Raw genomic sequence first — 55,661 nt, 5'->3', positions numbered from 1 at the left:
TGTACCGCTACTTCCCCGGCGGCAAGCAGCAGTTGTACGAGGCCGCGCTGCGCTCCGCCGCGGACGAGCTGGAACAGTGCTTCGCCGAACCGGCGCAGGGACCGCCGACGCTGCGCCTGGGCCGGGTCCTCGACCGCTACCTCGCCTTCGTCGACTCGCACGACGCCGGGTTCAGCGCACTGCTGCGGGGCGGCAGCGTCGCGGAGACCTCCCGCACCACCGCGATCGTGGACGGGGTGCGGCGCGCCGCGGCCGAGCAGATCCTCTTCCACCTGGGGGCGGTGCGGCCGGGACCGCGGCTGCGGATGATGGTGCGCACCTGGATCGCGGCCGTGGAGGCCGCGTCGCTGATCTGGCTGGACGAGGAGAAGCAGCCGTGCGTCGGGGAGTTGCGGGACTGGCTCGTCGACCATCTGATCGCGCTGCTGGCGGCGACCGCGGCGACGGACGCGGAGACCGCGGACGCGGTCGGGGCGATGATGACACTGGAGTCACCCACCGGACCCGCCGCCGAACTGGCCCGCCGCGTGGGGCTTGTGACGGCCAGCGCGGCGCAACCGGGCTGAGGAGTCGGGCGCGTTCAGTCGACGCCCCGTCACGAAGGCCGGGAGGAGGCGTCGGGCGTCAGGAAGGGGCCGACCCAGAACCGTCTGTGGCCGCGCCCGGGGCGCGGCCGGGAGAACGGGCGAGCAACCGGTCGATCGTGCCGTGCAGCACCCAGCGGCGCTGCTCGTCCGTCAACTCCGCGAGCAGCACACGCCCGAGCCCGACCCTCAGGTCCAGGAAGACCGCGTCGGAGCCGAACACCATCCGTTCCGCGCCCACTTCGGCGACCAGCCGCACCAGGTGGCGCGCCGTCATCCGGGAGCCGCAGGTCTCCAGCACGATGTCGGCGCACTTGGCCGCCGCCCTCACCGCCGCGGCGTGGCCGGCGCCGGGCCACAGCCCGGCGTGGCCCATCAGCAGCGGGAGCCCGGGCCAGCGGGGGGCGACGAGGCCGAAGCGGGACGGGTCGGAGAAGGCGGAGCCGTACTCGCTGTGGGCGAGGACGATCCGCCGGGCCTCCGCGGCGATCTCGAACGCGGGGGCGTACCCGGGGTCGTCGAGCGGGAGCCGGTGCACCTCGGGGTGGAGCTTGACGCCGATGACGCCGGGGACCTGGAGCAGGTCCCGCACCCGGGCGGGCGCTTCGGGGTCGTGCGGGTGGTAGACGGCGTAGCCGAGGAGGCGGCCGGGGTGGGCGGCGAGGGCTTCGAGGAGCGCCGCGTTCCCGGCGCGGGCGTCGGGTCCGACGCCGAGCAGGTGCGACACGCAGGAGACGGCGACCCCGCACCGGTCCATGACGCGGACGAGCGAGGCGGCGGACCCGTCGACAATGGCGAAGGCCGACCAGCGGCCGAGGTGCCCGTGGGCGTCGACGATCCTCATCCGGTGCCCTCCAGCAGCCGTAGCGCGTTGCCGCCGGCGATCAGCGCCCGGTCGGGCTCCGGCAGCTCCAGGGTGTCGAGTTGGTGGCGGGGCCCGGCGTCGTCGGTGACGGGGGCGCCGGTGCCGAAGAGGACCCGGTGCGCCCCGAAGCGTTCGGCGAACCACTCGACCTGGAGGTGTCCGAGCAGGGTGGAGGTGTCCACGTACACCTCGTCCTGGACGTCCATCAGATCGGCGAGGGCCCGGCCGCTGCGGTAGCCGGTGCCTGTGAGGACGAGGCGCAGCGCGGGCTCGGCCGCGGCCAGTCTGCGCACGTCGTCCCCGACGACGCCTTCCCAGCCGAGCAGGGTCACGGTGCCGGCGGCGGCCAGGTCGGCGGCGAGGTCCAGGGAGTGCCGGCCGGCCAGCGGCCAGCCGTGTTCGGCGGGGCACAGCCGTACGACGGCACCGGTGCCGAGGGGGCCCGTGCCGAGGGGGCCGGGGACGAGGACGGGCACCGGTCGCAGCCGGCGCTCCGGCGGCGGCAGCGCGGCGTTGCCGTCGCGCGGGTCCCCGTAGACCGCGTGGGCGTGCACGGCGTACGCGGTGTCGATGCGCAGCCGGTCGAGTTCGCGCAGCAGACCGGGCGGGTCGGCGCTGGGGACGGTGTCGAAGGGCAGGGGTCCGAGCATGCGGTTGACGTCGACGACGGGCGCGGTGGCAGCGGTGTCAGCAGTGGCGGTCATGACTTCGGTCCGGTGGCGGCGGTGGAGTCGGTCAGATGGCGCTGGAGCGGTCCGAAGACCAGCAGACAGGGGACGACGACGCGGGTGGCACCGGCCATGACCCGGTCACGGGGACGTCCTCGGCCTCCAGGGCGGCGAGGGAGTGTCTTCAAAGGAGCGTCGTCCGCCCTTTGGGCGGGCCTGTCGGGGGCTGGTGCGTGCAATGGCCAGGCGGCGGATGGGAGTACCACCCGGGCCGCCAGGCCCAGAGGGAGAGCCAGTGCGGAGTACTGGCGTGCGACGACAACGCAGCCAGGGTGCGTGCCAGGGCACGGCAGGCAGACGGGACTTTGAAGACACGACCTGGGCCGACGGTGCGGGACCGCCCGGGAGGTCGCCGACGTGGGCACGATCATCCCCAGTAGGTGTCCACCCCGCCCCGGTCCGAAACCAGGAGGGGTGCAGCCGGTGCACGGGCCCGCCGGAGGTCATCGCGGATGGGCCAGACTGGAGGGGTGAGAAGCGAGCGAACCCTCTTCGTCGACGGCCCCCTGGACGGGCAGGTGCTGTCGGTGTTGGTCGGCCCGACCGGACACCCGCCGAAGTGGTACGAGGTCCCGGTGCCGAACGACGACGGCACCCCGCCCACCGTGCACGCCTACCGCCGCGAGCCCGCGGGCCACACCAAGCGGCTCGGCCTCCAGCGGGGCTGGAAGTACGTGTACGCGCCCGAGGGCCGGGAGCGGCGCGAGCTGAAGTGGCCCTGGTCGAAACCGCAGCCGCGGCCGGGATCCCGGTCGCAGCCCGGTTCGGACGCGCCGGGGCAAGCCGACACCCCGTAGCCGACGCGGACGCCCCCGCAAGGAGTGAAGCCGTACCGCCGTTGCGGCCACCCGGGATGCGGACCGGCGGGGGCGCACCCACCATCCGGGCAGTGGGCGGAGCGCACCGCCCCCGACCGGAGGTGATGACGTGTCAGGAAAGGTGCTCCGCGCGGTGTGCACGGCCGCGCTCGCCGCGACGACGACGCTGGCCGCCGTCCCCACGGCGCCACCCGCGGCGGCCGGGGCGCTGTCCGCCGCCCGACCGGCCGCCCCCCTGGACCCGCCCGAGGACCCCGCGGACGCCACCGCCGAGTCCTCGGCCGTCGGCACCCCGGCGTCCGTCCCCGATCTGCTCGCCCGGCTCCAGGTCCTCTACCGGGACTCCGAGACCGCCGCCCGCGCCCACGCCGAAGCCGAGGCCCAGCTCACCACCCAGCGGGCCGAGACCGCCCGGCTCGGCCGCGAGCTGACCGCCGCCCGGGCCGCCCTCGCCGCCGGCGTCGGCGACGCCGGCCGACTGGCCCGCGAGCAGTACCAGGGCCACTCCGAACTCTCGGCGTACGTACGGCTGCTGCTCGCCCCGAATCCGCAGACCGCCCTGGACGAGGGGCACCTGATGCGACGGGCCGCGGCGAACCGCCGGGCCACCGTCGACCAGCTCACGGCCCGTACGCAGCACGCCGAAGAGCTGGCCGCCGCCTCCCGCAAGGCGCTCGACCGGGAACGGGCCCTCGTGGCGCGCCAGAAGCAGGCCCGGGACGCGGCCGACCAGCGCCTGACCGCCATCGAGCGCACGCTGGCCGCGCTCACCCCCGAGCAGATCGCCGGCATCACCTCGCCCGAGGCGCAGAGCAGCCTGGGCGCGTCGGGCGCCCTCGGCGAACCCGCCGCCCCCGCCGCGTCCGCAACCGACGGCGGTGACGTCGGCGAGGCCGCGGACACGCGGCACAACCCCACCGCCGCGGGCGAACGCGCCGTGCGCTTCGCGGTGGAGCAGATCGGCAAGCCGTACGTCTGGGGCGCCGAGGGCCCGTCCTCGTACGACTGCTCCGGACTGACCTCCCAGGCGTGGGCCGCGGCCGGGCAGCCGATCCCCCGCACCAGTCAGGACCAGTGGAGCACCCTGGCGAGGATCCCCGTCGGGGAGCTGCGCCCGGGCGACCTGGTGTTGTACTTCGCGGACGCCACGCACGTCGGCGTGTATCTCGGCGACGGCCGCGTGGTGCACGCGCCGCGCCCCGGAGCCACCGTCAAGGTGTCCCCGCTGACGGCCAATCCGCTGTTGGGCGCGGTGCGGCCGGACCCGGAGGGCCGGCCGCTGGCCGCCTACGACCCGCCGCGGCTGCCCGATGCGGCCACTGCGGGGTCCGACGCCGGTTACGACGGCGACGGCGGCGCCGGTTAACCGGCGGGCGAAAGCGACGCCAGGTAGGCCCCGGCCTTGTCCGGCTCGAAGAAGAAGTTCTCGAAGTCGGCGGGGTCGTTGAAGCCGTTGGCGATCCGGTCGGCGACCGGCTGGAGCTGTCCGGCGGCGCCGATCAGGTTCAGCACGTGCTCCGGCGGCGGTGCGAGCATCGCGTTCGTCCACTTGGTGACGTGCTGCGCGGTGTTCCAGTACCGCTCGAAGGTGCCCCGCATCCACGCCTCGTCGAACGGCCGGTCGCCGTGCTCGACGATCGAGGCGAGATAGCTGGCGGCGCACTTGGACGCCGAGTTGGAGCCCTGGCCGGTGATGGGGTCGTTGGCCACCACGACGTCCGCGACGCCGAGGACCAGTCCGCCGCCGGGCAGCCGGCCCACCGGGTTCCGCACGGTGGGGGCGTAACGGCCGGCGAGGGTGCCGCCGCCGTCGGTCAGCTCCACCTTGGTGGCGCGGGCGTACTCCCACGGGGTGAACCGTTCCATCAGCTCCAGCGTGAGCGACAGGTGCTCCGAGGGGTCCTTGACGCCCTGGAAGACGTCGAGCGGCCCGCCGGGGACGCCCTCCCAGAAGAGGATGTCGGCGCGGCCGGTGAGGGTGAGCGTCGGCATCACGAACAGCTCGCCGACCCCGGGCACCAGGTTGCAGCGCACCGCGTCGTAGTCCGGATGCTCGGGCCGTACGCCCAGACCGTGGACGTAGGCGACGGCCAGGGCGCGCTGCGGGGAGTCGTACGGCGAGCGGGAGGCGTCCCGGCCGAACATCGACACCAGTTCGCCCTTGCCCGCGGACACCATCACCAGGTCGTACGTCCGGGCGAAGAAGTCGAGGTCGGAGACGGCGGCGCCGTGGATGACGAGCTGTCCGCCGCGCTGCGCGAAGGTCTCCATCCAGCCGGCCATCTTCACCCGCTGGTCGACGGACTGGGCGAAGCCGTCCAGCTTGCCGACCCAGTCGATCAGCCGGCCGCGCGGGCCGCCGGGTTCGTCCTCCGGCTCCGGACCCGCGACGGAGACGCCGAGCCCCTGGATCCTGGGCGCCTGCGACTCCCAGAAGTTGACGTCCAGGTCGCGCTCGTGCTGGAGCGCGGTGTGGAACATGCACTGGGTGGACATGACCCGGCCGGACCGGATCTCGTCCGCCGTGCGGTTGGACATCAGGGTGACCTCGTAGCCCTGCGACTGGAGGCCGAGGGCGAGCTGGAGGCCGGACTGACCTGCTCCGACTATGAGTATCTTCCGCATCCGGAAAGTCTCTTCTCTGCGTTCATTCGGGAGTTTCTTCGAGTGCGTGCGCAACCAGGGACAACAGTGACTCGATCACCGTGAACCGCTTGCGCGCATCCATGATCACAATCGGTACGTGCGGCGGTATGGTCAAGGCTTCCCGCACGTCCTCGATCTCGAAGAGCTCCGATCCCTCGAAGTGGTTGACGGACACGATGTAGGGCAGCCCGCTGCTCTCGAAGTAGTCGAGCGCCGGGAAGCAGTCCGAGAGCCGTCGGGTGTCGGCGAGCACTATGGCGCCCACCGCGCCGCGCACCAGGTCGTCCCACATGAACCAGAACCGCTGCTGGCCGGGCGTGCCGAAGACGTACATCACCAGGTCGGCGTCGAGCGTGATCCGGCCGAAGTCCATGGCGACGGTGGTCGTCAGCTTCTCGGGCGTCGCGGAGAGGTCATCGGTCTCCTCGCTGGCCTCGGTCATCATCGCTTCGGTCTGGAGCGGGGTGATCTCGGAGACGGAGCGGACGAAGGTGGTCTTGCCCACGCCGAAGCCGCCCGCGACGACGACCTTGGCGACCGTGGGGGCCCGGCTGTGGTCCGTCTGCCAGGACTGGTAGCCCTCCTCGGCCGCCGCGACGGGGTCGAAGGGGGTGCCGGGCTCGGGCACGAGGATGCGTCCGTGCTGGTGGTCCGCGTCCGCGTGGCGGGGGTCGAACAGCGTGTCAGAGGCGGCGGAGTCCACTCAGCACCCTTTCGAGCAGTGCGCGTTCCGGGCGTCCCGGGCCGTGCCCGGTGCCGTATACACGGATCTTTCCCTGGTCGGCCAGGTCGCTGAGCAGCACCCTGACGACGCCCAGCGGCATCTTGAGGATCGCCGAGATCTCGGCGACCGTGCGCATGCGTCGGCACAGCTCGACGATGGCCTGGAGCTCGGGCATCACCTTGGACGACAGGTCTCCCTGCGGGAGTTGTCTGCGGTCGGCGGGCGGTTCGAGCGCGGCGACGAACGTCTCGACGAGCAGGACGTGGCCGAAGCGGGTGCGTCCGCCGGTGAGGGAGTACGGGCGCACCCGGGCGGGGCGCCGGTTCTCGCCGCGCACCGGGAGCCCCGTGGGCGTCGCCCCCGAAGGGCCGGCGGAGGAGGCCGCGGCGGTCATCGGCCGACCTCCAGGGACTGCCGCAGCTCGCTGCGGAGTTCGGGGGTGAGCACGTGCCCGGCCCGGCCCACGAACAGGCCCATGTGGTACGCGACCACGGACATGTCGCAGTCGGCCTCGGCGTGCACCCCGAGGAGCGAGCCGTCGCTGATCGCCATGACGAACACGCAGGCGCCCTCCATCGCCACCATCGTCTGCTTGACCCCGCCGCCGTCCATCAGCTTGGCGGCGCCGACGGTGAGGCTGCCGATGCCGGACACGATGGTGGCGAGGTCGGCGCTGGATCCGCGCGGGCCCTCTCCGTGGAGCGGGTTACCAGGTGCGGCGTTCTGCGCGGGGTCGGAGGAGAGCAGCAGCAGTCCGTCGGACGAGACGACGGCGACGGAGCGCAGTCCGGGCACCTCCTCCACCAGATTGCTCAGCAGCCAGTGCAGATTGCGGGCCTCGCTGCTCAGGCCGAACGTCCCGGTCGCAGTCAACTGCGTGCCTCCTCGACTGTGTCCCCCGCCTCTTCTGGTGCCGTTGTACGGGCGATCTCGGCCTGCGCCTCGCGTCGGCCGTCCTCGGCGGCCCTTTGGAAGCCCCCGAGTTTACGGCGCAGGGCGTCGGCGTCCAGGCCGCCGCCCTTGCGCCCCGCGGCAGGCTCCGCGGGCTTGACGACCCGGGGCGTGCGCTTGGGCAGGCCCTTGTCGGTGACGCGGTCCCATGCGGGTGCGCCGGATCGGGTCGAACCGGTCGGGGCGTCCTGGCCGGCTGCGGCCAGGGGCTCCGTCGGCCGTGCGGTGTCCCCACTCCGCACGGTCCCGGTCGCGTCGATCGCCGTGAACTCCTCGTTGCGTACGTGCTGGTCGTGCTGTACGTGCTGGTGGTGCTCCCGCTCGGGGTGCACCGAATCCCGGTGGTCGTCGGACGCGGCTGCGGGCAGGCTCGGGAGCCGCATCTCGAAGGTGGGCTCGTCGATGCCGTCGATGCCGTGGGTCTGCGGGTCGCCGTCGGCGACCCGGCCGTGCACCTCCGGCTCGGCCGCGCGGACGGCGGCTTCGGCGGCCTCCACCAGCGGGTCGGCACCGGGCTGTGACGGGGCGGGCGGCACGGCCGCGCGCGCGGTGGTCGGCAGCGCGTTGGAGTTGGCTTCGGCGACCGAGCCGGGCAGTTGGACGGCGGGCATGGTGCCCGAGTCGGTGAGCGCGTTGCGGCCCTCGGCCGGCGGCTCCTTGGGCAGCAGCGGCTGCGGCAGGACGACCACCGCGGTGAGCCCGCCGTGCTTGCCGTCGCGCAGTTGGACCCGTACGCCGTGGCGGGCGGCGAGCAGTGCGGTGACGCGCAGTCCGAGGCCCTCGGCGTCGGTGGACGCCTTGCCCGAGCGCGTGCGCGCGGACTGGCCCGAGCCGGCCTTCCCCTGCTGCGGGCCCCGGCCCTTGGCCTTGCCCTTCCCCTTGCCGCGTCCCTTGTGCCAGGTCTCGAAGCCGGCCGGGTCCTCCAACTTGCCGTTGAGGTCGAGGAGTCGGGCGGCGGACATGCCGATGCCGCTGTCCTGGACGGAGAGCATGACCTCGCCGTTCTCCAGGAGCCAGCCGGAGAGTTCGACCTGGGCGTCCGGCGGGGAGAACGAGGTGGCGTTCTCCAGCAGTTCGGCGATGAGGTGGCTGAGGTCGTCCGCGGCGAAGCCGGCGACCTGCGCGTGCGGCGGCAGGGACTGGATGACGACCCGTTCGTACCGCTCGATCTCGCTGACGGCGGCGCGCAGCACGTCGACGAGCGGCACCGCGCCGGGGTGGCCATGGCTGTGCTCGGCGCCGGCGAGCACCAGCAGGTTCTCGCTGTGCCGGCGCATCACGGTGGCCATGTGGTCGAGCTTGAAGAGGGTGGCCAGCCGCTCCGTGTCCTGCTCGCGCTCCTCCAGCTTCTCGATCACGGAGAGCTGGCGCTCGACGAGTCCGAGGGTGCGCAGGGAGAGGTTGACGAAGGTGTGGTCGACGCTGTGGCGCAGCCGCTCGACCTCGTTGGTCAGCTCGTCGACCGTGCGGGCGGACGCGGCGCGCTCGGCGGCGAGTTCCGCGGCGAGACGGGCGGCGTCGGCCGCCGCCTTGGAGTCGTTGCCGCGGCCCGTGCCCGGGTCGGTGGCGCGGTCCGCGGCGGGGGTGCGGCGGGTGGCGTCCAGCCCCTCGGCCCGGGCGGCGAGCTCCCGCACCTTGCCGTGCAGGGTGTTGAGGGACCGTACGACCTGGGCGAACTCGTCGTTGCGGCCGGTGAAGGCGACGGGCTCCGCCAGCTCCGGGGAGCCGGCGACGCGGGCCGCGCCGAGCCGCAGCACGGCCAGCGGGCGGGTGATCGTGCGCAGCAGGGCGGCGAGCACGCCGATCGAGAGCAGCAGCAGGGCGCCGAGGATCGCGACCCGTATCTCCAACGCGGTGACATCGTCGTCACGGAGCTGTTCGAGGCTGGTGATGCGCTCGGTGGCGAGGGCGGACTCCACACCGCGCATCTGCTCGATGCGGGCGGTGAGCGCGGCGGCGAGCTTGACGTGGTCCGTCTCCAGCTCGCTCTCGGACAGCTCGGGCCGGTCGGTGAGAAGGGCCAGGAACTCCTCGGCCGCCTTGACCTCGGCGCCGGTGACGGTGGCGGCGAGGGAGTCCCGGGCGGCCTTGTTCGCGGCCTGGTCGAAGTCGGCGAGGGCGGCCTCCTCGCGCACCTGCGCCTGCTGGGCGGCGGCGCTGAGGGAGTCCCGGGCGCCGGCGGCGGCCTTCTGGGCGTCGCTCTCCCGCTTCACGGTGCGGCCCGTGGTGTAGTCGTACTCCTCTTCGGGCTTCCCGCCGGGCACGGCGAGGGCGGCGAGCAGCAGACCGCGGGTGGCGGACGCCTGCTCGACGGCCTGGCCGAGGGCGGCGGGGGCGCGGGTGCCGTGGGCGGCGCGCGGCGGGGTCTTCTCGGCAAGTTCGTCGGCGAGGGAGTTCAGGCTGCCGATGATGTCGGTGTACGCCTGGTGGGCCTCGATCGCGGAGCCCTTGCCGGTGAGCGCGGTGCGGCGCAGGGACGGCACGGTCGACAGCTCGCGGCGCAGCGCGGCCCGCTCGGCGGGGATGGAGCCGCGGATCTCCTCTATCTGCCGGTCGACGCGGGCGCTGCGGGTGGCGGTGACCTTGCGGTGGTCGGCCTCGTCGCCCCGCTGGTCGTCGCGGCCCGCGGAGACGTACGCGGTGATCTCGTCGCGCTCGTCGGCGAGCGAGTGGGCGAGGGTGACGGCCTGTCGGTTGAGTTCGGCGAGCGTTACCAGGCGCTGGGACTCGTGGAGGTCGGCGGAGCCGTCGAGGATGCCGGGGGCGCCCGCGCCGCCGACGATCAGGGCGACGACGCCGACGCCGATGACCAGCCTGCTGCGGAGCCGCTTGGCACGGCCACGTCCGACGGGTACCGGAGGGTGGTGAACGGGGAACGTCTCAGGGGCCGGTGGGGCGGCCGTAGGGGCCCCTGAAGGCCGCTTCTTCTGCACCGGTGCTCGCAATCCTGCTTGACTCGTCCAGCCGTGAACCATGAAGCAGAGATGACGGCCGGTCACACGCGGGACCCCACCCCTGGCACGCCTTCAGACGATTCCAGTGCTTTTGGGTAGGAGGCGCGCATCGGCCGCTCCGCCACCTGAACGAGTGAACATCACCGGGGAGTTGGCAAACAACTTCACTGCGTTGCCGGAATGAACGGTTCCGCGAGGCTGACTGGATCTTCCGGCCCGGCTTTGGCAGGATGCGCGCCCGCATATGCCAACAGGGGTGCCATCGCCCCGACGGACCCGCGCTGACCTGGCCGTACGGAGGATTCCGCCGGGTGTGGGGGTTGCGTGAACGTGTCATGCAGACTGTGCGTCATGCGCATTGAACTCGCCACGTCGCCCGGATCCGCCGAACGGCCCAACGAAGACTGGGTGTCAGCGGCCCTGCCCGCTGCGGGCCAGGGCGGATCCCTCGTGGCGCTCGACGGGGTGACCCCTCCGACCGGCGATGACGGCTGCATGCACGGGGTCCCGTGGTTCACCGCGCACCTCGGCGGTGCGCTGCTGGAACTCTCCACGACGCGGCGTGACCTGTCCCTGACCGAAATCCTCTCCACGGCAATCCGCCGCACCGCGGATTCCCACCGGCAAACCTGTGACCTTTCTCACGTTCGCACGCCCCAGGCGACGGTGGTCCTCGCGCGCTGGGGCGGACCGCTGGAGGACGTCGAGCATCTGGTGCTCTCGGACTCCGCCCTCCTCGTGGAGACGCCCTCCGGTGAGGTGCGGGCGATCTTGGACGACCGGCTCGACCGGCTGCCCCGGGAGGCGCTGCGCACCCATGCGTCGGCGGACGCGCTGCGCAACGCCGAGGGCGGCTTCTTCACCGCGGCGGCGGATCCGTCCGTGGCCGGGCGCGCGGTGACCGGCCGCACCCCGCGCACCGAGGTCCGCTCGCTCACGGCGCTCACGGACGGGGCCTCGCGCTGGGTCGACATGTTCGAGGAGGGCGACTGGGCGCAGTGCGTCGCCGTGGTGCGCCGGGAGGGGCCGCAGGGGCTGATCGACCGGGTGCGCGCCGTCGAGACGGCGGCGAAGGAGCGCACCGCGGTGATCCGCTGGAAGCTGCACGACGACGCGGCGGTGGTCTTCGCCGAGCTGTGAGCCGTGCCTCAGCCGCGCCGCGGCCGGGCCGTGACCGTCGTGGCCGCGGTCGTACCGGGCCGGGCCCGGGTCGCGCCGGACCGCCCCGGCGCCGCCGGCCCGTCAGCGGCGCCCGGTCGCGGGCGGCGGCGTCAGTCCTCCGCCCGGTCGTTGAGCTGACGCAGCAGCCGCGCCAGTTCCGCGATCTCACCGCGGTCCCAGCTCGCGAGCTTGCGGACGTACCGTTCGCGGCGCGCGTCCCTCACCCGGCGGAACCGCTCCAGACCTTCTTCGGTGAGCCGGACGAGTGACGCCCGCCCGTCCGCCGGATCTGGCTCGCGGACGACCACGCCGACGTCCTCCAGCGCCCGCAGTTGGCGGCTCATTGTCGCCTTGCCGACACCGAAGTACGCCGCGAGGTCGGTGGCCCGCTGGGCTCCCGCGTCCTCCAGTCGCACGAGCAACCCGTAGGCGGACGACTCCAGTCCGGGGTGGACCTCGCGCGCCATCTCCCCCGACTGCGACCGTGCACGGCGTAGGAATACGGCCAACTCCCGCTCCAGGCCCAGGAACACCTGGTCCACACCACTCACACCGTTGGGGTTGGCTTCACTCCCCGTACCGCTTTCGTGCACGTCAGAACCCCTCATAGGCTTTCCGGTTCCTGAAAGTTTTCGTCAATGACCACCGTCTTTGCAGTTCGGTCAGTATTTCGCAGGCGTAGACCAACGGCACCATCCTCGGCCCCTTCCGGACACCCTTCTACGTGCGTAGCGTCAGATATGGCATGTCCACACCATGTTGGTCCATCGCGGTCATGCCGACGCTCCGTCCGATCCCCCCACCGAGCGCCGTCGGAGGCACGCTTATGTCCGTGCAGAGATCCGGAACGACCGTCCCCCACCACGCGTCGATGAGACCCCGCCGCACGCTCGCGACCGCGGTCGGCACCCTCCTCGCCGTCCTGTCCCCCCTCGCCGCCGCGACCGCCGCACCGGCCCCCCAGGACGGGGACCGCCCACCGCGCGGCTCCGCCCACATGGGCATGGGCGTCGTCGAACACGACGGCCAGGGCGGGCTGCCCGTCCCGACCCGCGCCGTCCAGACCGAAGGCGTCGACGTCTCCAGCCACCAGGGCAACGTCAACTGGTCCGGCCTGTGGACCAGCGGCGTGAAGTGGGCCTTCGTGAAGGCCACCGAGGGCACGTACTACAAGAACCCGTACTTCGCCCAGCAGTACAACGGCTCGTACGACATCGGAATGGTCCGGGGCGCGTACCACTTCGCCACCCCGGACACCGCGTCGGGCGCCGCGCAGGCGGACTACTTCGTCAACAACGGCGGAGGCTGGTCGCGCGACGGCAAGACGCTGCCGGGCGCACTCGACATCGAGTGGAACCCCTACGGCGCGGCCTGCTACGGCAAGACGCAGACCCAGATGGTGACCTGGATCCGGGACTTCCTGAACCGGTACCGGGCCCGCACCGGGCGGGACGCGGTGATCTACACCGCGACGAGCTGGTGGACCCAGTGCACCGGCAACTACAGCGGCTTCGGCGCGAGCAACCCGCTGTGGATCGCCCGGTACAACACCACGCCCGGCACCCTGCCGGCGGGCTGGGGCTTCTACACGATGTGGCAGTACACCTCGTCCGGGCCGATCGTCGGCGACCACAACAAGTTCAACGGCGCCTACGACCGGGTCGTGGCGCTCGCCAACGGCTGAGCGGGCCGGGCCGCGGCCGGGCTCTGCTGCCGGACCGGCCGTGTCACTGCGTCACGACCAGTGCGTCGGTCGGTCCAGGGCGGCGGGCAGTCCGGTCGCGGCGTCGCCCCTGGCCGCGTTCACCTGCATCTGGGTGAGGAAGAGGCTGCCGCGCAGATCGGCGCCGGTGAGATCGGCGTCGCGCAGATCGGCGCCGATCAGATCGCACTGGCGCAGGTCCGCGCCGGCGAGGTCGGCGCCGATCAGGTACGCCCCGCGCAGGCTCACGCCGCGCAGATCGGCGCCGCGCAGGCGGGCGCCCATCAGATCGGCGCCCCTGCGGTCCTTCTTGCGCCCGCGCACCGGGGCCCGCACCAGCTCGCTGACCCGCACCAGCAGCGCGTTCACCTTCTGCCGCTGCGCGTCCACGTCCACCGCGAGCAGCGCACCCGGCTCACGCCGCGCCAGCTCGTCCGTCTCCGCGTACAGCTCCCGCAGCCGGCTGCGGAGGGGGCGGGCGGCGTGGTGGGTGAGCGCGTCGGCCAGGTACCAGAGCAGCTCGTGCAGATTCCGTGCGACGGGGAACGCCTCGACGACGGCGACGCCGGTGTGCTGCGACACGCGCTGCCCGGCGCCGAAGCAGTCGTACGTGGTGCAGCCCCGGTAGCCGCTGGTGCGCAGCCGGGCGTGTATCGAACAGCGGAAGTCCGCGGTGAGGTTGTGGCAGGGGGTGCCGGCGGACTTGTCGACGGCGAAGTCGGCGGAGGCGCGGAAGGGGAGCGCGGTGCAGCACAGCCCGAGGCACGCGGCGCAGTCGCCGCGCAAGGCGGTGTCTTGATCCATCCCCCCATTCTCCCGCGCCCCCGCGGGCGGCCCGACCGCGCGTTTTCCCCGCGGGAGCGGTGCCCCGTGCGACCTGGTTGCCCGCGCCCCTGGACGATCCCGCCGTAGCCCCGCGGGCGGTTTTGTCTCCGCGCCCCGTGGATGGCTTGTCGCGCAGTTCCCCGCGCCCCTGGGTTGCCCCAGGCGTCGGCTTGCAAGGATTGGTCAGCGCGACAACCCGCAGGCAGGGGACGGGGGCAGCCAAACAGGGGCGCGGGGAACTGCGCGAGAACCACCCACCGTCCGCACACGCCAACCCGCCCGTGGGGAAACGGTCTAGGTGTATTGCCCCGGGAGGTTGTGGACGGGTGACGCAGGTCTCGGCCGAGGTGTCTTGAACGGGTGAGGGCCTTCCGGGTTCGGTGTGGATTGCGACGTCTACACCAACCAGCAGAAGGCCCTCATGCCCCACCGTAATGCACCCCTGACCGAGACCGGACGGCTTCGTCTGGCCCGCTGCGTGGTCGAGGACGGTTGGCCCCTGCGCCGGGCCGCCGAACGCTTCCAGGTCTCGCCCACCACGGCACAGCGGTGGGCGAGCCGCTACCGCTCTCTGGGCGAGGCGGGCATGAGTGACCACTCGTCTCGTCCGCATCGCAGTCCCCGCCGGACGCCGACCCGGACCGAGCGCCGGATCATCAAGGTCAGGGTCCTGCGCCGGTGGGGCCCGGCCCGCATCGCCCACCTCCTCGGCCTCGTCCCCTCCACCGTCCACCGCGTCCTGGCCCGCTACCGTCTGGCCCGCCTCACCCACCTCGACCGCGCGACAGGCCGGGCCATACGCCGCTACGAACGCGAGATGCCCGGCGAACTCGTCCACGTCGACATCAAGAAACTCGGCAACATCCCCGACGGCGGCGGCCACAAAGCCCTCGGCCGCCAAGCAGGCCGCAAGAACCGCGAGAACGCCGGCTACGGCTACATCCACACCGCCGTCGACGACCACTCCCGCCTCGCCTACAGCGAAATCCACGCCGACGAGAAGAAGGACACCGCCACCGGCTTCTGGACCAGGGCCCACGCCTACTTCACCGCCTGCGGGATCACCGTCGAACGCGTCCTGACCGACAACGGCGCCTGCTACAAGTCCCACGCCTGGCGCGACGCGATGGCGGCGGCCGGGATCACCCACAAGCGAACCCGGCCCTACCGGCCCCAGACCAACGGCAAGGTCGAACGCCTCAACCGCACCCTGCTCGACGAATGGGCCTACGCCCGCCCCTACCGCTCCGAACAGGAACGCCGCGAAGCGTTCCCGCAATGGCTCCACACCTACAATCACCACCGCGGACACACCGCACTCGCGGGCAAACCACCCGCCAGCCGCGTCCCCAACCTCACAGGGCAATACATCGGGCGTGTCGGGCGGAACTGCGCGAGCAAGCCCCACCGGGCCGTACCGGCCAACGCGCCCGCAGGGCAACGGCGCTCGCGTCCGGGCGCACCGGGGGCCCGGGCCCCGGGAAGAGGCTCGGGCGCCCCGGGGGTCACGCCGCCGCGGGGACGCGCAGCTCCGCGGGGGTGAGGGCGATGTCCAGCACCTCGCGGACGTCCGTCACCGCATGGACCTCCAGGCTCGCCAAGATCTCCGCGGGGACGTCGTCCAGGTCCGGCTCGTTCCGCTTGGGGATCACCACCGTGGTGATCCCGGCCCGATGCGCCGCCAACAGCTTCTGCTTCACGCCGCCGATCGGCAGCACCCGACCCGTCAGCGACACCTCACCCGTCATCGCCACGTCCGTGCGGACCGGCCGCCCGGACAGCAGCGACGCGAGCGCCGTCGTCATCGTGATGCCCGCGCTCGGACCGTCCTTCGGGACCGCGCCCGCCGGGAAGTGGATGTGCACCCCGCGGTCCTTGAGGTCCGCCACCGGCAGCTCCGCCTCCGCGCCGCGCGACCGCAGGAAGGAGAGCGCGATCTGCGCGGACTCCTTCATCACGTCACCGAGCTGCCCGGTCAGCGTCAGCCCGGACGCGCCCGTCTCCGGGTCGGCCAGGGACGCCTCGACGTACAGCACGTCCCCGCCCGCGCCGGTGACGGCGAGGCCGGTGGCGACGCCGGGCACCGCGGTCCGGCGCTCGGCCGGGTCCTGCGCGGACTCGGGCACGTGGTGCGGCCGTCCGATCAGCCCGCGCAACTGCTCCGCGCCGATGGTGAACGGCAGCTCCCGGTCGCCCAGCTCGTGCTCCGCGGCCACCTTCCGCAGCAGCCGGGCGACGGACCGCTCCAGGTTCCGCACGCCGGCCTCGCGGGTGTACTCGCCGGCGAGCCTGCGCAGCGCGGACTCGTCGATGACGACCTCGTCCGCCGCGAGGCCCGCCCGCTCCAGCTGGCGCGGCAGCAGGTGGTCCCGGGCGATGACGACCTTCTCGTCCTCGGTGTAGCCGTCCAGCCGGACGAGCTCCATCCGGTCGAGCAGCGCCTCCGGGATGGCCTCCAGCACGTTCGCGGTGGCCAGGAAGACGACGTCGCTCAGGTCGAGTTCGACCTCCAGGTAGTGATCGCGGAAGGTGTGGTTCTGCGCCGGGTCGAGGACTTCGAGCAGCGCCGCGGCGGGGTCGCCGCGGAAGTCGGAGCCGACCTTGTCGATCTCGTCGAGCAGGACGACCGGATTCATCGAACCGGCTTCCTTGATCGCCCGGACGATGCGGCCGGGGAGCGCGCCGACGTACGTGCGCCGGTGGCCCCGGATCTCCGCCTCGTCCCGTACGCCGCCGAGGGCGACGCGGACGAACGTGCGGCCCATGGCGTGGGCGACGGACTCCGCGATCGACGTCTTGCCGACGCCGGGCGGGCCGACGAGCGCCAGCACCGCGCCGCCGCGCCGTCCGCCGACGACGCCGAGGCCGCGGTCGGAGCGCCGCTTGCGCACGGCCAGGTACTCGGTGATCCGCTCCTTCACGTCCTTCAGGCCCGCGTGCTCGGCGTCGAGGACGGTCTTGGCGCCCTGGATGTCGTACGCGTCCTCGGTGCGCTCGTTCCACGGCAGTTCGAGGACGGTGTCGAGCCACGTGCGGATCCAGGAGCCCTCGGGGCTCTGGTCGCTGGCCCGCTCCAGCTTGTCGACCTCCTTGAGGGCCGCCTCGCGGACCTTCTCGGGCAGGTCGGCGGCTTCGACGCGGGAACGGTAGTCGTCGGACTCCTCGCCCTCGGCGTCGCCGTTCAGCTCGCGCAGTTCCTTGCGGACCGCGTCGAGCTGGCGGCGCAGCAGGAACTCGCGCTGCTGCTTGTCGACGCCCTCCTGGACGTCCTTGGCGATGGACTCGGCGACGTCCTGCTCCGCGAGGTGCTCGCGGAGCTGGTCGGTGGCGAGCCGCAGCCGGGCCACCGGGTCGACGGTGTCGAGCAGTTCGATCTTCTGGGCGGTGGTGAGGAAGGGCGAGTACCCGGCGTTGTCGGCGAGCTGGGAGACGCCGTCGATCTGCTGGATGCGGTCGACGACCTGCCAGGCACCGCGCTTCTTCAGCCAGTCGGTGGCGAGGGCCTTGTACTCCTTGACCAGCTCCAGGACCTGGCCGGGCAGCGGGTCGGGCAGGATCTCGTCGACCGCGGTGCCCTCGACCCAGAGCGCGGCGCCCGGGCCGGTCGTCCCGGCGCCGATCTGCACCCGGGAACGGCCCCGGATCAGCGCGCCGGGGTCGCCGTCGGAGAGCCGGCCGACCTGCTCGACGGTCCCGAGCACACCGGTCGCGGCGTACGTGCCGTCGACGCGGGGAACAAGCAGCACCCGTGGCTTGCTGGCACCGGACGAGCGCGCGGCGGCCTGCGCGGCCTCGACCGCGGCACGCACCTCCGCGTCGGTCAGGTCAAGCGGCACCACCATGCCTGGCAGGACGACCTCGTCGTCCAGCGGCAGCACGGGCAGGGTGAGCGGTGTGAAGGCGTCGGACTCAGCAGCCATGATCTCCCCTTTGGCAGTGAACTTGAGCTGTACCGACTCAATGCGCGGTGCCCCCCAGATGTTCCCCACCCCCTGTTCGCTCTGAGCGATCACGTCGCTGAAGTGCGGGATATCGCGACCAAGCCGCACTTTGGCCTTATCCGTTCGCACACCGCCGGCGACCCGGCCACGATGGCCCCACCGCGCCGCCCGCACTGCACCGGAGGTCCCGTGCCCCAGCCCGTCACCCTCGACCGCCGAGACGGCCCGTACGGCGAGATCGTCCTGCGCCGCCGGGGCGATCACCACGAGATCATCGCCAACGGGTGCTTCCTGATGGACACCGCGGACGGCCGCTCCGAGCGGCGGCTCGTGGACGCCGCGTTCGAAACCCTCACCGCCGCCGAAGACCCCGCCGCCGCGAAGTCGGCCGAAAAGCGACCTGAGCTGCTCATCGGCGGACTGGGCGTCGGCTTCTCCCTGGCGCACGCCGCGGGGAACCCGCGTTGGGGTCGCATCGCCGTGGTCGAACGCGAGGAGGCGATCGTCGAGTGGCACCGTTCGGGCCCGCTCGCGGCGGTCTCGGGACCGGCGCTCGCGGACCCCCGGAGCGTGATCCTCCGCACGGACCTGCTGACCCATCTCCGCGATGCGGACGACCTTTACGACGCGCTATGTCTGGATATCGACAACGGCCCCGACTGGACCGTGACCGAGGACAACGACGCGTTGTACGCACCGGCCGGACTCGCCCTGTGTCACGGTCGGTTGCGACCGGGAGGCGTCCTCGCCGTCTGGTCCGCACAGCCCTCCGCACCCTTTGAACGCGCCCTGCGGAATGCCGGATTCAACGGGGTAAGAACCGAAGAGATCCAGGTTGCCCGAGGCGTACCGGACGTGGTCCACCTCGGCGTTCGGCCTGCGTAGCAGGCTGGTGCGCAGTGCGCTTAGTCTGCTGAACTACACACCGGATCTACAACGAGCGTGAATCTCCCGAGAGCGCTTACAGGGGCGGGCGATGGAACAGACACAGACCACCACCCAGACGAGCGTGGCGGCCACGCCCGGCGCGCAGCGACGGGTGCTGGTCGTCGAGGACGACTCGACGATCGTGGACGCCATCGCCGCACGTCTGAGGGCCGAGGGCTTCTTGGTGCAGACCGCGGCGGACGGCCCGGCCGCGGTCGACGCGGCCGACGCCTGGCAGCCCGACCTGATGGTGCTGGACGTGATGCTGCCCGGCTTCGACGGCCTGGAGGTCTGCCGCCGGGTGCAGGCGCAGCGCCCGGTTCCGGTGCTGATGCTGACCGCCCGGGACGACGAGACCGACATGCTGGTGGGCCTCGGCGTCGGGGCCGACGACTACATGACGAAGCCCTTCTCGATGCGGGAGCTGGCGGCGCGGGTCCACGTGCTGCTGCGCCGGGTGGAGCGCGCCGCGCTCGCCGCGGTCACTCCGCGTAGCGGGATCCTGCGGCTGGGCGAGCTGGAGATCGACCACGCCCAGCGACGGGTGCGGGTGCGCGGTGACGACGTGCACCTCACCCCGACCGAGTTCGACCTGTTGGTCTGTCTCGCCAACACGCCCCGCGCGGTGCTCTCCCGGGAGCAGTTGCTCGCGGAGGTCTGGGACTGGGCGGACGCCTCGGGCACCCGGACGGTCGACAGCCACATCAAGGCGCTGCGCCGGAAGATCGGCGCGGAGCGGATCCGTACGGTCCACGGCGTCGGGTACGCACTGGAGACGCCAGCGCCATGAGACGGCGCACCCGGGCCGCCCCGGCGCCTTCGGCGCCGCCCGCCTACGCGGAGTCGCCCGCCCGGGAGGGCCGGCCGCGGCGCGCCCCGCGCACGCCCCCCGCGGGCGGCCGGGGCGAGCGCGCGGGGCCGGCCCGCCGCGGCGCCCGGGCGGAGCCGTGCGAGGGCCGCCGGCGGGGCGCCGTCCCGATCACGATCAAGACCAAGCTCGGCACGCTCGTGGTGGTCTCCGTCTTCATCACCACGGGACTGCTGCTGGTCGCCCTGCGCACCTCCACCGAGCTGCGCTTCATCACGGTCTTCTCGGTGATCGCCACCCTGTTGATCACCCAGTTCTTCGCGCACGGCCTGACCGCGCCGCTGGACGAGATGAACACGGTCGCCAAGGGCATCTCGCACGGTGACTACACCCAGCGGGTGCGCGGCGCGGACCGCCGGGACGAGCTCGGCGACCTGGCCTCGACGATCAACCGCATGGCGGACGACCTGGAGGCCGTGGCCCTGCACCGCAAGGAGCTGGTGGCCAACGTCTCGCACGAGCTGCGCACCCCGATCGCCGCACTGCGCGCCGTCCTGGAGAACGTGGTGGACGGCGTCTCGGCGGCCGACCCGGAGACCATGCGCACGGCGCTCACCCAGACCGAGCGCCTGGGCCGGCTGGTGGAGACCCTGCTGGACCTCTCGCGCCTCGACAACGGTGTCGTACCGCTGCGGGCGCGCCGCTTCGAGGTGTGGCCGTACCTGTCGGGGGTGCTCAAGGAGGCGAACCTGGCGGGGGCGCAGCGCCGGCTCGCGTCCGGCTCCGGCCACCACACCCGTACCGACGTCCATCTGCACCTGGACGTGTCGCCGCCGGAGCTGACCGCGCACGCGGACCCCGAACGGCTGCACCAGGTCGTGGCCAACCTGATCGACAACGCGGTGAAGCACTCGCCGCCGCACGGCCGGGTCACGGTGCGGGCGCGGCGCGGGCGGCAGCCGGAGTCGCTGGACCTGGAGGTCGTGGACGAGGGGCCGGGCATTCCGGAGCAGGAGCGCCACCGGGTCTTCGAACGGTTCAACCGGGGCTCGGTCGTCTCCCCGCACGGCAAGGGCAGCGACGGCGGCACGGGCCTGGGGCTCGCCATCGCGCGCTGGGCCGTGGACCTGCACGGCGGGCGCATAGGCGTGGCCGAATCGGCACGGGGCTGCCGCATCCTCGTCACTCTTCCGGGAATCCCCGCGCAGCGAAGTTGACGTAGGGTTCGAACGACCGCCGGTCAGGCTGTGTGTACCCGCCATGGGTAGGGCCACTGACCGCGGCGGACCAGTGGGTTCACCAGTGTTCTTCCTGGTCAGTGGTGCGAACCGGTACGGTCCGCCACATCCTCGGCATGGGCGAACCGTGGTTGTTTCCCGCCATTCCTCACCATGAAACCCGCGTTTCGGTGTGACATACGCGACGATGGCCCGCCCGGCCTGCATCTACCGGCCCCGGGGGCGTAGCCTTTATTTCCGCTGTCCACCACCTTGTGAAGCGGAAGAGGGCGGTTGCCGCCGTGTCGTCTCAGGTCCCCAGTAACGCCAGCTCCCCCAGCCTCCGGCCGGGAGGTGCCCCCACGGTTGACCAAGGCACGCAGGGCCAGGGCCCTGCAGCCGCCTTCGGCGCCAATGAGTGGCTCGTCGACGAGATCTACCAGCAGTACCTCCAGGATCGCGATTCCGTAGACCGCGCCTGGTGGGACTTCTTCGCCGACTACAAGCCGGGCGGCAAGAACGCCGCCGAGGCGCCCGCCGAGGGCGCGCCCGCCGCCGCGCCGCCGGCGCAGGTCACCACCCCGGCCGCGCCGCAGCAGCCCGCCCAGGCGGCTCCCGCTGCGCCCGCGGCTCCGGCCGCCCCGGCACCGGCCGCCCCGGCACCGGCTGCCGCACCGGCTGCTCCCGCCGCTGCCGCCCCAGCTGCGAAGCCGGCGCCGGCCGCCAAGCCGGCCGCGGCCCCCAAGGCCGCCGCTCCGGCTGCCGGCGGCCCGGAGCTGGTCACCCTGCGCGGCCCCTCCGCCGCCGTCGTGAAGAACATGAACGCCTCGCTGGAGGTGCCCACGGCCACGTCCGTGCGCGCCGTCCCGGTGAAGCTGCTCTTCGACAACCGCATCGTCATCAACAACCACCTCAAGCGCGCCCGGGGCGGGAAGGTCTCCTTCACCCACCTCATCGGCTTCGCGATGGTGCAGGCCCTCAAGGCCATGCCGTCGATGAACTGGTCGTACGCGGAGAAGGACGGCAAGCCGACCCTCGTCAAGCCGGAGCACGTCAACTTCGGCCTCGCGATCGACCTGGTGAAGCCGAACGGCGACCGCCAGCTCGTCGTCGCGGCCATCAAGAAGGCCGAGACGCTCAACTTCTTCGAGTTCTGGCAGGCGTACGAGGACATCGTCCGCCGCGCCCGCAGCAACAAGCTGACGATGGACGACTTCACCGGCGTCACCGTCTCGCTGACCAACCCCGGCGGCCTCGGCACGGTCCACTCCGTGCCCCGTCTGATGCCCAACCAGTCGGTCATCATGGGCGTCGGCTCCATGGACTACCCCGCCGAGTTCCAGGGCACCTCCCAGGACACCCTGAACAAGCTGGGCATCTCCAAGGTCATGACGCTGACCTCGACCTACGACCACCGGGTGATCCAGGGCGCCGCCTCCGGCGAGTTCCTGCGCATCGTGGCCAACCTGCTGCTGGGCGAGGACGGCTTCTACGACCAGATCTTCGAGGCGCTGCGCATCCCGTACGAGCCGGTCCGCTGGCTCAAGGACATCGACGCCTCGCACGACGACGACGTCACCAAGGCGGCGCGCGTCTTCGAGCTGATCCACTCCTACCGGGTCCGCGGCCACGTCATGGCCGACACCGACCCGCTGGAGTACCGCCAGCGCAAGCACCCCGACCTGGACATCACCGAGCACGGGCTCACCCTCTGGGACCTGGAGCGCGAGTTCGCGGTCGGCGGCTTCGCCGGCAAGACGCTGATGAAGCTGCGGGACGTCCTCGGCGTGCTGCGCGACTCGTACTGCCGCACCACCGGCATCGAGTTCATGCACATCCAGGACCCCAAGCAGCGCAAGTGGATCCAGGACCGCGTGGAGCGCCCGCACGCCAAGCCGGAGCGCGAGGAGCAGCTGCGGATCCTGCGCCGGCTGAACGCCGCCGAGGCGTTCGAGACGTTCCTGCAGACGAAGTACGTCGGCCAGAAGCGGTTCTCCCTGGAGGGCGGCGAGTCCGTCATCCCGCTGCTGGACGCGGTCATCGACTCCGCCGCCGAGGCGCGGCTGGACGAGGTCGTCATCGGCATGGCCCACCGCGGCCGGCTGAACGTGCTGGCGAACATCGTCGGCAAGTCGTACGCGCAGATCTTCCGCGAGTTCGAGGGCAACCTCGACCCGAAGTCGATGCACGGCTCCGGCGACGTGAAGTACCACCTGGGCGCCGAGGGCACCTTCACCGGTCTCGACGGCGAGCAGATCAAGGTCTCCCTGGTCGCCAACCCCTCCCACCTGGAGGCGGTCGACCCGGTCGTGGAGGGCGTCGCCCGCGCCAAGCAGGACGTGATCAACAAGGGCGGCACGGACTTCACCGTCCTGCCGGTCGCCCTCCACGGCGACGCGGCCTTCGCCGGCCAGGGCGTCGTCGCGGAGACCCTGAACATGTCGCAGCTGCGCGGCTACCGCACCGGCGGCACCGTCCACGTGGTGATCAACAACCAGGTCGGCTTCACCGCCGCCCCGGAGTCCTCGCGCTCCTCGATGTACGCCACCGACGTGGCCCGCATGATCGAGGCGCCGATCTTCCACGTGAACGGCGACGACCCGGAGGCGTGCGTGCGCGTCGCCCGGCTCGCCTTCGAGTTCCGCCAGACGTTCAACAAGGACGTCGTGATCGACCTCATCTGCTACCGCCGCCGCGGTCACAACGAGGGCGACAACCCGCAGTTCACCAACCCGCAGATGGTCGCGCTGATCGACAAGAAGCGCTCGGTGCGCAAGCTGTACACCGAGTCCCTGATCGGCCGCGGCGACATCACGCTGGAAGAGGCGGAGCAGGCGCTCCAGGACTTCCAGGGCCAGCTGGAGAAGGTCTTCGCGGAGGTCCGCGAGGCCACCAGCCACCCGGCGCCGACGCACGTGCCCGACCCGCAGGCGGAGTTCCCGGTGGCCGTGACCACCGCGATCTCCCAGGAGGTCGTCAAGCGGATCGCCGAGTCCCAGGTCAACATCCCGGACCACATCACGGTCCACCCGCGGCTGCTGCCGCAGCTCCAGCGGCGCGCGTCCTCGGTCGAGGACGGCACCATCGACTGGGGCATGGGCGAGACCCTGGCCATCGGCTCGCTGCTGATGGAGGGCACCCCGGTGCGGCTGTCCGGCCAGGACACCCGCCGCGGCACCTTCGGCCAGCGCCACGCGGTCCTGGTCGACCAGCAGACCAACCAGGACTACACCCCGCTGCTGTACCTGACCGACGAGCAGGCCCGCTACAACGTCTACGACTCGCTGCTCAGCGAGTACGCGGCGATGGGCTTCGAGTACGGCTACTCGCTGGCGCGGCCCGAGTCGCTGGTGATGTGGGAGGCCCAGTTCGGCGACTTCGTCAACGGCGCGCAGACCGTCGTGGACGAGTTCATCTCCTCCGCCGAGCAGAAGTGGGGCCAGACCTCCGGCGTCACGCTGCTGCTGCCGCACGGCTACGAGGGCCAGGGCCCGGACCACAGCTCCGCCCGCCCCGAGCGCTTCCTCCAGATGTGCGCGCAGAACAACATGACGGTCGCCATGCCGACGCTGCCGTCGAACTACTTCCACCTGCTGCGGTGGCAGGTGCACAACCCGCACCACAAGCCGCTGATCGTCTTCACCCCGAAGCTGCTGCTGCGGCTGAAGGCGGCGCAGTCGACGACGGAGGAGTTCCTGACCGGCGGCTTCCGCCCGGTCATCGGGGACGAGTCGGTCGACCCGACGGCGGTGCGCAAGGTCGTCTTCACCTCCGGCAAGGTCTACTACGACCTCGACGCGGAGCGGAAGAAGCGCGGCGTGACGGACACGGCGATCATCCGACTGGAGCGGCTGTACCCGCTGCCGGGTGCGGAACTCCAGGCGGAGATCGCGAAGTTCCCGAACGCGGAGAAGTACCTGTGGGCCCAGGAGGAGCCCGCGAACCAGGGTGCCTGGCCGTTCATCGCGCTGAACCTGATCGACCACCTCGACCTGGCGGTCGGCGCGGACGTGCCGCACGGCGAGCGGCTGCGGCGGATCTCGCGTCCGCACAGCTCGTCGCCGGCGGTGGGTTCGGCGAAGCGGCACCAGGCGGAGCAGGCGCAGCTGGTCGCCGAGGTCTTCGACGCGTAGCCCTTGCGCGCAACCTAGCGCTATGAGGCCCGGCCCCTTCCTGGGGGCCGGGCCTCCCCCGTTTCCCGGGCGATCTCGCCATCGCCGTACGGCAGCGTTGGCCTCTGCGGCCGAGTGGTGGGCGGTTCGCGCAGTTCCCCGCGCCCCTAACCCCTCCGCCTGCACCCGCAGATGAGTGGCGGGGGCAGCGGAACAGGGGCGCTGGGGGTCCCCCTCGCCCTCTGGGCGTAGGTGGGGGTCCCCCCGTGCCCGCAGGGCACAGGGGGCGGAACTGCGCGAGCAACCCACCACCGGCCGCGGAGACCAAACCGTCCGCAGGGAAGCGGCGAGGTCGTCCAGGGGGCGTCTCTACAGGAGGTTGGACTCCGTCAGGAGCGTGGTGACGGTCTCTTGTTCCTCCAGGGCGCGCTCCGGGCCCGCCGAGCGGGCCAGGCGGGAGGCGCGGGCGTGGTGCGCCGCGAGGAGCGCGTCCAGGAGCTCGCGGGGGCCGGACGCCGCCGCGCGGCAGTGCGCGGCGGCGTCGAGGAGGCGCTCACGCGACGCCGTGCGGCGAGCGAGCAGCGCTGTCGCGAGCGCGCGGTGCCAGCGCGCGGTGACCGCGAGCGCCGGGTCCGTCGTGGTGCGCGCCGCCTCCCCCAGCGTCCAGTCCGCCTCGTGGAGGTCCGCGAGTGCCTCGTCCGCGCGGAAGCGTTCGAGGTGGGCGTGGCCGAGGAGCGCCCTGCGCTCCGGGAGCGCCGGGTCGCCGGCCGCGGTCTGGTCGACCGCGCTGCGCAGGTGCCGTACGGCGGTGTGGACGTCGCCCGGCGCGTCCTTGTCGACGCCGCGTTCGATCAGCCGGCGCCCCAGGGAGGTGAGGACGCCGGCCCGTCCGGGGTCGTGCCACGGCAGCAGCGGCAGGGCCTCCGTCCACGCGGCTATGACGGAGTCGCGGTGGGACCAGCTCCCGCTCTCGGCGTGCCGCTGCTCCAGGTGGCGGGCCATCCGCAGCAGGATGCCCGCCTCCGCGGCCTCGTCGCGCTCCACGTGGCGGCGGGCCTGGTCGAGGGCCTGGAGGATGCGCAGCCTGGCGTCGTCGTCGGGGTGCTCGTACGCGAACTCGATGGCGTCCGCGTACTCCAGCCAGGCGCGCAGCAGTTCCGCGGAGGCGCCGGGCGCGCCCGCCCCGGGGTCGATGCCGTCGATCCCGGCGAGCAGGTCGTCGCCGGCGCGCTCCGCGTAGCCGCGGGAGGCGGCGGGGTCGACGGCGTCCGCGGCCACGGGGCCCTCGCCGCGGTGGTGGCGGGCGAGGTCGAGGAGGAGGCCGCCGCGCAGCAGCAGCGCGGTCTCGTGGTGCTCGACGCGGTCGGGGTCCGGGTAGGGCCCGGGAAGGCTCTCGTCGATGAGCGCCTGGACGACGTCGACGGCGGTGCCGAGGGTCGTGGTGGCCCACTGGCCGGGGGTGGCGGGGCCGCGCAGCGCGTACGGCGCGCCGGTGACCGCGAGCCGCCGCAGCACCCGCACCCGCAGCGGCGTCGCGGCCTCCCGCAGCGCGGTGTCCCAGCGTCCGGGCCCTTCGGTGAGTTCGGCGAGGCTCCCGTCGGCCGCGGCCAGCAGGACCGCGGCGATCGGGGCGGGGTCGGCGCCGTCCGTGCCGGCGCGCACGGCCACCCAGTCGGGCAGGAGCTTGGTGCTCAGGCGGCCGGCGGCGACCTCCTCCGCCATGATCTCCAGCAGCCGGCCCAGGGTGAGGTGTGCCTCGGACGCGCCGGCGATCGCGTTCTGCGCGGCGTCGAGCGCTTCGGGCAGGTCCTCGGGGACGGGCCGCAGGAACCACCGCCGCAGCAGCGCGTCGGCCAGCTCCCCGTAGAGCGCGGCGCGCGCGGCGGCGCGGCGCTCGGCGCGGGTGGCGGAGCCGAGCAGGCGGATCGCGGTGTCCAGGTCGCGCACGGTGCCGTGTTCGCCGAAGTGGTCGAGGCAGGTCCGGGCTTGGGCGGCGAGGCCGGCCGGCCCGTCTTCGGGGGTGCCGAGCGGGGTGGCGGTCGGCGAGGGGCCGCCGAGGCGGCGCAGCACCTGGGTGGAGACCTGCGCGAAGGCCCACAGGCGGCGGGAGTGCGGCCCGGGGTCGGCGACGGCCGGCTCGGCGAAGCGGTCGGCGGGGCTGACGGAGCCGTCGAGGAAGGCCGCGGCCAGGGCGGGGAAGTTGCGCACGGTGCGCCCGTAGCGGGACTCGACGTACTCGGAGCACTGCTTGAGCACCAGGGAGGCGCTGCTCGCGCCGAGTTGCCCGAGGAGTTCCTCGCGTACGCCGTCGAGGAAGGCGTACGCGGGGCCGTCCTCGTCCCGTTCCGCCGCGGCGTCTTCGGGGGTGCGGCGGTCGTCGCGCCGCAGCAGCCCGCTGAGCAGCACTTCGGCGAGGACGTCGGGTCCGCTGCGCCCCAGCATGGCGCGCTGGACGAGTTGCATCACGGGCAGCAGCAGCGGCACGGCGGACAGATAGACGGCGAGTTGCGCGGCGGCCGGTGATGCGGTGCGGCGGAAGGCGCGGACGCGTTCGGCGGGGTCGATGCGGCGTTCGGTGCGGGCGCGGGCGGCGGCGGGTCGGTGCCGGGCCTTCACGACGGCCGCGGCGGCGTACAGGGACCGTCCGGTGGCGCCGGCGACGAGCCGGGTCCACGCCTCGAAGGAGGACCGCCGCAGCGCGAGCACGGGCACGGGCAGTCCGTCGTCGACGGGGGCGCCGGTGCGCGGCACGAACTCCAGCCGTCCGGCGGGCCCTTCGCGGCGGCGCAGCAGCCCGGGCCGCGCGGGCAGGTGGGTCCGTCCCCACATGCGCTGCGGGAGGGGTTGGACGACGGAGACGGGCGCGGTGGCCGCCCAGGAGTGCAGCAGGCGCTGCATCAGTCCGCTGCGCCACAGCGGGCCGGCGCAGTCGCTGAGGACGACGGTGAGCTGCCGGCCCGTGGGGTCGCCGAGGTCGGTGGGCGGGGCGTCGTCCTCGGCGATGCGGTGGACGGCGACCTCGCGGAAGGCGCCGGCGCGTTCGCAGATCTGGCGCAGCTCGTCCAGGGCGCGGGACCAGACCACGTTGGAGCTGGACTCGTCCATGACGAGCGCGAGCCGGGCTTCCCTGCGGCGTACGACGGACAGCACGGGGACGACGATGCCGGTGTCGGCGGCGCGGTCGGCGGTCGCGACCTCGTCCAGCTCGCGGCGGACGTGTCGGCGCGGCGGCCGGTAGCGCTGGAGGAGGCGCAGGGACCGCTCCAGCGCGAGCGCGTCGGGCAGGGCGGCGGGCGCGGGTACGGGGATGCGGCGCATGCTGCCGTCGACGAGGGCGCCGTACGTCGCTTCCGCCTGGGCCGGTCCGTACAGTCCCACCAGGCTCGACGGCTCTTGTGGCTGTGGGAGCGGCGGCTGCGGTGCGGCCGGCGGGGCGGGGTCGGCGGGGTGTCGTACGGGCGTCCCGTCCGCGCTCGGCGCCGTCCGGCCGGTCGCGTCGCCCCCCGGGGGGCGCGGGCCGGGGGCCGGCAGGTACCGCGCGAGCCACAGCGCGTCGGCGACCTCTTCGGCGGTGGGCTTCAGCTCGGCTTCCCGCAGCCGGGTGACGAGGGCGGTGAGCGGGGCGGGCGGTCGGGGCGCGTGCCGCGGCGGTGTTCCCGCGCCGCGGACCCGTACGAGGAAGGGGGGCGCCTGCGGTACCGGGTCGACCGGTGGCGCCAGGTGCCCGGGCCACGGCGGCGGGCCGGGCGACTGCGCCGGCTCGTCGTCATCGGCGGGCCCTTCGGCAAGGGTCGGCGGACCGTACCGCAGGGGCCGTGGGAGCGGTACGGAGGGGAAGCCGGGCGGCGGGACGAAACCGGGAGCCAGCCCGAACCCGGCATCCCGCTCGCCCCGATCGCTCCGCTCGGCCGGCCTCGGGAGCGGCGCTTCCCACGGTGATGCGGCCGGGGCGTCCTCCTCCGCCGGCTCCTGGGCCGGGGCGACGGGCAGTCCGACCACGGGCGGCGGGAGCGGCGGCAGCACGGGCGGGGGCGTCCGCCGCTCCCGCGGGAGCCGGTCACGGCTCTCCTCCGGGTCGGGCTGCGGCGGGCGGCGCTCCTCGGACATGACGTCACCGCTGCCGGGTCTCTAGGGGCCGGATCAGCAGCTCGGCGATCTCCTCGCGGCGCCCCGGCTCCGCCCGGGCCGCGTGGTGGGTCAGATAGATCGCGTTCAACAGCTGGTCCGTGGGGCGGAGTTCGCCGTCGCCGTCCTCCCGGGTGAAGCGGCCGATCAGGTCCAGGTTCCGCTCGTCGGCGCCGGCGCCGAAGTGCGCCTGCACCATGGAGGCGAGGCGCTCGTCCCGCGGCGGGTCGAGGTGGAGGTGGATGCAGCGGCGCAACAGGGGCGCCGGGAAGTCCCGTTCGCCGTTGCTGGTCATGACGACGAAGGGGAAGGCGTGGCAGCGGACCCGGCCGCCGCGCACCGGGACCCGGCGGCCGTCGTCGGTGAGGACGCTGACCTCTTCGTGCCCGGGCCGGTCGGCGGTGCGCTCCAGCTCGGGGAGGGTGAACTCGCCTTCCTCGACGACGTTCAACAGGTCGTTCGGCAGGTCGATGTCGCTCTTGTCCAGCTCGTCGATGAGCAGCACCCGGGGCAGCTCGGAGGGGAGCAGCGCGGTGCCGAGCGGGCCGAGCTTGACGTAGTTGCCGATCGACCCGGGGGCGTCCGGGTCGCGGGCCTCGCGTCCGGCGAGCTGGGCGTCCTGGAGGCGGCCGATGGCGTCGTACGTGTAGAGGCCGTCGCGCAGTTCGGTGCGGCTGACGATGGGCCACTGGAGGACCCGGCCGAGCCCCAGCTCGTACGCGATGGAGTGTGCGAGGGTCGACTTGCCGGAGCCGGGCTCGCCGGTGACCAGGAGGGGGCGGCGCAAGTACAGCGCGGCATTGATCAGTTGGAGCGCCTGGGCGTCCTGGGCTGGCGGTGCTCCGACGCGGGCGCCGAGGCGGCGGGTGGAGGCGCTGTCGACGGGCGGGGCGGCGTCCGGCAGCGGCACTCCGGAGAACGCGCGCCACGGCGGTGGCGGCGGCAGGAGCCGCATGCGGTCGGGGGCCGGGGCGCCGACCCCTCGGTAGATCAGCCAGTCGTCCATCGCTCGCTCCTCATTCCTCGGCATTCCTCGGCTGCGGATTCGGCCGCGGGACCGCTGGCGGGCAACGGGGTCTATATGCCCGGCCCGGGGCCCTCCCATGACTGGGAGGGGGTGAACTGTTTGATGTCTTCTCATGAGGAGGCCCCTCCTCCGCAAGTCCGATGAAACGCATCGAACATCGACGAATCGCACATCGGTGCAGGTGGGAGATGCGTCGACGGAAGCGGTCGTCGGGATGCGTCTGTGGGCGCTCACGGGGAGTCCACCGGCCCGTCGGCGTCGAACGGCAGCGGGCGGCAGGGGTCGTCGTAGAGCAGGGCGACCCCCTCGGCCCAGTGCCCGCCGCTGCGCGATCCGCTGATGTCGTCCCGGATGCGGCGCAGCCGGTCGGGGAGTTCGTCCGCCCCCGCGGTACGGGCGAGCAGCGTCGCGGCGCCTTCGTGGACCTCGTCGCAGAAGTCGGAGCAGCCCTGGTCGGGATGGACGTCCGTCTGCCACAGCGCCACCCCGTGGCCCGCGTCCAGGGCCATGCCGATGGCCCGCCGCCCGACCCCGCTGCCGACCGGCCGGCACAGGACGGGCACGCCGGTCGCGGGCATGTCCGCCAGGTGGCGGGGGCGCGGGACCTGGCGTGCGGGCGGGGTGCGACAGGCGGTGAGCCCGGCCGCGTCCGTCAGCCGTCGCCAGCGATCCAGCCAGTCGGCGTGGGGTTCGCCCCGCCGGGTGAGGTCGCGCAGGACCACCATGCGTCGGACGCCGACGTACGCCGGATGGTGGAGCCGGGCCATCTCGGTGAGCTGCCAGCGGTGCACGGCGGTGTCGAAGTGGTCGGCGGGGAGGGCGACTTCGAGCGGGGCGGGTGCGCCGGGTGCGTCGACGGAGGCGAAGACCTCGGCGAGGGGCGCGCGCAGCTCCCGTACGAGCCCTTCGGGCGGGGTGCCGTCGCCGGTCTGCGCCTCGTGCAGCGGCTCGTTGACGTCGTGGCCGTCGTCGACCCGGATGCGCCAGTAGAAGCGGGGCGTCGCGGCGTCGACGACGGGTTCCAGCTCCACGATGACGACGGCCCGCCCGTCGCCGAGCCGCGGGTAGCGGATCACGAGCCGGTGGTCGCTCGCCCCGTCCGCCGCCGGCTCCTGGACGAGCCCGGGCGGGAGCGTGGCCTGGGTGACGACGGTGTGCACGATCCGGGGGACGTCCTGGAGCCGGCGCAGCACCCAGTCGGCGAGCGGGGCCGGGTCGCCGCCGCGGGCCCGGTCGTACTCGACGACCAGTTGCAGGTAGTGCAGCGCGGCGATGGCGGCTGCGGGCTGGCCGGCCTCGTACAGCAGTCCGTGGCCGTCGCGCCAGGTGCGCGGCAGGAGTTGCCCTGGTGGGGCGGCGACGCCGCCGCGGGCCTTCTTGGCGAGTTCGGTGAGAGGGCGGATGCCGTCGGGCGGGTGGACGGACGCGAGGTGGGCCAGCGCTTCGCGCCGGTCCCGGGGGCTCCAGTGGTCGCCGTCGGTCCGCACGCCGGCGCCGGGGAGCTGGTGCTGGCGCTCGATCCAGTTGTGGCCGGTGACCTTCGGGGAGCGGCCGTGCCAGCGGTCGTGGGCGGCGGTCAGCTCCTGGTACGCCGGGCCGAACCGGCGCAGGGCGGTGACGGCGATGGCGAGCCCGCCGTCGCGCCCGGTGCGCCGGGACTTCAGCACGCCGACGACGGCGCCGGTGTGCGCGTCGAGCACGGGGGAGCCGGAGCCGCCCTTGGGGAACTCGACCTCGGGGCGGATCCGTAAGCCGTACGCGTCGTCGAAGCCGTTCACCCGGGCCGTGGCCTTCCAGGGCACGGCCCGGTGCTGCTGGGCCTCGCCGCCGGGGCGGTAGCCGAGGACGACGCCACGACCGCCGGCGTAGTCCGTGCGGTCGGTGAGCCACACGCACTCGTGCTCCGCGTCGGGGTCGAGCAGCCGCACCAGCGCCAGGTCCTGTTCCACCGGCACCTTGTGCTCGGGCAGCGGGCCGCCGTCGAGCAGCCAGCGGTCGAGGCGGGCGTCGAGGGGTTCGCCGCCGTTCAGCTCGGGTCCACCGACCTTGAAGATCCGGCCCGGGTCGCCCTTCAGATGCGGCGCCAGGACGTGTGCGCAGGTCAGGAGGGTGCCGGGGGCGACGAAGAAGCCGGTGCCCCACGGGGGCGCGCCGTCCCGGCCGCCGAGGTGGACGGTGGCCGCGCGCAGCAGGGCGTCGATGACCGGGTCGGACTCGCCGGTTGCGGCGGAGGTCATGACGGTGCCGCTGTGGGCGGACCGTCGTGACCACCGTCCCGGCCGTCCGGTGCGGGGGGCGCCGCGGGGGCGTGCGCGGGCTGCGGCGGGTGCGCCGGCGGCGGGGGTACGGGCGCGGGCGCGGCGGCCCCGGGGGCGGTGGCTCCCGGCTGGTCCTTGAGCTGCCAGACCAGGGTGACCTGGACGGACGCCTTGGTCTCGCCGGAGGCGAGCACGGCGAGGGCGGCGCCCGACTTCGCGGTGAGCTCCACGCCGAAGGTGACGCTCGCCTGGTCGGGGCCGGCCGCGGCGGCGGCCCGCAGCACCGAGGCGCCGACGTCGGTGACGAGCTGCTGGAGCTGCTGCACCTTGGCGGTGGCGTTCTCGACGAAGCCGACGTCCTCGTCGTCGTCGCCGTACCCGCCCTCGGGCGCGGAGAGCCGGGCGTGCACCACCGCTCCCCCGGGCAGTTCTATCCGCTGGACGCGTCCGTTCACCGTATCCCCCGTCTCTTCGCCGCTCTCCGCCATTGTCGACGGCAACCCGCCCGCGCCGCAGGCGACTTGGCGCATGCGGGTCTGGCGACGACGGTAGCCGGCCGTCCGGTAGCCCGGCAGTCGCCGTAATCTGGGCGGTGTAGTCCCCCATCCCTCCCAGGAGCATGTCTTGTACTTCACCGATCGCGGCATCGAGGAACTGGAGAAGCGGCGCGGCGAGGAGGAGGTCACCTTCGAGTGGCTGGCCGAGCAGCTGCGCACCTTCGTCGACCTCAACCCCGACTTCGAGGTCCCGGTGGAGCGCCTGGCGACGTGGCTGGCCCGACTGGACGACGACGAGGACGAGGAGTAGGGGGCGTAGGCGCGGCCGGGGTCACAGCACCCGGGCCCGCCGGCGTTCGTACGCCAGCAGCAGCGCGCCCTGGGCGATCAGCACGGCGCCGGCCGCGGCCCAGCCCGCTCCCCCGCCGTCGCCCGGCCGCAGGGCCCGGCGCAGCCCCCACAGCGCGAGCGGCACGCCCGCGGTGACCTGGGCGACGCCGAGCGCCTTGGGGGCGATGCGCTCCTTGGGCTCCCGCAGCCAGTGGTCCAGGCTCTCCTCCACCGCGTGCAGCTCCGTGCGCACCGCGTCGCGCCAGCCGGCCCACTCGACGGTCTGGGCGCCGAGCGCGAGCGCGGCGGCGTGCAGCCGGTCGGCGGGGTCGCCCGGGGCCAGGCCGCGGGGCGCTTCGAGGCCGGCGCGGGCCAGGACGGCGATCAGCCCGCGCAGCCGGTCCGCCCCCAAGGAGTCGAGGTCGTCCCTGGTCAGCGGGGCCAGCGCCTGGACGTCGAGGACGGGGTCGAGCCCGAGCCGGGCGGCGAAGCTCGTCATCGCCTCGTCCTCCCCGACCGGTGTGCCGTCGGCCAGCCAGACGTACCCGACGGGGCGGCGGAAGCCGGTGGCCAGGGTGAAGCCGGCGCGCTCGGCGTCCCACCACAGGGCGAGTACGGGCCGGCCGAGCCCGACCGCGACGGCGAGGGCGACGGCCCAGCCCCCGACGACCCGGTCGACGGGCTCGCCGTCCTCCCACGCGGCGCCCTCGGGGACGAGGACGCTCCACTCGGCCCCGGCGGGGGCGAGGAGCTGCGGCTCGCGCAGGAGCTGCGCCGGCGACCGCACGACGGACGGCTCGGCACGGCAGAACAGCAGGGCACCCGCGACTGTCGCGTTCATACCCCTCACGCTAGGACAACGAGCCCCTTTTGACCGGTTATAGCCGACCAGCAGACGGGCGAGCGTTCCTTGACAACCCCGATACGCGATATATCGTCTCTTACGAGAGACGCGATATGTTGCGTCTTTGCCGGGCCGGATCCAGCTGGAGGGTCAGCGTCATGACACAGTCCTCGTGGGAGGTCGCCGAGGAGCGCGAGCTCGTCTTCGACTCCCCCGTGACCGCACTCGACGCACGGATCGTCAACGGCACGGTCAACGTCGTCGGCACCGCGGGCGACACCGCCCGGCTGGAGGTCAGCGCCGTCGAGGGGCCTCCGCTGATCGTCACCCAGGAGGGGACCCGGGTCACCGTCGCCTACCGCGACCTGCCCTGGCAGGGCTGGTTGAAGTGGCTCGACCGCAAGGGCTGGCACCGCAGCGCGGTGGTGTCCCTGGTCGTGCCGGCGCGGGCGGACGTGGCGGTCGGCGTGGTGGGCGCGGCGGCGGTGGTCTCCGGCGTCGAGGGCGACACGTCCGTACGCGGCGTCAGCGGTGACACCACGCTGGTGCGGCTCTCCGGCCGGGTCCGGGCGGAGAGCGTCTCGGGCGGCCTGGAGGTCCAGTCCGTCACGGGCGGGCTGTCGTTCGACTCCGTCTCCGGCGACCTCACCGTCATCGACGGCGCCGGCCCGTCCGTACGGGCCGAGACCGTCAGCGGGGACATGCTCGTCGACCTGGCCCCCTCGGACGGCCCGCCCACCGACCTGGCGCTGCGGACGATCTCCGGGGACGTCGCGGTCCGCCTACCGAGCCCGGCGGACGCGCAGGTCAGCGTGGAGACGGCGAGCGGCGCCGTCACCAACGCCTTCGACGGCTTGACGGTCAGCGGTGAGTGGGGCGCGAAGAAGGTCACGGGCACGCTGGGCGCCGGCACGGGGTCGCTGCGGGCCACCACGGTCTCCGGGTCGATCGCGCTGCTGCGCAAGCCGCCCGCGGACGAGGAAGGGGCCGTGCCGGCCTCCGCCGCGTCCCCCGCCTCGGGAAAGGTGCTCTGAGATGGCTCCCGTCTTCGCCCACGGCCGGCTGCGGCTGTACCTCTTGAAGCTGCTCGACGAGTCCCCGCGCCACGGTTACGAAGTGATCCGTCTGCTGGAGGAGCGCTTCCACGGGCTGTACGCGCCCTCCGCCGGCACGGTCTACCCGCGGCTGGCCAAGCTGGAGGCCGAGGGCCTGGTCACGCACGCCACCGAGGGCGGCCGGAAGGTGTACTCGCTCACCGACGCGGGCCGCGCCGAGCTGGCCGGACGCGGCGGGGAACTCGCCGACCTGGAGAGGGAGATCCGCGAGTCGGTGTCCGAACTCGCCGCGGAGATCCGCGACGACGTGCGGGGCGCGGCGGGCAAGCTGCGCAGCGAGGTGCGGGCGGCGGCGTCGCAGGCCAGGAGCGCGGGAACGTCGAACGCCAGGTACGCCGCGCACGCCACGAAGGCTTCCCAAGAGGAGTGGCGCAAGGTCACGCACGAGTGGCAGGAGCAGGCGAGGCTCGCCCGCGAGGAGGCACAGCAGGCCAAGCGGCAGGCCAAGGAGGCGCAGGAGAAGGCGCGTACGGAGATGGCCCGCATCGCCCAGCAGGTCCAGGAGCAGGTGCAGGGCCACTTCTCGCGCGGCGACTGGCCCGCGGGGCTGCGGGACGGGCTGACGGAGCTGTCGACGCAGCTCAGCGGGTTGACGCGGACGGTGTGGTCGCCGCAGGCCGAGCCGGAGCAGGGCGCGTCGTCGAAGCCGGGTGCGCCGTCGGAGCCGACGCAGGAGCCGGGGCCGGTTGCCGCGTCGGAGCCCGTGGACTCGGTCCCGGACTGGGGCCCGGACTGGGCCGAGGGCACGCCCGCCACGGGCGACCCCGCCCGTGACCTCGACCGGCTCCTCGACCGCTTCCGGGACGACGTGCGCGACGCGGCGCGGGACCACGGAGTGACGAAGCCGCAGTTCGACGAGGCCCGACGGCACCTCGCGACCGCCGCGGTCCGCATCTCCGCGCTGCTGCGGTCGCCGGAGCAGCGCGGAGACGGTGGCTGACGCTCCCTCCGGCTCAGGCCGTCGGGTTCAGCACGATCTTCCCGAACAGCTCACCGCTCGCCATCCGTTCGAACCCCTCCCGCGCCCGGTCCAGCGGCAGCACCCGGTCGATCACCGGGCGCACCCCGGTGGCCGCGCAGAAGGACAGCAGGTCCTCCAGCTCGTCCTTCGACCCCATGGTGGAGCCGACCACCTTCAGTTCGAGGAAGAAGATCCGGGTCAGCTCGGCGTGCGAGGGGCGGTCCCCGCTGGTCGCCCCGGAGATCACCAGGGTGCCGCCGGGCCTGAGGCACTTGACGGAGTGCGACCAGGTCGCCGCGCCGACGGTCTCGATGACGGCGTCCACGCGCCGCGGCAGCCGCGCCCCCGGCTCGTACGCCTCCTCCGCGCCGAGCTCCACCGCGCGGGCCCGCTTCGTCGCGTCGCGGCTCGTGGCGTACATCCGCAGGCCCGCGGCGCGCCCGAGCACGATCGCGGCGGTGGCGACGCCGCCGCCGGCGCCCTGCACGAGGACGGAGTCACCGGGCCGCACCCCGGCGTTGGTGAAGAGCATCCGGTACGCGGTGAGCCAGGCGGTGGGCAGGCACGCGGCCTCCTCGAAGCTCAGCTCCGGGGGCTTGCGCAGCACGTTCCAGGTGGGCACGGAGACCTGCTCGGCGAAGGTCCCTTGGTAGCGCTCGGTGAGCAGCGAACGGGGCTCGTCCGGGCCGACGCCGTGTCCGGTCTGCCCGATGACCGAGTGCAGGACGACCTCGTTGCCGTCCTCGTCGACCCCTGCGGCGTCGCACCCGAGGATCATCGGCAACCGCTCCTCGGGGAGCCCGACGCCCCGCAGGGACCACAGGTCGTGGTGGTTGAGCGACGCGGCCTTCACGGTGATGGTGCTCCACCCACCGCGGGTTTCCGGGGCGGGGCGGTCACCGAGGGCGAGCCCGTTGAGGGGTTGCTCACGGTCGATACGTGCGGCGTATGCGGCAAACATGCCCCGACCCTAGGCGCGCGCCCCTCCCCGGAGAACCACCCCGGAGTGTGACCCGCCTTGCAGCCGGCCCCCGCGTCCCTGGACGACCTCGCCGTTTCCCCGCGGGTGCGTTGGTCTCTCCAGACCGTCTTGGGTTGTTCGCGCAGTTCCCCGCGCCCCTGGGTTGCCCCACATCGGCTTGAGAGGAACGGTCACCGCGACACCCTGCAGACGAGCGACGGCAGAACCCCGTCAGGGGCGCTGGGGGTCCCCCCAGGCCCTCCGGGGCCGAGGGGGCGGAACTGCGCGAACAACCCACCACCGGGCCGCAGGGTCCGATGCTCCGGCAAGGCTACGGCGGTGGTGCCGAGTGGCTTGGGCGAGCCGCACGGACCAGCACGCCTCCAGTGGACACGGTGGCCCCGGGGCGCGCGGCCCCCGAAAGTGCAGCGCGCCCTTGTGGGCTACGCGCGCGCCACGCCCTCCGCGCGGGCCGCCGCCGCCACCGCCGCGGTGACCGCCGGCGCCACCCGCTCGTCGAACGGCGACGGGATCACGCAGTCCGCCGCCAGCGCGTCGCCCACCACGTCCGCCAACGCGTTCGCCGCCGCGATCTTCATGCCCTCGGTGATCCGCGACGCCCGCACCTGGAGCGCCCCCGCGAAGATCCCGGGGAACGCCAGCACGTTGTTGATCTGGTTCGGGAAGTCGCTGCGGCCCGTGGCCACGACCGCCGCGTACTTGTGCGCGACGTCGGGGTGGACCTCCGGGTTCGGGTTGGCCATGGCGAAGACGAACGCGCCGGGCGCCATGGAGGCGACCGCCTCCTCCGGCACCGTGCCGCCGGAGACGCCGATGAAGACGTCCGCGCCGGCGAGCGCGTTCTCCAGGGACCCGCTCAGCCCCGCCTTGTTCGTCAGCTCGGCCAGCTCGCGCTTGACCGGGGTGAGGTCCTCGCGGTCCCGGCTGACGACGCCCTTGCGGTCGGTGACCGCGACGTCCCCGAGCCCGGCCTCCAGCAGGAACTTCGCGATGGCGACCCCCGCCGCACCCGCACCGGAGATCACCGCGCGCAGCTCGCCGAGCTCCCGCCCGGTCAGCTTCGCCGCGTTCCGCAGCGCCGCGAGGGTGACGATCGCGGTGCCGTGCTGGTCGTCGTGGAAGACGGGGATGTCGAGGCGCTCCTGGAGCTTGCGCTCGACCTCGAAGCAGCGCGGCGCGGAGATGTCCTCCAGGTTGACCCCGCCGAAGGAGGGGGCCATCCGGACGACGGTCTCCACGATCTCGTCGACGTCCTTGGTGGCGAGCGCCACCGGCACCGCGTCCACCCCGCCGAACTGCTTGAAGAGGATCGCCTTGCCCTCCATCACGGGCAGCGACGCCTCCGGGCCGATGTCACCGAGGCCGAGGACGGCGGTGCCGTCGGTGACCACGGCGACGACCTGGGACTTCCAGGTGTAGTCGTGGACCAGCTCCGGGTTCTCGGCGATGGCGGTGCACACCTTGGCCACACCGGGGGTGTACGCGAGGGACAGGTCGTCCTTGTCCCGCACGGGCACCGTCGCCCGGATCGCCATCTTGCCGCCGCGGTGGAGCGCGAACGCCGGATCGAAAGGCTCCTCGGGAGCCTCGGCGGCCTCCGCACCGGCCGCCTCGGTCGCGCCCGCGAGGGCGCTCTCACTGTCGCTGCGAGGATTGACGATCTCCGCTGCCATGGGTTGACCCCTTTGGTTCTTCATCGATTGAGGGTTTGCCGCTCCTGGTGAGGAGGGGTGGGCGGGCACCGCGTACGCGCTCCGTACCGACGGTCCGGCCTCTCGGCCGTCCTGGCCGTCCTGTGGGAAGGCTGTGCGCACGCGCGGGCGCGCCGCACACGCGCCCTGAGCCCCTGATGAGGGGTGTAAGAGTCCTTCTTACCGGAACGTGACCGCTGACGACGAGTCCATATCGCGTCACTGCCCCGACACGACACGACTCATCGCCACTCACCACGAATTATCAGGACACGCCTGATTCGCGCAGTGAATGCAGCCTACGACCCGGCTCGGGCCACAGTTCTTCCGGTCGGAAGCATGGATTCCCGTGAATGGTCCGGTCGTGATGTACCGGCCGACGGGGGGCGGGGGTGTCCCGTTACCCGATTTTGACATGCTCCAGCCCCTGATTGGGCTAGTCCGAATGGCAAGATGCCGAAACACACAAGGTCGCGACCTCCGAAGATGCGCTCGACGGCCCCGCGCGGGGCCGTGGTGGGAACGTGCTCGCCGGCTCGTCCTCGACGAGGGCGCGACCGGGCCGCGACCGAGGACGACGCGACCAGGAATGGCAGCTATCGACACGCCGGAGGACCACGACATGACCGCAGGCACCACGCACAGCTCGATCGCCGCCCGATCCCGGAAGCTCCGCTCCCCCCGGTTCGCCGCGGTCGGTGCCCTCGCGGTCGCCGGCTCCCTGCTGCTGACCGCCTGCGGGGACCAGACCGACGGCGCCAAGAAGGGTGACGGCGACCGCTCGTCGAACAGCGCCCCGCTCTTCGGCAAGCTCCCGGAGAAGTACCAGAAGTCGGGCGTCATCAAGGTCGGCACGAACGCCGAGTACGCGCCGATGGAGTCCGTCGAGAACGGCAAGATCGTCGGGGTGGACCCGGACATCGCGGCCGAGCTGGGCAAGAAGCTCGGGGTGGAGTTCCGCTTCACCTCCGGCTCCTTCGACGGCCTCATCACCGCCCTGAACACCGGCCGCCACGACATCGCCATGTCGTCCATCACGGACAACAAGCAGCGCCAGGAAGGCCTGGACGAGAACGGCAAGAAGCTCGGCAAGGGCGTCGACTTCGTCGACTACTTCCTCGCCGGCACCGCCGTCTACACCAAGAAGGGCAACCCGCAGGGCATCAAGTCCATCGCGGACCTGTGCGGCAAGGCGGCGGCGGTGCAGCGCGGCACGACGTACGAGAAGGCCCTCCAGACCCAGTCCAAGGCGTGTCAGGACGCGGGCAAGCCCGCCGTCAAGATCGAGTCCTTCGAGAACGACACCGAGGCCCAGACCCGGGTGAAGTCCGGCGGCGCGGTCGCCGGCGTCAACGACTACCCGGTCGCCCTGGACCTGGCCCGCAAGGCGGACGGCGGCAAGGCGTTCGAGGTCGTCGGCGACCAGATCGACGCCGGCCCCTTCGGCATCGCCGTGGCGAAGGACAACACCGGTCTGCGGGACGCGCTGAAGGAGGCCGTCGACGCGATCATCGCGGACGGCTCGTACCAGAAGGTGCTGGAGAAGTGGGGGGCCGCCAGCGGGGCGATCGACAAGGCCGCCATCAACGGCGGCAAGTGATCCCCGCCCCTCCCGCCAGCTTCCCCGAAGGTTCCCCGAAGGGCAGTCACCGTGACTGACAACACCGACAGTTCGCGCCCCGACATGTTCGACAAGAAGGACGCCGTCCCCACGGCCTCCGTCACCAAGGAGTCCGCCGACCCGGGCGGCGGGAGCACCCCGCCCGAGTTCATCAAGGCCGTCCCCGTGCCGCACGTGGGCCGCTGGATCAGCGGCGTCCTGGTCCTCGCCCTGCTGGCGAGCCTGGTGTACGCCTTCGCCGGGGCCGACATCCAGTGGGGCGCGGTCGGCGACAAGGTCTTCGACGAGTCCGTGCTCAAGGGCGCCGGCCGCACCCTGTACATCAGCGTCCTGGCGATGGTGCTGGGCGTCGCGCTGGGCGTGCTGCTCGCCGTGATGCGTCTCTCCGACAACCCGGTGACCAGCTACGTCGCCTGGCTGTACATCTGGTTCTTCCGGGGCACCCCGGTCTACGTGCAGCTGCTGCTCTGGTTCAACCTGGCGCTGATCTTCCCGATCCTGAACATCCCGGGCATCTACAAGGACGAGATGACGGACGTCATGACTCCGTTCATGTGCGCCCTGCTCGGCCTCGGCCTCAACGAGGCCGCGTACATGGCGGAGATCTGCCGCGCCGGCATCCTCTCGGTGGACCAGGGCCAGTCCGAGGCGTCCCAGGCCCTGGGCATGTCCAAGGCGAAGACGATGCGCCGGGTGGTGCTCCCGCAGGCGCTGCGGGTGATCATCCCGCCGACCGGCAACGAGTTCATCAACATGCTGAAGACGTCCGCGCTGGTCTACGCGGTGACGTACAACGAACTGCTCCGCTCCACCTCGCAGATCGGCTCCACGTCGTACGCGGTGATGGAGATGCTGTTCGTCGCCTCGATCTGGTACATCGTGATGACCAGCGTGTTCAGCGTGGGCCAGTACTACCTGGAGCGGCGCTACGCCCGCGGCTCGCAGCGCGACCTGCCGCCGACCCCCTGGCAGCGCATCAAGGCCAACCTGCTCGGCTCCGGCCGCCGCAACACCCCCGTGGGCCCCCTGGGAGGAAGCCGATGAACGCCATGGTGAAGGCGGAGGGCGTCCACAAGTCCTTCGGCCACGCCCACATCCTCAAGGGCATCGACCTGGAGGTCGCCCCGCGCGAGGTCTTCTGTCTGATCGGCCCCTCCGGCTCCGGCAAGTCGACCTTCCTGCGCTGCATCAACCACCTGGAGAAGATCAGCGCGGGCCGGCTGCACGTCGACGGGGACCTGGTGGGCTACCGCCAGAAGGGCGACAAGCTGTACGAGTTGAAGGACAGCGAGGTCGCGCTCCAGCGCCGGGACATCGGCATGGTCTTCCAGCGCTTCAACCTCTTCCCGCACATGACGGCGATCGAGAACGTCATGGAGGCGCCGGTCCAGGTCAAGGGCGAGACGAAGGCCGTCGCCCGCGCCCGCGCCGAGCGCCTGCTGGACCGCGTGGGCCTGGCGGACCGGGCGCGCCACTACCCCTCGCAGCTCTCCGGCGGCCAGCAGCAGCGGGTGGCCATCGCCCGCGCCCTGGCGATGGAGCCCAAGCTGATGCTCTTCGACGAGCCGACGTCCGCGCTCGACCCCGAGCTGGTCGGTGACGTGCTGGACGTGATGCGCGGGCTGGCCGAGGACGGCATGACGATGATCGTGGTCACGCACGAGATGGGCTTCGCGCGGGAGGTCGGGGACGCGCTGGTCTTCATGGACGACGGCAAGGTCGTGGAGTCGGGCCACCCCCGCGAGGTGCTGTCGAACCCGCAGCACGACCGGACGAAGTCCTTCCTGTCGAAGGTGTTGTAGCTTCTCGCGGCGGTGTGAGGACGGGGCGGTACGGAGGAATCCGTACCGCCCCGTGCGCTCGTTGCCGAAGTGACCGACGCCCTAACCGGTCTCAGCGTTCGCCGACGCGCCGGCCGGGAGTAGCCGCTCGTCGTTCAGCAGCGAACGCACTTCGTCGGGGGAGAGCGGCGGCTCGCTCAATGTGGTCGTCCCGTTCGGGAGCGGAATGCTCCTCACCCTGAGCCAGGACTTCCCGGCGGCCCCCCGATCGAAGCTGCGCACGCCGGTGTAGGAGTAGCCGAACTTCTTGTGGATGCCCGGATCGGGCCCGTCCCGCCAGGTGACGCTCTCGTCGCCGTTCGGCAGCCGCTTGACCTCACAGTCCTTGCGCGCGGGAGCGCAGAAATCGGCCCCCCTTGACGTCTTCTTCTTCGAGATGGCCGACGCCGACGACCCCGACCTGGTCGTCCTTGCGGACCACGAAGGCACCCATGAGAGGCAGCGTGCCATCATCGTCCGCCAGCGCCAGACTGAACCCGACAGGGACGCCGTCGGGGGTCTTCATTTCCCACTTGTCGGTCAGCCTGGCCATCCGCATTTCGTCGAACCGCCCCGGCGGCAGTATGCGCTCCAGCCTGGCCACCTTGTTCTCGGCACTGTCGCTGCTGTCGAACTTCATCGACGCCCCCGCCATCGACGCCAGGTCCCGATGGTCCTCCTCGCCCTGCCCCTCCATCAGCCGCGGGACGCCGACGACTCCGGTGACGGCCGCCACCGCGGCCACCGCCGTGGCCGTGATCCGTCGCCGCCGTCGCCGCTTCGCCGCCTCGGCGAACACGCCGTCCGTGGTGACCCCGCTCCATGCCGACCCGTGCACGGTCCGCTCCAGCAGGCTCCTCACCTTCGCGTCGTCCATCTAGCCGCCCTCCCGCAGTTCGGCGCGCAGGGCCGCGAGCCCCCGCAGTACGTGGCTCTTCACGGTGTTCTCGCGCATCCCCAGGAGCCCGGCCGTCTCGGCGACGCTCAGGTCCTCCCAGTAACGCAGCACGACCACGGCCCTTTGCCTGGGCGTGAGTCGGCGCAGGGCCGCGCGGACCACCAGGCCGGTGTCCGCGTCGGGGGCCGGTGCCGACTGCCGGTCCGGCAGTTCGCCGACGGCGCGTTCGCGCCGCCAGAACCTGCGGCGGCTGGCGATGAAGATGTTCATCAGCGTCCTGCGGGCGTACGCCTCGATGTTGTCCAGGCGCGTCTTGCGGCGCACGCCGAGCACGACCTTGACCAGCGTCGCCTGGACCAGGTCGTCGGCCTCGTCCCGGTCGCCGCAGAGCAGGCACGCGCTGCGGAACAGGGCGTGCCGTCTGCCGTCGACGAAGTCCCGGAGCGCGGCGTCGGCGTTCGTGTCGACCCCGATGTCCACTGCTGTGGCCCCCACGGTCGTGTCGGCGGCGACACCGGTGTGTGCCCGCCCCTCCCCGGTCCGCGGGCGCGGAACGTCTCACCCTGTCCAGTGCGGTGGGGTGCACGGGAGGTTGCACCCCACCCACGGATCACTTCAGGGCGAGCACCAGGGCGTCGGACGGCGCGGACCAGACCGCGCGGGACTCGGCGAAGCCGGCGGTGAGCAGGGTCTGCACGTGCCACTGGAGGGAGGGGGTGTCGCCGTCGGCGTGCTCGCCGTAGATCTCGAAACGGCGGGCGGTGGGTTCGGCGAGCGCGGGGTCCTTCCCGGCGAGGGCCCACCACTCGGCCCAGTCGACGGCGCCGTTCTCCTTCGCGCGGTCCATCGCGGCGTGCCGGTGGGCGCGTTCGGCCGCGTTGATCCGGGGAGTGGTGCGGTCGACCATGTGGTCCGCGTTCATCAGGACGCCGCCGTCGCGCACCAGCCCGGCGAGCTGTCCGTACAGCGTGGCGAGCGGTCCGGCGTACAGCCAGTGCAGGGCCGTCGCAGTGAGCACGGCGTCGTAACTGTCGTACGGCAGCCGGGCGGTCCAGTCCGGGTCCTTCAGGTCGGCGGTGACGAAGGTGACGCGGTCGTCGCCGGCGAAGGTGCCCCGGGCGATGGTCAACAGGGCGGGATCGAGGTCGACCCCGGTGCTGACGGCCTTCGGGAACCGTCGCAGCAGCCGGTCCGTAATACTTCCCGTACCGCACGCGAGGTCCAGGACCCGCGGCTGAGGGCCCACGGTGGCCTCGACCATGTCGAGCATCACCCGGAAGCGCTCCTCGCGATCGGGCATGTACCACTCCTGCTGACGGTCCCAGCTCTGCTGCCAGGCCGACCAGTCGGTGCCCCTATCCGTTTCGTTCGCCGACACGGACGCTCCCTCCGCACTACTCTAGTAATACCCGCAGACAAAAATGCCCATTACCTGACCCTGACAAGCATCGACCCTAGACCCACGCGGTAAGGACTACAAGTGGAACTGGTCTATTACTCGGATTACGCCGTACGCCTGGTCAACACCGAGGAGCCAGCTCGCAACAAGGACTCCCTCACCTCCGTGGAGGCGATCCGCGACCTCTTCGGACCGGGGTCGCAGGCCGCGCGCAGGGCGAGCGACGCCGACCTGCCCCGGTTCCGCGCCGTGCGCGGCCGGCTGCGCGCGGTGTTCGCCGCGGCCGACGAGGGCGACGAGACGCGCGCCGTCGACCTGCTGAACTCGCTGCTGCTGGAGTTCCCGATCAGCCCGCAGATCTCCGGCCACGACTACCGCGACGAGGACGGCCGCCCCAAGTGGCACATGCACCTGGCCGAGCACCCGTCGAACGCCACCGCTGGTTACGCCGCCATCGCCTCGATGGGCCTGGCCTTCCACCTCACGGAGTACGGCGTGGACCGCCTCGGCCTGTGCCAGGCGCCGCCCTGCCGCAACGCCTACCTGGACACCTCGACCAACCGCTCCCGCCGCTACTGCTCCGACCGCTGCGCCACCCGCGCGAACGTCGCCGCCTACCGGGCCCGCAAGCGCCTGGAGGGCGAACGGTCGCCGAGCACCGGCCGCACCGCGGACACGGCCCAGGAGGCCAGCGCCCACAGCGAGCGCTGACCGTCCTCCCGCGGCCGGTACCGCCCCAGGACCCGGCCGAGCAGCAGTTCGCCGGGCACCGTGCCGAAGAGCCGGCTGTCGCCCTCGGCGCCCGGGTTGTCCCCGAGCACCCACCAGCCGCCGTCCCGTCGCTCCACCAGCCGCTTCACGATGAGGAGGTCCTGCTGGAGCGGATGGCGCAGCACGGCCACGTCGCCCGGCTTCACCCCCGCGCCGTAGTGCACCAGCAGTTGGTCCCCGTGCCGGAGGGTCGGGTACATGGACGGCCCGCTCACTTCGGCCACCCCGAACGGCGCTTTCGGCTCCCGCCCCGGCTCAGTCATCCGTCACCTCCGAACCCCGGGTCACTCCCCCGGGTACGTCCACGGTACGTTCCGCCACCGGTCCCATGGCGCCCCGGACTTTTGTCCTAAGCCCCGGGGCAGCCGCGAAAACGGGTCCCTCACGGAGTAATGTCCCACCTGAGAAGACGATCACGAGGAAGGACTGCTCCATGCTCTCCCGCCTGTTCGCCCCCAAGGTGAAGGTCAGCGCGCACTGCGACCTGCCGTGCGGCGTGTACGACCCGGCCCAGGCCCGGATCGAGGCCGAGTCGGTCAAGGCCGTCCAGGAGAAGTTCCAGGCCAACGAGGACCCCCACTTCCGCGCCCGCGCCACCGTCATCAAGGAGCAGCGCGCCGAGCTCGCCAAGCACCACATCTCGGTGCTCTGGAGCGACTACTTCAAGCCGCCGCACTTCGAGAAGTACCCGGAGCTGCACCAGCTGGTGAACGACGCCCTGAAGGCGCTCTCCGCGGCGAAGGCGTCCACGGACCCGGCGACGGGCCAGAAGGCGCTGGACTACATCGCCCAGATCGACAAGATCTTCTGGGAAACCAAGCAGGGCTGAACGACGCGTTGACGTGGACGCGCCCAGAGTCCAGGTCAGAGCAGGTACGCGAGAGGCCCGGCCGCCATTCACGGCCGGGCCTCTCAGCCTTTCCAAGATCATCTGGGAGACGAATGGGAGACGAGGTCAGGATGCGACCCGGGACCGCCACTCCGTGAGGTCCGCATCCTCCGTCGACTGCGACAGCTCCCACGCCACTTGCAGGCCACGCGCTATGTCGCGCTCCATCACGGGCGACGCATGCGAGTACGTGCCCTCGACACCCTGGAGCTTGTGCCCCATCCGCTCTTCCACCGCCACCCGCGGGTGCCCCTGCTCGTCAAGCCAGACCTTGTGCCCGTGCCTCAGCCCGTGCGGCACCATCCCGTCGCAGCCGATCGCCACCAGCTCCGGCGTCGCCTTCCTACCGCGGCGCATCGGCTCGGCGTCGGCACCCTCGATGATGGGGTGCCAGAAGCGTCCGTAGAACTGGTCGTCCACCCGAAGCGGCTTGCCTCGCTGCGAGGGGAACACCAGGTAGTCGTGCCCGCCGGCCGCCATCTGCTGCGACAACAGGTCAGCAAGGAATGGCGGCACAAGCTCGGTTCGGTACGAGCTGTACTTCGGCGGCGTCAGGGTGAAGCCCTTCGCCAGCCGCAGGCGCTGCCCCCTGCGCAGCCGCGCGTCCACTCCGAGGTCGTTCGCCTTGGCGATGTCAGCGGCGCGGCGGGGGTCGACGTGCCGTAGCGCGGCGATCGACTCCAGCGTCTCCCCCTTGGCAACCTCGTGTGTGGCAGGCTTCGTAAGCCACTGCCCTTGCCACTGGACGCGGAGCGACCGGCCGTACTCCATGCCGAGGAGATTCATCTGATCCCGCCGCAGGCCGGCCACCTCGCCCATGCGTAGACCGGTGTAGGCGATGGTGAGGATCATGACGTACCACTGGAACCCGCGCAGGGCCAAGGCATTCTCAGCCGCCAGGCGCGCCTGGCGCGGCGTGGCCCAGACGTAGTCGTCTTCCTGCTCCACGACGACGTGCCGGCCGCGGCGGCGGGCCGAGCCCGTAGGCATGGGATTGAAGGGGATCAGCCGCTCAGCCACAGCATCGTCGAGGATCATCCGCATGACGCCCTCGATGCCGTCGACGTAGTTCTTCTTGAACTGCTTCTTCAACTGAGTCCGCCATGCCTTGTAGCTCATGGCCGTGATGTCGCCTAGGGCGACGCACTCCCACTGGGGCAGGATTCGGGCGTTGATGCGGCTGTCGTACGTCTGGCTGCTGGTCTCGGCGACGTCGTCGACCGCTCGCCATTTCTCGACCCACTCGCCGAAGAGAGTGCGCCCGTCGCCCGGGTCGACGAAGACTTTGCGCCTGACGTCGGTCTCCAGCGCGCGCCCGTGGTCGAGGGCTTCTTGCTTGGTTTCGAATCCGCTTGCCGAGTCGTACTTGCCGTTCGGCAGTTGGTATCGGACTCGCCAGCTCTTGCCACGCTTCTCCGCGTACGCCACGTCCGCTCCCTTTCGGTGTGGCTGATGCGCCGGCAGGCACCCCTGACTGCCGAGCATCCCTTCGCGGTGACTGCGATCTATGCGGCCTGCTTGAGCGGGCAGCTCTCGCAGGAGCAGGAGTCGCAGTCACCCCCTTGGCGTCTGACCAGCCGCCGTACGGCGCCCCTTACGGCAGCGTCGGTATGCACGGCGGGGGTCATGACGCAGACGATTGTGTCGTCTATCCGTGCTGACCACCCCACGAACCCTGGCCCTTGGTCCAGGGTGATGACCTTGTGCATGGGCCTCCTCTCCGATGTACGCAAGCGGAGTGATGACCATTACATACCGAACAGGCTGCCGAAAGTAGTTGGCCGAAGAACGAATCGAACCCTCTGTAACAATCGCGTCACTCAGAAAGGTTGCGCGGCTAGGGGCTTGAATCTTCGCGCGGAGGGACAATTCCGAGGCGCCTCAACTCGGCAAGGACCACCTCGCTCATCTCCGACATCTTCCCCGCCGGCTCGCCGGGCATGGTCGCAATGAAGGCGTTGTGGACTGCCGTTCGCACACCGCCCTCCACGTCCGGCGCGGGAGCGATGCGGACACCCCCCTCAACCTCGCCCGCCTCCTGCGCCTCGGTCGCGCCGTCGAGGATCGCGATGCAGGCGCCCGGCGCCCAGCCGAATGCCGCCTCGATACCGCCGTAGGTCGTATCGCGAACACTCAGGCCCTGCTCTACGCGGCGGTACGTGGTGATGGTGACATCGGCTTCCTCTGTGGCACGCGTCTTCGTCCAGCCGAGCTTGAGGCGCCGCTCTCTCACGAGGCGCGCGAGGCGCTGGCGGTCGGCGTCAGTGGGGGTAGCAGCCATGCCTTGATAGTCCCAGGAACAGCTAGGAACAGCTAGGAACAGCTTTCGGCCTTCGCAGACCTGTTACCAATCTTTCCCAAGCTGACCTGCACTTTCTCTTTGAAGCTGCCAGATTCTACGCGGAACTGCTAGAACCTGCTAGCACAAGCTGCTAGCTTCTCTCCATGAAGGCAGTCCGAGCTACCTACGAGGTGGACGGGACGGCAATCAGGGAACGCCGCATGGCCATGGGCATCCAGACCGCCGACCTCGCACGTACCGCAGGCATCAGCCGTAGCTACCTGGCCCGGCTGGAAATCGGCACCCGAACACGCATGCGACCCCCCACCTACACGTCGCTCCGCCGCGCCCTCGACGTACCACCCGACGACAAGCAGCTACTCGTGATCAGCGAGTCAGAGACCGATTGAGGTGACACAGATGGCCAAGTCCCCCGCAGCGGTGGAGGACTTCACCGACGTCGCCACGACCGCCGGCCGCCTCGGCATCGGGGCCCGGCGTCTCCGTGACGGCGTGAACCACCGCGGCTACCCCCACCACCGCATGGGCCGGCGCTTGATGTTCAGCCCGGAGGACCGGGCGTGGATCGCGAAGATCCACCGCGTCCCCGGCCGCGCCCAGAGCGCCGCCTGACGGCATGAAGCGGGGCCGCCTCGGACCTGTCCGTCCGCGCGACCCCTGCGCATCAACCCCATCCGATCGAACACCCGATCAAGGAGAGACGCGATGTCTCCATCTTCTCAGACCCCACACGCCGCGACGTCGACGAGTTTGCCGGATGCCTGGCGCCGCTCGTCCCGTGTGGAGCTGCCGCCGTTGCCCGGCGCCGTCACGCCCTTGTACGACGCCGACCGGGACGCCCGGGAGTGGGTGCCGCCGCTGGACGTCGCCATCTCCTGCGCTCGTGAGGCGCTGGCGAAGCACGCCGGCGCGAACATCCACGACACCGAGGCGATGGTGACCGCGGCGGTCTCCCTGGACTGTGTGCTGCGGGACGTGCTGGCCGCGCTCGACAAGGCGGTGGCGTCGTGAGCGCCCGGGACGTCGAGCGGGCGCGCGCCGTCGCCGAGTTGGGTGCGTTGCCGGTGCCGCTCGGGCACGACCGGCCGGCGCCTGCCCCGCAGCGCACGCCGTTCGAGGCGCGGTTGGACGAGTACCTCGGGCGTCCCGTGGTGCGCCGGTCCTGCTGCGGAAGTGAGCGGGCGCTGGCGGAGATCGCGGTTGGTCTGCGTGACGAGTTGATGCGGCTGCGGGCCGCGCTCGACCAGACCGAGGACGACCTGACGGGCGCCTGCCTGGCCCGGTGGGAAGAGGAGCAGGACAACACGCGGCTGCGGTTGGCGCACAAGTCGGCGGTGCTGCGGGCGGTGCGGCTGCGTGAGCAGTGCGCGACGTTGGCGGCGCAGGTCGCTGGCGTGGACCGGCTGATGGCGGACGTGCAGCCCTGGGCTGACGCGGCGGACCGGATCAACGGGCTGAAGGCGCAGGCGCCCGGGGCTTGCTCGGATTGCGGTGCCCCGCCGGTGGAGTGGTGCACCGGCTGCGCCGCGTGCTGTGCCGACCATGACGCCACGTGCCCCGAGGGCGGTGAGCCGTCGTGATGGTGCTCCTGCTGCTCGCCGTCGTGGTGGTGCTGTCCCTCGCCGACATCGCGGCGATCAACCACCTGCCGTCCCGCCCGTGGCCGGCCCGTCGTGCGGCGGCGCGCCCGGTGCTGGCCGCCTGCTCGTGTGGCCGGCCGATCCCGGCCGCCTACGCCCACTGCCCCCGCTGCACCGGAGGTGGCCCTGATGCGTGACGACGACTTCGACGAGACGCCCGACGCGGCTCAGATCGCCATGGAGCAGGACGGCTTCGACAACTACGGCCGCTGGCGCCCCGCCGCCCCCGCGCCCACCACCACGACCACGACGACTGGAGGCGCCCGGTGACGACGATCTGCCGGTGCGACGACGGGGCCGACCCGTATGAGTGCGAAGCCGAGGGCTGCACCTACGAGTTCTCCGAGCTGAACCCGCGCGGTGGTACGCGCCCCATCTACGGGTCCGACGCCAAGATCTCCCGCACCTGCCCCCAGTGCCCGTACCGGACCTCCGTCTGGCACGTGGACGACGGCTCCGCTGACGAGGAGCTGTACCGCCACCAGCGCGCCGAGCACCCCACCACCACGACCACGACCGGAGGACCCCGATGAGCGCCCGCCACGACCTGATCGACGAGTACGGCCGCGCCGAGACGGGGACTGCCCCGTGGACGCTCGCCGAGTTCCAGCAGCGCCTGGCCGAGGTGCGGGCCGACGAGCGGCGCGCGACGTGGCTGGCCGCCGCCGCCATCGTCGACAACGACGACACCTGCGACTGCGGGGGCTGCGACACCTGCACCCTCCGCAGGTACGCGGCGCTCCTCCGAGAGCAGGCCGGCGCGCCGCCCGAGGCCGAGCCGGTGAGCGCCCGCGACGAGATCCGCGCCGCCGTGCTGCGGGAGGCCGCCGAGGTAGCGGACGCCGAGGCCACCCGGCTGTACGACGACATGGGCCAGGCTGCTGCGGCAGGCGCCCGCGCGGTCGCTGAGCGGCTGCGTGCCATGGCCGGCGAGGCCCGGCCGGCGTCCGACCCGCTCGCCTCGGTGCGGACCCAGCTCGCCACCAGCCACACCCGGTACCCCGACTCCGCGCACTGCCAGCACGACGGCGCGATGTGGCCCTGCCCCACCATGCGCGCCGTCACCACGGCCGGCGAGCCGGTGACCATCCCGCCCGCCGTCGCCGAGCACATCCTGTGGCACGAGTACCGCGACCCCGCCGGCTACCCGCCCGGGGGCTACCTCCGCCAGCTGCTCACCGCCTGGTCGTACGCGGACGACGAGCACTCCCGCCGGCTCGCGGCCGCGTACCCCGCGTACGGGGCCGCGTACCCCGCGTACGGGGCCGCGCTCGACATCAGCCAGCAGCCCGACGGCGTCGACCGGCTGCGGCAGATCTCCGCCGCTGCCGCGCAGGGCGGTGACGCCGGATGAGCGCCGACCGCTCCCGCAGGCGCACCATCGTGTGCGCGGCATGCCAGCAGACCAGCGTTCACCGAGGCCACGGCTGGTGCGTCACCTGCTACCAACGGTGGGTCTACCACGGCCGTCCCGCCAGCGGCGTCCCCGGTGTTGGCGCCACGCCGCGCAGGCCCCGCCGGACGCGCGCACGGGCCATCCCTGAGTACTGCGCCCGGGGACACCGGCTCGACGCCGCCACCCTGACCTTCGACACGCGGGGGTCCCGTAGGTGCCGCGCCTGCCTCGCCGAGGCCGATCGGGCGTACCGCGCCCGCCAGTTCGCGGCCCGCCACGACGGCCACGACGTCATCCCCACCCGCGACGGTCGCCGCTACTGCCGCACCTGCAACCGCGGCGCCCAGGACGTCGACGACGTGGCGGTGGAACGGACCGCGGCAGGGGATCGCCCCGGCCGGGTCGCCCCTGCGGAGCTGGAGGCCGCGGTCACGCAGCTCCGCCGCTACGGCCTGACGTACGAGCTGATCGCGGAACGCACCGGGTGCTCGCTCCGACACGCCTGGGAGATCTGCCGGCAGGCGGGGCTGACGAAGCCTCGCGTGATCGACGGGGACCGCCCCAAGCGGCGTCGGTACACCGTCTGTTCGTCGTGCGGCGAGCGGCGTACTCATCAGGCACACGGCTGGTGCGGCACGTGCTACAGCCGATGGCTCCTTCATGGGAAGCCGGCCACCGTGCCGCCGCCCGCGCGCCGGACGACTCGGGCAGGTGCCGCATGACGAACACCGCGCTGGCCGGGGCCACTGCCCCGGCCGCCGGGCCCGCGCTTCGGCCCCGCGTCGCCCAACTCCTCACCGCCATCACCGCCGACGGCGGCCAGTGGTCCACCGGACGCGTCCAGACCTGGCGGCGCCGCACCGGCAGCCCGGACACCCGCCGGGGCACCGCACGGCGGGACCTCGAACACCTCGCCCGCCTCGGGCACCTGACCACGCGCGGCCCGCACGACAGGCGGCACTACACCCTCCGGAGCAACCGATGATCGCTACTGGAAGCGACGAGTACTCGGAGCACCTCGCCGAACGCATCGGTCAGTTCATCGTCGACTCCGACGCGAACAGCCCCCGCAGCCTGCAATCCGCCATCGGCCCCAGCGACGTCGGGGAACCGTGCGAGCGGCAGCTCTCGTACCGGATCCACGACTGGCCCCAGGTCAACACCCGCCACGACCCGATCGCCGCGGTCATCGGCACCGGGTTCCACATGTGGATGGCCGAGAAGTTCGAAGCCCGGCAGACCACCCTCGCCAACGGGCAGCCGCGGTACCGCATCGAGGAACGCGTCACCGTACGCGAAGGCTCCACTCCGAACGCGGCGCTCGCCGGTTCGTCGGACCTGTTCGACCGGCTGACCGCGCTCAACTACGACTGGAAACTCGTCGGCCTGTCCAGCTTGGACAAGTACCGGCGCCAGGGCCCCAGCCAGAAGTACCGCATCCAAGCCCACCTCTACGGGCTCGGGCAGGAGAACGCCGGCCAGCCGCCGTCCCGGGTCGTGGTCGTGTTCATCGCCCGCTACCACGAGCTACGCGTCCACGTGTGGTCCGAGCCGTACGACAAGCAGATCGCCCTTGACGCGCTCGCCCGCCTGGATCGCATCTACCAGCGCATCTACGACCTCAACCCCGAGGCCCACCCGGAGCGCTGGTCCCAGATCCCCACCGACAAGGCGGCGAACTGCCGCTTCTGTCCGTGGCTGAAGCCCGGAAGCGCCGACCTCTCGCAGGGATGCCCCGGAGCCCAGACCGAAGCCAAGAGCAGCCAGCTCGAAGCACTCATCGCATAACACAGAAAGCAGACACACCATGACAACCCCGCAGCAGCAGGTCCCCTCCGCCGACGACTTCCTCATGGGCGGCGGCGTCCCCTCGGCGAAGTTCCCCACCCTCGGCACCACCGTGTCCGGGCGGATCACCGAGCGGCCCACCGTCGAGCAGCAGCGCGACTTCACCTCCGGCGAGCTGAAGTTCTGGGACGACGGGAAGCCGCAGATGCAGCTCGTCGTCACCCTCGCCACCGCCGAGCGTGACCCGGCCAACCCGGAAGACGACGGGACCCGCCGCCTCTACGTCAAGGGCCAGATGAAGAACGCCGTCGCCGCCGCGGTCCGCGGCGCCGGGGCCCGCGGTCTGGAAGTCGGCGGAACCCTGTCCGTCACCTACGCCCGCGACGGGCAGAAGTCCAACCCGCGGTTCAACGCGCCCAAGAACTTCGACGCGCAGTACGTGGCCGCTGCGGCAAACGAGCTCAACACCCCTGACCCGGTGGGACAGCAGCCCATCGTGCCGCAGCCGCCCGCCGCGGTTCAGGTCCCGGGGATGACGGCGGAGCAGCTCCAGGCCGCGATGAACACCCCGGCCACCGCGGCGCTCGTCGCCCAGCAGCAAGCCGCAGCCGCAGCCAGCGGCGGCGTGGCTCCCTTCTAACCCCCTCGCAGTACCGCCTTCCTGCAACACCGCCCGGGGCGGCTGGCCTCCACACCCCGCCCCGGGCGACGACCCTCACACTCGTACAAGGAGCCACCGTTGAGCGACACCACAACCCCAACGCTCACCGCAGCGCTCGCGCTGCACGCCGCGGGCTGCTCAGTGGTGGCCGTACGAGCCGACGGGACGAAACGCCCCCTCGGCGACTGGAAGCACGCCCAAACCGAAGCCGCCGACGAGCAGCAGGTGCGCGCCTGGTTCGCCCACGGACACCCCGGGGTGGGCGTGGTGTGCGGCGCCGTGTCCGGCGGGCTGGAGATGCTCGAACTCGAAGGCCGCGCCGTCGTCGAAGGAGTCCTCAACGACCTGACCGCAGTCCTCGAAGCCTCCGGACTCGGCGACCTGTGGTCCCGCCTCGCCACCGGCTGGGCGGAACGTTCCCCCTCCGGCGGCCTCCACCTCCACTACCGCATCACCGACGCCCCCGTACCCGGGAACACCAAGCTCGCCTCCCGCCTCGCCCGCGACGACGAGCTGACCGAGGCAGAGCAGCAGCTCCTCGCCCGGCACCCTGGGAAGCGCATCATCAGGCCCCTCATCGAGACCCGCGGCGAAGGCGGCTTCGTCGTCACCGCGCCCAGCTGCGGACCGGTGCACCCCACCGGCGCCCCGTACGAACTCCTCGCCGGCGGACCCGCCACCACCCCGACAATCACCGCGGACGAGCACCGCGCACTCCACGCCGTGTGCCGCATGCTCGACACCGTCCCCGCCGACGCCCCCGATCACTCTACGGACCCCCATAAAGCGATCACCCACCCCGTCGACGAGGCCGCCGCGTTCCTCTTCGGCACCGGCCCAGGCCCCGACACCGGTGTCTCCCCGGGGGACGACTACGAAGCCAAGACGACCTGGGCCGACATCCTCACCCCGCACGGGTGGAAGCTGCTCTTCACCTCGGGACACACCTCGTACTGGCAGCGCCCCGGGAAAGACGGGCGCGAGCCCTCCGCCACCACCGGCCGCGACCCCGGCCGCGATCGCCTCTACGTGTTCACCACGTCCACCGAGTTCGCCACCGAAGTCCCGTACACCAAGTTCGGCGCCCACGCCCTCCTCAACCACGGAGGCGACCACACCGCCGCCGCGGGAGCGCTCCGCCGCCAGGGCTACGGCCAGCCCGCGCCCGAGCCCCCACGCCGCCACCTCACCGCCGTCCCCAACCCCGTCGCGCCTGTGGACGGGACCGCCGCGCTCAACGTCGTGCAGCACCCGGCCTCCGAGCCGCAGACGTACACCCGCACCGACGACGGGAACGCCCTCCGGCTCATCGACACCCACGAAACCGAGATTCGCTACGTACCCCAGCGCGGTCGCTGGCTTGTCTGGGACGGCCACCGCTGGGCATGGGACGAAGCTGGCGCCGTACGGGAGATGGCCCGCGCCATCGCCCGCGAACTCCCCAACGGGGAAGGCGAAGCGAAGCACCGGGCCCGCTCCCTCTCCGCTGCTGGGATCTCCGCGATGGTCGCCATGGCCACCACCGACCCGCGCACCGTCGCCCACGCCGCCCAGCTCGACGCGCACCGCATGCTCCTCAACACCCCCGCCGGGGCGCTCGACCTCACCACCGGGACGATCACGGCGCCGAACCCCGACGAGATGCACACCCGCTCCACCACCGTCGCCCCCGACCCCGAAGCT

Annotated in this window: 53 protein-coding genes and 1 pseudogene (2 of these 54 cut by a window edge); 31 read left to right on the top strand and 23 right to left on the bottom strand. The window is 72.3% G+C overall.

Annotated elements, in window-relative coordinates:
• Positions 1–566: the 3' portion of a TetR/AcrR family transcriptional regulator gene (locus AB0E05_RS17560; protein WP_361964214.1), read on the top strand. It extends 163 nt beyond the left edge of the window; only the last 566 of its 729 coding nucleotides appear in the window; its start codon lies beyond the left edge, outside the window; the stop codon is at positions 564–566.
• 58 nt (positions 567–624) lie between these two features.
• Here the strand turns inward: AB0E05_RS17560 and AB0E05_RS17555 are convergent, their stop codons facing one another.
• Together AB0E05_RS17555 and AB0E05_RS17550 are read right to left on the bottom strand one after the other, a co-directional pair.
• Positions 625–1,428 carry an amidohydrolase family protein gene (locus AB0E05_RS17555; protein ID WP_361964212.1) on the bottom strand — a complete coding sequence of 268 codons (804 nt, stop codon included), beginning with the start codon at positions 1,426–1,428 and terminating at the stop codon, positions 625–627.
• A complete protein-coding gene (locus AB0E05_RS17550; protein ID WP_361964210.1) occupies positions 1,425–2,153 on the bottom strand; it encodes an amidohydrolase family protein in 729 nt (242 codons plus the stop codon). The genes AB0E05_RS17555 and AB0E05_RS17550 overlap by 4 nt, the downstream gene beginning before the upstream one ends.
• A gap of 494 nt (positions 2,154–2,647) precedes the next feature.
• On the opposite strand from AB0E05_RS17550, the gene AB0E05_RS17545 reads away from it, so the two are divergent.
• Positions 2,648–2,974 (top strand): hypothetical protein, encoded by a 327-nt coding sequence (locus AB0E05_RS17545; protein WP_361964208.1) that lies wholly within the window; start codon positions 2,648–2,650, stop codon positions 2,972–2,974.
• 130 nt (positions 2,975–3,104) lie between these two features.
• Positions 3,105–4,361 carry a C40 family peptidase gene (locus AB0E05_RS17540; protein WP_361964206.1) on the top strand — a complete coding sequence of 419 codons (1,257 nt, stop codon included), beginning with the start codon at positions 3,105–3,107 and terminating at the stop codon, positions 4,359–4,361.
• Here AB0E05_RS17540 and AB0E05_RS17535 read toward each other — a convergent pair.
• The 5 genes from AB0E05_RS17535 to AB0E05_RS17515 are packed head-to-tail and all read right to left on the bottom strand — an operon-like array spanning position 4,358 to position 10,249.
• Entirely contained in the window at positions 4,358–5,620 is a 1,263-nt protein-coding gene (locus AB0E05_RS17535; RefSeq protein WP_361964204.1) for a styrene monooxygenase/indole monooxygenase family protein, read from the bottom strand. The genes AB0E05_RS17540 and AB0E05_RS17535 overlap by 4 nt on opposite strands.
• Positions 5,621–5,642: 22 nt before the next feature.
• A complete protein-coding gene (locus AB0E05_RS17530) occupies positions 5,643–6,275 on the bottom strand; it encodes an ATP/GTP-binding protein (protein WP_361964341.1) in 633 nt (210 codons plus the stop codon).
• 49 nt (positions 6,276–6,324) lie between these two features.
• Positions 6,325–6,759 (bottom strand): DUF742 domain-containing protein, encoded by a 435-nt coding sequence (locus AB0E05_RS17525; RefSeq protein WP_361964202.1) that lies wholly within the window; start codon positions 6,757–6,759, stop codon positions 6,325–6,327.
• Entirely contained in the window at positions 6,756–7,238 is a 483-nt protein-coding gene (locus tag AB0E05_RS17520) for a roadblock/LC7 domain-containing protein (protein WP_361964200.1), read from the bottom strand. The genes AB0E05_RS17525 and AB0E05_RS17520 overlap by 4 nt, the downstream gene beginning before the upstream one ends.
• Entirely contained in the window at positions 7,235–10,249 is a 3,015-nt protein-coding gene (locus tag AB0E05_RS17515) for a nitrate- and nitrite sensing domain-containing protein (protein ID WP_361964198.1), read from the bottom strand. The genes AB0E05_RS17520 and AB0E05_RS17515 overlap by 4 nt, the downstream gene beginning before the upstream one ends.
• 372 nt (positions 10,250–10,621) lie before the next feature.
• Here AB0E05_RS17515 and AB0E05_RS17510 point away from each other — a divergent pair, with 372 nt between their 5' ends.
• On the top strand, positions 10,622–11,410 hold the full coding sequence (locus AB0E05_RS17510) for a hypothetical protein (protein WP_361964196.1): 789 nt from the start codon (positions 10,622–10,624) through the stop codon (positions 11,408–11,410).
• Positions 11,411–11,541: 131 nt separating this feature from the next.
• Here the strand turns inward: AB0E05_RS17510 and AB0E05_RS17505 are convergent, their stop codons facing one another.
• On the bottom strand, positions 11,542–12,039 hold the full coding sequence (locus tag AB0E05_RS17505) for a MarR family transcriptional regulator (protein WP_361964194.1): 498 nt from the start codon (positions 12,037–12,039) through the stop codon (positions 11,542–11,544).
• A 263-nt stretch (positions 12,040–12,302) separates the two neighbouring features.
• Here AB0E05_RS17505 and AB0E05_RS17500 point away from each other — a divergent pair, with 263 nt between their 5' ends.
• The gene (locus AB0E05_RS17500) at positions 12,303–13,115 is read left to right on the top strand and encodes a lysozyme (RefSeq protein WP_361964339.1); all 813 of its coding nucleotides are present in this window, start codon (positions 12,303–12,305) and stop codon (positions 13,113–13,115) included.
• Between the two features lie 51 nt (positions 13,116–13,166).
• On the opposite strand, the gene AB0E05_RS17495 is transcribed toward AB0E05_RS17500, so the two are convergent.
• A complete protein-coding gene (locus AB0E05_RS17495) occupies positions 13,167–13,937 on the bottom strand; it encodes a pentapeptide repeat-containing protein (protein ID WP_361964192.1) in 771 nt (256 codons plus the stop codon).
• Positions 13,938–14,379: 442 nt separating this feature from the next.
• Here AB0E05_RS17495 and AB0E05_RS17490 point away from each other — a divergent pair.
• Positions 14,380–15,327 (top strand): annotated as a pseudogene (locus AB0E05_RS17490) (IS481 family transposase); the annotation flags it as partial.
• Positions 15,328–15,463: 136 nt separating this feature from the next.
• Here the strand turns inward: AB0E05_RS17490 and lon are convergent.
• Positions 15,464–17,878, bottom strand: a complete 2,415-nt coding sequence (gene lon / locus AB0E05_RS17485) for an endopeptidase La (protein WP_361964190.1) — start codon at positions 17,876–17,878, stop codon at positions 15,464–15,466.
• A gap of 210 nt (positions 17,879–18,088) precedes the next feature.
• Between lon and AB0E05_RS17480 the strand changes: the two genes are divergently transcribed.
• From AB0E05_RS17480 to AB0E05_RS17465, 4 genes are all read left to right on the top strand, one after another.
• Positions 18,089–18,784: a spermidine synthase gene (locus tag AB0E05_RS17480; protein ID WP_361964188.1), complete on the top strand. Its 696-nt coding sequence runs from the start codon at positions 18,089–18,091 to the stop codon at positions 18,782–18,784.
• 91 nt (positions 18,785–18,875) lie between these two features.
• The gene (locus AB0E05_RS17475; protein ID WP_361529274.1) at positions 18,876–19,616 is read left to right on the top strand and encodes a response regulator transcription factor; all 741 of its coding nucleotides are present in this window, start codon (positions 18,876–18,878) and stop codon (positions 19,614–19,616) included.
• Entirely contained in the window at positions 19,613–20,851 is a 1,239-nt protein-coding gene (locus tag AB0E05_RS17470; RefSeq protein ID WP_361964185.1) for a HAMP domain-containing sensor histidine kinase, read from the top strand. The genes AB0E05_RS17475 and AB0E05_RS17470 overlap by 4 nt, the downstream gene beginning before the upstream one ends.
• Positions 20,852–21,153: 302 nt before the next feature.
• Entirely contained in the window at positions 21,154–24,984 is a 3,831-nt protein-coding gene (locus AB0E05_RS17465; RefSeq protein ID WP_361964183.1) for a multifunctional oxoglutarate decarboxylase/oxoglutarate dehydrogenase thiamine pyrophosphate-binding subunit/dihydrolipoyllysine-residue succinyltransferase subunit, read from the top strand.
• 348 nt (positions 24,985–25,332) lie between these two features.
• On the opposite strand, the gene AB0E05_RS17460 is transcribed toward AB0E05_RS17465, so the two are convergent.
• The 4 genes from AB0E05_RS17460 to AB0E05_RS17445 all read right to left on the bottom strand — a co-directional run bounded on the left by AB0E05_RS17460 (position 25,333) and on the right by AB0E05_RS17445 (position 32,828).
• Positions 25,333–29,070: an SAV_2336 N-terminal domain-related protein gene (locus tag AB0E05_RS17460; RefSeq protein WP_361964181.1), complete on the bottom strand. Its 3,738-nt coding sequence runs from the start codon at positions 29,068–29,070 to the stop codon at positions 25,333–25,335.
• Positions 29,071–29,074: 4 nt separating this feature from the next.
• Positions 29,075–30,094: a MoxR family ATPase gene (locus AB0E05_RS17455; protein WP_361964179.1), complete on the bottom strand. Its 1,020-nt coding sequence runs from the start codon at positions 30,092–30,094 to the stop codon at positions 29,075–29,077.
• Positions 30,095–30,345: 251 nt separating this feature from the next.
• Entirely contained in the window at positions 30,346–32,352 is a 2,007-nt protein-coding gene (locus AB0E05_RS17450; protein WP_361964177.1) for a trypsin-like peptidase domain-containing protein, read from the bottom strand.
• A complete protein-coding gene (locus AB0E05_RS17445) occupies positions 32,349–32,828 on the bottom strand; it encodes a CU044_2847 family protein (RefSeq protein ID WP_361964175.1) in 480 nt (159 codons plus the stop codon). The genes AB0E05_RS17450 and AB0E05_RS17445 overlap by 4 nt, the downstream gene beginning before the upstream one ends.
• 169 nt (positions 32,829–32,997) lie before the next feature.
• Between AB0E05_RS17445 and AB0E05_RS17440 the strand changes: the two genes are divergently transcribed.
• Positions 32,998–33,180, top strand: a complete 183-nt coding sequence (locus AB0E05_RS17440) for a DUF6104 family protein (protein WP_018571400.1) — start codon at positions 32,998–33,000, stop codon at positions 33,178–33,180.
• 21 nt (positions 33,181–33,201) lie between these two features.
• Here AB0E05_RS17440 and AB0E05_RS17435 read toward each other — a convergent pair whose 3' ends face one another.
• Positions 33,202–34,041 (bottom strand): hypothetical protein, encoded by an 840-nt coding sequence (locus AB0E05_RS17435; protein WP_361964173.1) that lies wholly within the window; start codon positions 34,039–34,041, stop codon positions 33,202–33,204.
• A gap of 161 nt (positions 34,042–34,202) precedes the next feature.
• On the opposite strand from AB0E05_RS17435, the gene AB0E05_RS17430 reads away from it, so the two are divergent.
• Both AB0E05_RS17430 and AB0E05_RS17425 read left to right on the top strand, forming a co-directional pair.
• Positions 34,203–35,078, top strand: a complete 876-nt coding sequence (locus tag AB0E05_RS17430; RefSeq protein ID WP_361964171.1) for a hypothetical protein — start codon at positions 34,203–34,205, stop codon at positions 35,076–35,078.
• Between the two features lies 1 nt (position 35,079).
• Positions 35,080–36,099 (top strand): helix-turn-helix transcriptional regulator, encoded by a 1,020-nt coding sequence (locus tag AB0E05_RS17425; protein ID WP_361964169.1) that lies wholly within the window; start codon positions 35,080–35,082, stop codon positions 36,097–36,099.
• 13 nt (positions 36,100–36,112) lie between these two features.
• Here AB0E05_RS17425 and AB0E05_RS17420 read toward each other — a convergent pair whose 3' ends face one another.
• Together AB0E05_RS17420 and AB0E05_RS17415 are read right to left on the bottom strand one after the other, a co-directional pair.
• The gene (locus tag AB0E05_RS17420) at positions 36,113–37,081 is read right to left on the bottom strand and encodes a zinc-binding dehydrogenase (protein ID WP_361964167.1); all 969 of its coding nucleotides are present in this window, start codon (positions 37,079–37,081) and stop codon (positions 36,113–36,115) included.
• A gap of 443 nt (positions 37,082–37,524) precedes the next feature.
• Positions 37,525–38,775: an NADP-dependent malic enzyme gene (locus tag AB0E05_RS17415; protein WP_361964165.1), complete on the bottom strand. Its 1,251-nt coding sequence runs from the start codon at positions 38,773–38,775 to the stop codon at positions 37,525–37,527.
• A 640-nt stretch (positions 38,776–39,415) separates the two neighbouring features.
• Here AB0E05_RS17415 and AB0E05_RS17410 point away from each other — a divergent pair.
• The 3 genes from AB0E05_RS17410 to AB0E05_RS17400 all read left to right on the top strand — a co-directional run bounded on the left by AB0E05_RS17410 (position 39,416) and on the right by AB0E05_RS17400 (position 42,216).
• Positions 39,416–40,393 carry an ABC transporter substrate-binding protein gene (locus AB0E05_RS17410; protein WP_361964163.1) on the top strand — a complete coding sequence of 326 codons (978 nt, stop codon included), beginning with the start codon at positions 39,416–39,418 and terminating at the stop codon, positions 40,391–40,393.
• A gap of 84 nt (positions 40,394–40,477) precedes the next feature.
• Positions 40,478–41,458, top strand: coding sequence for an amino acid ABC transporter permease (locus AB0E05_RS17405; RefSeq protein WP_361964337.1), 981 nt, complete (start codon positions 40,478–40,480; stop codon positions 41,456–41,458).
• On the top strand, positions 41,455–42,216 hold the full coding sequence (locus AB0E05_RS17400; RefSeq protein WP_361964161.1) for an amino acid ABC transporter ATP-binding protein: 762 nt from the start codon (positions 41,455–41,457) through the stop codon (positions 42,214–42,216). The genes AB0E05_RS17405 and AB0E05_RS17400 overlap by 4 nt, the downstream gene beginning before the upstream one ends.
• A gap of 355 nt (positions 42,217–42,571) precedes the next feature.
• Here the strand turns inward: AB0E05_RS17400 and AB0E05_RS17395 are convergent, their stop codons facing one another.
• The 3 genes from AB0E05_RS17395 to AB0E05_RS17385 form a co-directional block, all read right to left on the bottom strand.
• Entirely contained in the window at positions 42,572–43,111 is a 540-nt protein-coding gene (locus AB0E05_RS17395) for a hypothetical protein (protein WP_361964158.1), read from the bottom strand.
• Positions 43,112–43,627 (bottom strand): SigE family RNA polymerase sigma factor, encoded by a 516-nt coding sequence (locus AB0E05_RS17390; protein WP_361964156.1) that lies wholly within the window; start codon positions 43,625–43,627, stop codon positions 43,112–43,114.
• 115 nt (positions 43,628–43,742) lie between these two features.
• Positions 43,743–44,432, bottom strand: coding sequence for a class I SAM-dependent methyltransferase (locus tag AB0E05_RS17385; protein WP_361964335.1), 690 nt, complete (start codon positions 44,430–44,432; stop codon positions 43,743–43,745).
• 180 nt (positions 44,433–44,612) lie between these two features.
• On the opposite strand from AB0E05_RS17385, the gene AB0E05_RS17380 reads away from it, so the two are divergent.
• Entirely contained in the window at positions 44,613–45,242 is a 630-nt protein-coding gene (locus tag AB0E05_RS17380) for a CGNR zinc finger domain-containing protein (protein ID WP_361964154.1), read from the top strand.
• On the opposite strand, the gene sodX is transcribed toward AB0E05_RS17380, so the two are convergent.
• On the bottom strand, positions 45,146–45,565 hold the full coding sequence (sodX, locus tag AB0E05_RS17375; protein ID WP_361964152.1) for a nickel-type superoxide dismutase maturation protease: 420 nt from the start codon (positions 45,563–45,565) through the stop codon (positions 45,146–45,148). The two genes, AB0E05_RS17380 and sodX, sit on opposite strands and share 97 nt — an antisense overlap.
• Before the next feature lie 170 nt (positions 45,566–45,735).
• On the opposite strand from sodX, the gene sodN reads away from it, so the two are divergent.
• Positions 45,736–46,131: a superoxide dismutase, Ni gene (gene sodN, locus AB0E05_RS17370; protein ID WP_361964149.1), complete on the top strand. Its 396-nt coding sequence runs from the start codon at positions 45,736–45,738 to the stop codon at positions 46,129–46,131.
• Positions 46,132–46,257: 126 nt separating this feature from the next.
• Here sodN and AB0E05_RS17365 read toward each other — a convergent pair whose 3' ends face one another.
• Both AB0E05_RS17365 and AB0E05_RS17360 read right to left on the bottom strand, forming a co-directional pair.
• Entirely contained in the window at positions 46,258–47,619 is a 1,362-nt protein-coding gene (locus AB0E05_RS17365) for a hypothetical protein (RefSeq protein ID WP_361964147.1), read from the bottom strand.
• A gap of 409 nt (positions 47,620–48,028) precedes the next feature.
• The gene (locus AB0E05_RS17360) at positions 48,029–48,472 is read right to left on the bottom strand and encodes a hypothetical protein (protein WP_361964145.1); all 444 of its coding nucleotides are present in this window, start codon (positions 48,470–48,472) and stop codon (positions 48,029–48,031) included.
• 164 nt (positions 48,473–48,636) lie between these two features.
• Between AB0E05_RS17360 and AB0E05_RS17355 the strand changes: the two genes are divergently transcribed.
• The 13 genes from AB0E05_RS17355 to AB0E05_RS17295 all read left to right on the top strand — a co-directional run.
• Entirely contained in the window at positions 48,637–48,882 is a 246-nt protein-coding gene (locus AB0E05_RS17355) for a helix-turn-helix domain-containing protein (protein WP_361964143.1), read from the top strand.
• 10 nt (positions 48,883–48,892) lie between these two features.
• A complete protein-coding gene (locus AB0E05_RS17350) occupies positions 48,893–49,105 on the top strand; it encodes a hypothetical protein (protein WP_361964141.1) in 213 nt (70 codons plus the stop codon).
• A gap of 93 nt (positions 49,106–49,198) precedes the next feature.
• The gene (locus AB0E05_RS17345; RefSeq protein ID WP_361964139.1) at positions 49,199–49,504 is read left to right on the top strand and encodes a hypothetical protein; all 306 of its coding nucleotides are present in this window, start codon (positions 49,199–49,201) and stop codon (positions 49,502–49,504) included.
• Positions 49,501–50,073, top strand: coding sequence for a hypothetical protein (locus AB0E05_RS17340; RefSeq protein ID WP_361964137.1), 573 nt, complete (start codon positions 49,501–49,503; stop codon positions 50,071–50,073). The genes AB0E05_RS17345 and AB0E05_RS17340 overlap by 4 nt, the downstream gene beginning before the upstream one ends.
• Positions 50,073–50,270 (top strand): hypothetical protein, encoded by a 198-nt coding sequence (locus AB0E05_RS17335; RefSeq protein WP_361964135.1) that lies wholly within the window; start codon positions 50,073–50,075, stop codon positions 50,268–50,270. The genes AB0E05_RS17340 and AB0E05_RS17335 overlap by 1 nt, the downstream gene beginning before the upstream one ends.
• On the top strand, positions 50,263–50,403 hold the full coding sequence (locus AB0E05_RS17330) for a hypothetical protein (RefSeq protein ID WP_361964133.1): 141 nt from the start codon (positions 50,263–50,265) through the stop codon (positions 50,401–50,403). The genes AB0E05_RS17335 and AB0E05_RS17330 overlap by 8 nt, the downstream gene beginning before the upstream one ends.
• Positions 50,400–50,666, top strand: coding sequence for a hypothetical protein (locus AB0E05_RS17325; protein ID WP_361964131.1), 267 nt, complete (start codon positions 50,400–50,402; stop codon positions 50,664–50,666). The genes AB0E05_RS17330 and AB0E05_RS17325 overlap by 4 nt, the downstream gene beginning before the upstream one ends.
• Positions 50,663–51,487: a hypothetical protein gene (locus tag AB0E05_RS17320; RefSeq protein ID WP_361964129.1), complete on the top strand. Its 825-nt coding sequence runs from the start codon at positions 50,663–50,665 to the stop codon at positions 51,485–51,487. The genes AB0E05_RS17325 and AB0E05_RS17320 overlap by 4 nt, the downstream gene beginning before the upstream one ends.
• Positions 51,484–52,251: a hypothetical protein gene (locus AB0E05_RS17315; RefSeq protein ID WP_361532584.1), complete on the top strand. Its 768-nt coding sequence runs from the start codon at positions 51,484–51,486 to the stop codon at positions 52,249–52,251. Before AB0E05_RS17320 ends, AB0E05_RS17315 begins: the two co-directional genes overlap by 4 nt.
• Entirely contained in the window at positions 52,248–52,514 is a 267-nt protein-coding gene (locus AB0E05_RS17310; protein ID WP_361964126.1) for a hypothetical protein, read from the top strand. Before AB0E05_RS17315 ends, AB0E05_RS17310 begins: the two co-directional genes overlap by 4 nt.
• Positions 52,511–53,317: a hypothetical protein gene (locus tag AB0E05_RS17305; RefSeq protein ID WP_361964124.1), complete on the top strand. Its 807-nt coding sequence runs from the start codon at positions 52,511–52,513 to the stop codon at positions 53,315–53,317. Before AB0E05_RS17310 ends, AB0E05_RS17305 begins: the two co-directional genes overlap by 4 nt.
• Before the next feature lie 19 nt (positions 53,318–53,336).
• Positions 53,337–53,957 carry a hypothetical protein gene (locus AB0E05_RS17300; RefSeq protein ID WP_361964122.1) on the top strand — a complete coding sequence of 207 codons (621 nt, stop codon included), beginning with the start codon at positions 53,337–53,339 and terminating at the stop codon, positions 53,955–53,957.
• A 99-nt stretch (positions 53,958–54,056) separates the two neighbouring features.
• On the top strand, positions 54,057–55,661 hold the 5' portion of the coding sequence (locus AB0E05_RS17295) for a phage/plasmid primase, P4 family (RefSeq protein WP_361964120.1). 924 nt of this gene lie beyond the right edge of the window; 1,605 of the gene's 2,529 nt are visible here — the first part of the coding sequence; it begins with the start codon at positions 54,057–54,059; the stop codon falls past the right edge of the window.

Origin of the sequence: Streptomyces sp. NPDC048057, assembly GCF_040653095.1 — a bacterium.
In the GTDB taxonomy this organism is placed as follows: domain Bacteria; phylum Actinomycetota; class Actinomycetes; order Streptomycetales; family Streptomycetaceae; genus Streptomyces.
This window is presented reverse-complemented; position numbering and strand designations above follow the sequence as displayed.

Bases quoted from the DNA above. Each gene is read 5' to 3' on its own strand.
- AB0E05_RS17430 (WP_361964171.1), top strand. From the start codon at position 34,203: ATGACACAGTCCTCGTGGGAGGTCGCCGAGGAGCGCGAGCTCGTCTTC.
- AB0E05_RS17460 (WP_361964181.1), bottom strand. From the start codon at position 29,070: ATGTCCGAGGAGCGCCGCCCGCCGCAGCCCGACCCGGAGGAGAGCCGT.
- AB0E05_RS17470 (WP_361964185.1), top strand. From the start codon at position 19,613: ATGAGACGGCGCACCCGGGCCGCCCCGGCGCCTTCGGCGCCGCCCGCC.
- AB0E05_RS17395 (WP_361964158.1), bottom strand. From the start codon at position 43,111: ATGGACGACGCGAAGGTGAGGAGCCTGCTGGAGCGGACCGTGCACGGG.
- AB0E05_RS17425 (WP_361964169.1), top strand. From the start codon at position 35,080: ATGGCTCCCGTCTTCGCCCACGGCCGGCTGCGGCTGTACCTCTTGAAG.
- AB0E05_RS17410 (WP_361964163.1), top strand. From the start codon at position 39,416: ATGACCGCAGGCACCACGCACAGCTCGATCGCCGCCCGATCCCGGAAG.
- AB0E05_RS17330 (WP_361964133.1), top strand. From the start codon at position 50,263: ATGCGTGACGACGACTTCGACGAGACGCCCGACGCGGCTCAGATCGCC.
- AB0E05_RS17345 (WP_361964139.1), top strand. From the start codon at position 49,199: ATGTCTCCATCTTCTCAGACCCCACACGCCGCGACGTCGACGAGTTTG.
- AB0E05_RS17305 (WP_361964124.1), top strand. From the start codon at position 52,511: ATGATCGCTACTGGAAGCGACGAGTACTCGGAGCACCTCGCCGAACGC.
- AB0E05_RS17525 (WP_361964202.1), bottom strand. From the start codon at position 6,759: ATGACCGCCGCGGCCTCCTCCGCCGGCCCTTCGGGGGCGACGCCCACG.
- AB0E05_RS17415 (WP_361964165.1), bottom strand. From the start codon at position 38,775: ATGGCAGCGGAGATCGTCAATCCTCGCAGCGACAGTGAGAGCGCCCTC.
- lon (WP_361964190.1), bottom strand. From the start codon at position 17,878: ATGGCTGCTGAGTCCGACGCCTTCACACCGCTCACCCTGCCCGTGCTG.
- AB0E05_RS17355 (WP_361964143.1), top strand. From the start codon at position 48,637: ATGAAGGCAGTCCGAGCTACCTACGAGGTGGACGGGACGGCAATCAGG.
- AB0E05_RS17505 (WP_361964194.1), bottom strand. From the start codon at position 12,039: ATGAGGGGTTCTGACGTGCACGAAAGCGGTACGGGGAGTGAAGCCAAC.
- sodX (WP_361964152.1), bottom strand. From the start codon at position 45,565: ATGACTGAGCCGGGGCGGGAGCCGAAAGCGCCGTTCGGGGTGGCCGAA.
- AB0E05_RS17405 (WP_361964337.1), top strand. From the start codon at position 40,478: ATGTTCGACAAGAAGGACGCCGTCCCCACGGCCTCCGTCACCAAGGAG.
- AB0E05_RS17510 (WP_361964196.1), top strand. From the start codon at position 10,622: ATGCGCATTGAACTCGCCACGTCGCCCGGATCCGCCGAACGGCCCAAC.
- AB0E05_RS17535 (WP_361964204.1), bottom strand. From the start codon at position 5,620: ATGCGGAAGATACTCATAGTCGGAGCAGGTCAGTCCGGCCTCCAGCTC.
- AB0E05_RS17495 (WP_361964192.1), bottom strand. From the start codon at position 13,937: ATGGATCAAGACACCGCCTTGCGCGGCGACTGCGCCGCGTGCCTCGGG.
- AB0E05_RS17315 (WP_361532584.1), top strand. From the start codon at position 51,484: ATGAGCGCCGACCGCTCCCGCAGGCGCACCATCGTGTGCGCGGCATGC.
- AB0E05_RS17300 (WP_361964122.1), top strand. From the start codon at position 53,337: ATGACAACCCCGCAGCAGCAGGTCCCCTCCGCCGACGACTTCCTCATG.
- AB0E05_RS17500 (WP_361964339.1), top strand. From the start codon at position 12,303: ATGAGACCCCGCCGCACGCTCGCGACCGCGGTCGGCACCCTCCTCGCC.
- AB0E05_RS17455 (WP_361964179.1), bottom strand. From the start codon at position 30,094: ATGGACGACTGGCTGATCTACCGAGGGGTCGGCGCCCCGGCCCCCGAC.
- AB0E05_RS17310 (WP_361964126.1), top strand. From the start codon at position 52,248: ATGACGAACACCGCGCTGGCCGGGGCCACTGCCCCGGCCGCCGGGCCC.
- AB0E05_RS17360 (WP_361964145.1), bottom strand. From the start codon at position 48,472: ATGGCTGCTACCCCCACTGACGCCGACCGCCAGCGCCTCGCGCGCCTC.
- sodN (WP_361964149.1), top strand. From the start codon at position 45,736: ATGCTCTCCCGCCTGTTCGCCCCCAAGGTGAAGGTCAGCGCGCACTGC.
- AB0E05_RS17555 (WP_361964212.1), bottom strand. From the start codon at position 1,428: ATGAGGATCGTCGACGCCCACGGGCACCTCGGCCGCTGGTCGGCCTTC.
- AB0E05_RS17400 (WP_361964161.1), top strand. From the start codon at position 41,455: ATGAACGCCATGGTGAAGGCGGAGGGCGTCCACAAGTCCTTCGGCCAC.
- AB0E05_RS17350 (WP_361964141.1), top strand. From the start codon at position 48,893: ATGGCCAAGTCCCCCGCAGCGGTGGAGGACTTCACCGACGTCGCCACG.
- AB0E05_RS17320 (WP_361964129.1), top strand. From the start codon at position 50,663: ATGAGCGCCCGCCACGACCTGATCGACGAGTACGGCCGCGCCGAGACG.
- AB0E05_RS17550 (WP_361964210.1), bottom strand. From the start codon at position 2,153: ATGACCGCCACTGCTGACACCGCTGCCACCGCGCCCGTCGTCGACGTC.
- AB0E05_RS17435 (WP_361964173.1), bottom strand. From the start codon at position 34,041: ATGAACGCGACAGTCGCGGGTGCCCTGCTGTTCTGCCGTGCCGAGCCG.
- AB0E05_RS17450 (WP_361964177.1), bottom strand. From the start codon at position 32,352: ATGACCTCCGCCGCAACCGGCGAGTCCGACCCGGTCATCGACGCCCTG.
- AB0E05_RS17420 (WP_361964167.1), bottom strand. From the start codon at position 37,081: ATGTTTGCCGCATACGCCGCACGTATCGACCGTGAGCAACCCCTCAAC.
- AB0E05_RS17385 (WP_361964335.1), bottom strand. From the start codon at position 44,432: ATGCCCGATCGCGAGGAGCGCTTCCGGGTGATGCTCGACATGGTCGAG.
- AB0E05_RS17475 (WP_361529274.1), top strand. From the start codon at position 18,876: ATGGAACAGACACAGACCACCACCCAGACGAGCGTGGCGGCCACGCCC.
- AB0E05_RS17335 (WP_361964135.1), top strand. From the start codon at position 50,073: ATGGTGCTCCTGCTGCTCGCCGTCGTGGTGGTGCTGTCCCTCGCCGAC.